Raw genomic sequence first — 55,706 nt, 5'->3', positions numbered from 1 at the left:
ACGAGCTCTCCTACAACCTCTACCTCTATCAGGTATCCATCGGGGGTAACTGCCGTGGCCACATATGTTCCGCTTCCTGCAAACATGCTGCCCATCATATTGTCCACACAATTGGCCATATATAAACACGCCCGGTAATGTAGCAGTTCTCCATCTATCATTCCATCCCTAAATGCTGCATAATCAAAATCTTTGACTTCGTCCAAGATTTCATTTATGAGGGCATTCATCTCCGCATCAGAAATTGGTTCTTTGGATGAAAAGACTATGATTAATATATTCTCTAGTTCAGCTTCCTTTACATAGACAGCTACTCGCACCCCTGCTACATAGCTATCGCAGTACTTCTTCGCCGCTTTGCCGATTTCCGCTGCATTATCCATTGCTTCTTCTAACGCAGATGAAAATCCACTGCTTTTTACTTCCGGCATTCCTTTTCCATAGCTATCATGCGATGCCGCATACGATGGTATAGGATTATAATCCTCTGAATCTCCCTGGTAAGAGGCCGCATAGCTGGACCCCCAATGGCCGCTAGGGTCAATATAATTCAGCGGACTGTTTTTTACATATGCATACCGGTTTAAGGTCAATGGGTCTGTTAGATTACCAAGGTACGTATCTTCCTGGAAAAACCTTCCTTTGCTTGCATTATAATATCTGGCCCTCAGATATTCAAGTCCGGTGTTCGGATTGTAACTCTCAGCATTATAACCATAGAAATCTACACGTTCCGTACTTCCCAAGGTTACCTGCCCATACGGGTCGTACTGGTACACATGGGTCACCATGCCGTTATACCAGGTCTGGCCTGTTACGCTTCCGCGCCCGTCATTCAGATAATAATGCATCTGGTCGCATACCACACTGCGGGCCTCTATCCAGTAACTGTTCCTGGACACCCTGCGGTTTCCCGCATAGGTATAGGATTCCCTTGCACCGCTGTTAACGGTATAGGCGGTCAGGGTTTCCGTATACGTCCGGTTGATGTCGTTCACATATTCCGTCAAATCATAGGCTCGTCCGGTCTTGGAGCAGATATAGCTGTACAGCTCCCCTTCTGCGGTCAGGCTTCCGTCCTCATTCTGATTGTGCTCCGGAATGAATACCTCGCCGCTTACATTCTTTCCGTATCCGCATACGGCTGCCGGATTGTAGTTGAGCTGGAACGCCCGGTTCCCGTCTCCGTCATAGGCCATGGCAACCAGCAGCTTTTGAGGGTCATAGACTGCCGTCAGCCGGTTCTCCGTATCGTACTGGTAACGGACTTCCGCCTGATTTCGGTAACACTCCGCCGTCATGTTTCCATTGGCGTCATAGGTGAAGGTATACTTCTTCGTCAGGTTGCCCTCGCATATGGTTGCCTCGGTCATCTGGTTATCCGCGTTATAGGCGTATGTGTTCTGCCAGGATTCCAGATAGCTGTTCAGCTTCTGTTTCTTAGCAAGGATACAGTTTCCGGCCTGGTCATACTTATAGGTATAGGTCACCTTGTCAAACTGGCTCTTGCTCTCCCTGCATTCTGTCAACTGGCCGTCCGCATCATAGGTAAAGGTCCGCTGGGTGGTTTCCCACTGCGGATTCTGGTTCTGCCATGGATTATCCTTCTCATGATAGCATTCATCCCTGGCTCCGCCCTTGTGTCCGTAATCCTTTTCGGATGTAAACAGGCACTCCTTTGCTGTCTCGCCGGATATCAGGCCCGCGTTATCATAGGTATACTTGTAGTCCGATATAAGGAATCCGCATACACACTGGTTCTCCAGCTCCGTCACCTGGTTATAGGCATTGTAGGCAATGGTGGTCACGGTCCCTTCCGGACGCTCTACCCGGACCAGTCGGTTCAGCGGGTCGTAGCTGAAAAGGATTTTCCTGCCGTCGCGGTCCCTGATTACGGTTATGTTGTCGTTCTTGTCATACTCATACTGGACGTCCTTCCCATCCGGGTACAGGATTGCCTTCAGGTTGTCGGACCCGTCATAGACGTATTCCACGGTCTTCCCGGAGCCATTGACCGCTGCCTTGAGGCGTCCCAGCGAATCGTAGACATAGCTGCTCTCTCCGGTGATATCCTCCATGGATATGCGCTGCCCCATGGCATTGTATCCCATCTGTACCGGGCGGTCCGTCCCCTTTCCCTGTGCATCCTCATATGCCTTGTCCGCCAGTCCGTTCAGCACGTCATAGTCATAACGGATGGTATCTCCCTTCGGGGTCATCCTGCTGATTTGCCGGCCCGCCGCATCATAGGCATAGCTTTCTTTTCTGCCCATGGACGAGGTCAGCGACGTCAGGTTGCCTTCCAGGTCATAGGTATACTTGGTGGTATGAAGCAGCGGGTTTGTCATGCTGGTCAGATTCCCCATCACATCATATCCATAGCTGGTGCTGTAATTCATTGGGTCTGTCACCTTGGTCATGTTATCCAGGATGTCATAGGTGTAGCTGGTAATGGCTCCATCCGTGGCAGTCTTTTTGATGATGTTTCCATGTCCGTCATACTGCAATGATGTGGTCAGGCCCATTTTGTCCCGGAGGGCTGTCAGGCGGCTGCCCGGGTCATAGGTAAGTTTCTCCGTCTGTTTCAGCGGGTCAATGGTTCCCGTCTGCCGGTTGTCCTTATCATATTCCCTGCTGTATACATATCCCTTGGGGTCTGACAGGGACGTCATGTTGTAATTCTCATCGTAATAGTAATTGGTGGTGCGGGCTCCCGGTTTCGTCATGGCCGTAAGGTTGCCCACTAAATCGTAGGTAAACCTGGTGGCCTTTCCTTCCGGGTCCACGCTTTCCTTCAGCTGGTCAGCCAGGTCATATCCATAGGTGTACTTATATCCCATGGCATTGGTCTTACCGCTTAAGTTGCCCCGGATGTCATACTCATAGGTTTCCGCGCCGCCCCTGGCATTCACGGCTTTGGTCATGCGGTGCATGATATCATATGTATATGTGCTGGTCCGGTTCATGCTGTCGGTCTCACGGATGATATTGTCCGCCTTATCATAGGTAAACTCCCTCACATACCCCAGCGGCGTCTGTATGGAAGTCAGACGGTGTACTGCATCGTACTCATAGGTGTATTCCCCGCCGTTCTTCTGGGTGAGTTTGGTGACCTGGCGGTTCAAATCCACTTCATAGCTGGTCACATTGCCCCTGGGGTCCTTAACCGCCGTAAGCTCATCGTGCTTATCGTACTCATAGGATGTCATTGCGCCCTTAGGCGATACTTCCATGGTCAGGTTGCCCATCACATCATACTGGTACTCTGTGATTAGGCCGATGGCATCCTTTTTCTTGGTCATCCTTCCCAATGGGTCGTAGCGGTATTCCTCCCTGCTCCCCTCCGGTGTGGTATAAGCCAGGAGTCTGGAGAGCTCATCGTACTCATAGGCCGTATTGTTTCCGCGTCCGTCTGTAAACTGTACCAGACGGTCAATGGCATCGTAGGCATACGCTGTCTGGTTTCCTTCAGCATCCGTGCTGGAGAGCAGGTTGCCCTTGGCATCGTATAAAAATGTGGTGGAAGCTTCCAGCGGGTCCGCCTTTTCCGTCAGGCGGTTGATGGCATCATACGCATAATGGTATGCTGCCTCCCCCGGTTCCATGGTTTCCACAAGATTGCCCACCTTATCATAAGCGTAAGCAGTGACGGTTCCATCGGGCTGGGTTACGCCAATCAGACGGTCCAGGGAATCATATCTGTACTTCGTGGTCCCTCCGTCCGGGGCAGTTACGCCGATGAGGCGGTTATACCTGTCGTATTCATAGACTGCCTCCCTGCCAATGGTATCTGTCTGTTTTATCAGGTTTCCGCTTGTATCATACTCATAGGTCATCTTATTTCCGGCATTGTCCGATGCGGAAATGACACGGTCCATGGCATCATACTGGTAAATGGTCAGGAGCCCGGCTTCATCGCGCAGCCTCCGGAGGCGCCCGCCGGCATCATAACCCATGATGAGGGCATCCCCGTCAGGCATGGTAATCTTAGTGACATTGCCTTCCTCATCCATCTCATAGAGGTATTCACCTCCCATGGCGTCTGTTATCTTGCTGGTTCTTCTGAGGGCATCCTTTTCATATGCAGTCTCTCCCTTAAGCGCATCCGTTATCTTAATGACATCCCCCAGGGCGTCATGCTCGACTGCTGTCACGTACCCGGCTGCATCTGCCTGGGCCAGGAGCTGCCCCAGCACATCGTAATGGTAATCCGTGCTGTGGCCATTGGCATCTGTTTCCTTCAAAAGATTTCCGTTCAGGTCATATTCATGGGATACCACTCCTCCCAGGGCATCGGTCATCTCCTTCAGCCGCCCCGCTGCATCATAAGCATAGGTGGTTGTATGCCCTTTTGCATTGGTTTCCGATATCCGGTTTCCAGTCCCATCATAAGCATAAACCGTGATTCCCCCTAATGGGTCTTCTGCACGTACCAGACGGTTGTTGTGGTCATAGTCATATTTGTAAATGCGGCTGTCATCATCCTTGATACGGACGATATTTCCATTGCCGTCATAACTCAGTTCCGTTACAAGTCCGTTCTGCGCGGTTACTGTGCGTACACGCCCTGCCCTGTCATACGCATAAGCCACCTTGCCTCCATCTGCATAGGTGATTCCGGTCGCGTTCCCATTCCGGTCATAGGCAATATGGGTCTTGGCGCCCTGGCGGTTGGTGATGAGGGTCGGGAGCCCCAGCACGGTATCATACTCGTAGGCCGCTGCATAACCCCTGCGGTCCTTATCGGAACGGATATGCCCGGCCGCATCCAGTTCCAGGCTGTTCTCATGCCCCATTGCATCCGTGACCTTTATCTGACGGTCCCTGGAATCATAGCCATAAGTAGTCACACTTCCCTTTGCATCCGTTTCCGTGATGCGGTTGTAGTTACCGTCATAGGCATAGGTAAGGGTATTGCCCAGGGCATCCGTTCCCGACAGAATGTTATGCATCCGGTCATAAGTAAAGTCTGTCCTGATGTCCATGGCATCCGTTATTGACAGCACTTCTCCTGCGGGGCTGAATTCATACCGGGTCACTCCGCCGTCAGCCGCCGTGGTGGCTGTCTCCCATCCATTGGCGTTATATTCATGAGTGGTGGTATTGCCTTCTGCATCCGTGGTGGCAAGAATCCGGTTCATTTCATCATAACTGAAGGTTGATGTATTCCCCTCACCATCTGTCATGGATGCAGGTGCGGAGCTGTCGCCTTCATAGGCAAACGCAGTGGTGCCTCCGTTAGCATCCGTAATGCTCTCCAGCCGGTTCAGGCTGTCATATCCATAGGACGTGGTATTTCCTTCCCCATCGGTCCGTGCAGTCAGATTTCCTGCCTCATCATAACTGAAATGGGTGGTATTGCCCATATAGTCGGCAGCCGTAAGCATCTGGTTTCTCTCATTGTAGGTAAAGGAACGGCTGCTTCCATCCCCTCTTGTCTCGGTCAGGACATTTCCTTCAGCATCATAGGTGTAGGTGGTCACATTACCCATTACATCCTTTTTTGATGCACAGTGTCCGTCATTGTCATAGGCGGTTTCCTCTGCGGAACCATCCGGGTACACCACCTTGATTGTTCTTCCAAGGTCATCAAAGTATACGGTTGTCACGTTGCCGTTATTGTCCGTCATGACCGTATGGCCGTCTGCGTATTCCAGGGTGGCCGTGTTCCCGTTTGCATCCTCCTGGACCACCACACGGTGACTGTCATCGTATGTATTCTTTGTGACACAGTTTCCGTTTTCATCGTACCAGGCCGTCATGCCGTGGCCATCATCATACTCGTACCGGCGTTCATTGCCGGCCGGGTTCGTGACAGATACCAGGTCCCCTGCTTCATCGTATTCATAGGTCCAGGTCCCGCCGTCCGGCTGCACCATCTGTGTAATCCGGAACTCATCATCCATGGTAATGTCCATGGTGTTTCCGGATGGGGATATGACCTGAAGAAGACTGTATTCCCTGTCATAGACATAGGTGGTCCGGTGTCCCTTAATGTCCTCCCTGTACTCAATGAAGCCCATGCCGTCAAATACACGCACCGTGCCGTCAAGGGCCGTCATCTTCCAGCCGGCCACGCCGGGAAGTGCCGGAACATCTTCCTCTTCTCCATCCCCCTCACCGGGTTCTTCCGGTTCCTCATAATCATCCCGCAATGGGGTTGTCCGTGAAGCATTGGATGGTGTGGCTGCGGATATGTATTCGGAATCCAAGGACGCGCGTCCGGTACCATAGTCCATGTCCTCATCGTCATCATTGTCATCGTCTTCCCTTGAACCGTAGTCAATATCCAGTGAATCCATGGGTTCCAGAACCAGGTCCCGGCCGTTTTCCGACCGGTACACATCCCCGTCCTTTTTAAAGGTGACATAGGCCCCGTCCTCACGCTTGAACAGAATCCTGCCGTCCCCTAAGAGGGTCAGCTTCTCGCCAAGATTTGACGACCAGCCCAGGCCAAATTCGGAACGGCCGTCAGGTATCAGGGAGTTATAACTGCGGTTCAGCCCGAAGGCTCCTCCCAAATCCTCCATCTGCATGTCTTCCTGCCCCATGTAGAAGTTCCCGGAATTGATGTTCACCGGTTCCAATCCCATGAAACACTCCGGGTTAAGACCAAGAAACAGTCCCCATAAAAGGTAAATCTCCATGGCAGTGAATGGTTCCGGGGTATACGGGTCCGCTGTCTGCGGTTTCCGGACAAACAGGTATGTACCCGCCTCTGTCAGCTGGTCCAAATACAGGCGGTTATCCCTCGCTAGCACGTTGGGATTCACGCCGTAATGCTTTGCAATACGCTGTGCAAGGTCATGAAGCTGCACCTTGTAAATCAGAAATGAGTTCTCCTCATCCTCCGGATAAACATAAGTCTCGTCCGGACTGTCTCCGCCATCTTCCCCGTCCCCGTTATCCTCACCGGAAGCAGTGAATGTCACAGCGAAATTGTAAATGGTATCGCGGAGCAGTCCCTCCACCGGATATCCGCTGCTCTCCCAGTTGGATGATTTCACAGGCGGGTAATGGCTGGGCAGGTCTGCCCCCTGTTCCGTGAAGTCCGGATATACAATACTTCCCTCTGCTGCTGTCTTGCGTTCCGTCTCACCGTCACCGCCAATCAGCGCATATGCCACTTCCGCCCCGCCCCTTGTGACACCATGGATGATGACACCGGTCGCGGACCGCCCCATTGCATCTGTATTGATAATGGAGGGGATTACCTTGGCGGTTGACTGGTCAAGGGCCATGCCCGCAAGGTCCACATCCGGCAGTTCGCCGTCCCAGTCCACGGTCAGCCTTGGTCCCTTGGCCTCGCTGTCGCGGTTATAAAACCGCTCCGCCAGCATGATTCCCTTCCCTGTGTCGTTTGGGCCCTCTACCTGGGCTTTTATGGCAAATCCCACCTGCAGGGTCTGGTAGGAAAGCCAGCTGTTAAGCGTTTCCGTCACATCAAAGCTCAGCTTCTCATCAACGCCGGGGGCGGTCTGGAATATATCCTTTTCTTCCACCGGCGGCTTCGTGTTCCAGGTTATGCGGTTTGCATCCCATCCATCCGCGGCTGAGGCTGCAATGGGAACAGCCAGCTGGAATACCGTCTCACCGTCACTGTTATTTGTCATGGCTGTCAAATCCAGGCTGGCGCTGGTAACCTGCGCACCTGCCTGTTGGAAGAATGACAGGAGTGTGGGGCAGTTTGTCTCATTGAAGGCAATGTAGAGACGTGCATTCTTCATTGAGCCGTCCACATAACCTGCATAGGCGGGACCGTCCCAGTGATAATGCTGTTTCGGCGTTCCCTCCGCAACCATGCAGAGCAGGAATTCATTGGCCGGTACATACTGCCCCGGGTCAATCCGTACCGGATAGGCCCGTTCCTCATCCTCCAGCCAGTCCTTATCAGCCGTCACCCTGATTGTACGTCCGTTTTCCCCGCCGGCCAGCTTCAGGCTGATGTCTGTAGACATCTCCCCGGCCGCATCCACCATGACAGGCGCATTGACTGCAAATATGGGCTCAGTCTTTTTATCCTTGTAAATAATGATGCCGTTCTCTGTCTCGGATGCTTTCAGGCCGGGTATCTTAATCTTATAGGTGAACTCATTCCGGTTGGTCTTTTCCAGCAGTATGATGTCCTCCTTGACCATGTTTCCAAGCATGGTATACTGGACATCCACATGTTCAAATACATCGCAGTACCGGATTGCATTATTGGATACCGTGCTGTACTTAAAGGACCCTGCCTCCGGAATGATTTCCATGGATTCCCCGTCCTTTTCCAGGGTGATGCCTTCCCCGCGCTTCATCTTTTCAGGGAAATAGACCTTCAGGTCCCCTGCGGTGTTTTCATAGACCGCGGAGGAATCAAACAGTGAAAACAGGCTTAAGCCTGATTCGGATTCGGTCAGGCTATTATCAACCTCACACAGATTCCCGTCCTCATCCTCATACAGTCCGGAGTATCCTCCCATGATGGTCGTAAATTCCCCGTCACCGGTCTGATACGTCCGGTAATATTCATTGAACTGGACCAGCTCGCCCGCAGGCTCATTGATTTCTGAATCAATGTCATAGAAGTCCTCCGGCTCCCGCAGCTCCCTCTCTGCATCGGATGGAGTGGCAAGGTCCGCATCTGGAAGTTCCAGCTCCTCCTCCGGAAGAAGTTCCTCCGGCAGTATCTCCTCTGGCAGTGTCTCTCCCGGAATTATCTCCTCCGCAAGGCTTCCATCCGGCAGTTCTCCGGGCTTTCCGCCGCTATGGCTGCCTCCGCCTCCGGCACCACCGCCGCTCCCGGATGGGTCTGTTTCTTCTTCCGCATCCGTTAATCCATCGTCCTTTCCGCCTTCTCCCGGTTTAGCGGCAGTGCCATCATCCTTATCCTTTCCGTCACCGGACGCGTCTTTGTCCTCCCCGCTGCCTCCGGTGTCTGCGCCGCCTCCGGTATCTGAGCCACCTCCTGTATCTGTACCGCCCCCGGAATCTGCGCCGCCTCCGGTATCTGTACTGCCTCCGGTATCTGAGCCGCCTCCGGTATCTGTACCGCCTCCGGTATCCGTGCTGCCTCCGGTATCCGTGCCGCCTCCGGTATCCGTGCCGCCTCCGGTATCCGTGCCGCCTCCGGTATCCGTACTGCCTCCGGTATTCGTGCCGCCTCCGGTATTCGTGCCGCCTCCGGTATCTGTACTGCCTCCGGTGCTGCTGCCAGTATCATCATTGCCGGAATTGCCTGCATCCCCGTTACCGGCGTCATTGGAATTTCCGCCGTTGTCTGCACCTCCATTGTTTCCGGCACCTCCTGCTCTGCCGGAACTCGCTGAACCTCCGCTGTCTCTGGAACCGCTGCTGTTGCCGCTGATTCCAACCTCTGACAGGCTTAATGCCTCCGGCCTTTCAAAAGATACCAGACGGGGGCGGTTGCTCATTGCCTCTGCTGCGTATGCAACCAAAGGCGCAGTACTTGGCGCCAATAAGGAGGCCGCCAATAGCAGACTGATGGCTTTGCCTAAAATACGTTTACTGCCGGGCCTTTTTCTCACAGTGTTCTTCTCCTTTTATCTTTTTGTAAATAAGCGCTTATCTCATTCCCAATTTACATATATTTTTATTCATAATCAACAAATGTGCACGAATTGTCCGTTTTTTGCACGAATTGATTCCCAAACAGACTCTTTATATATGGTATTGGGGACAAGCTTATACAGGAAATTGAGAAAATTGCCGGTCGGATTGGATTTGTAAAAAAATAAGATGGAGGCCGCCGGCACATTGCCTGCAGCATCCATCTCATATAGATTCATCCCATGTATATACTTTATGATTCCTTATACTTTCCCTGCCATCACATATAATTCCACTCCAGATAAATTTTTGTCACTGATTCATAATACGGTTTGCTGATTGTAAGGAGGGTATCATTCGTCAATACGATTTCCTTCTTGTATAAAAATTTCACATGCATAATATTGACAATGGCTGTCCTGTGGCAGCGGACAAATTGGTGCGGAAGCCGCCCTGATAATTCGGACAGGGCAACCTTATGTGAAATTCTGCCCGACTCAATGACAATGTCTGTGTAATGGGAATCTGACTGAAAATAAAGTATGTCCTTGTAGTAAACTGAAATCATCTGTTCCCTGTTCTTATGAATATACTTTGACCAGTACATCCTTTGATATGCCGTCTCCATGCATCTGCACACATTTTCGTAGCTCACCGGTTTCAGAATATAGGCAATGGCATTTACGCTGTATCCTTCATATACATAGATATCGTGAACCGTCAGAAAAGCAATGGGTATATGGGAACCGCGCTCCTTCACCTGGCGGGCTGTATCCAGGCCGTCCAGGCGGCCGTCCAGTTCTATGTCCATGAAAATAATATGATAATCCGTTTCATCTACCTTTAAGAATTCCTCTCCGCTGGAAAAATATCTTATGCCGATTTTGCATCTGCCATCTTTTTCAGCCCATAAATTCAGTTTTTCCTCCAATTGTTTTCTGTACATTTCTTCATTTTCAATAACCGCTGCCTGTATATATGACATGTTTACCTCTCATCCTTAATCGGTATGGCAATAATCAGGCGGAACAGGTTTTTTCCGGGAGTTACCGAATAAATTCCGTCCTGCCGCTCTGCAATCCTTATAATTTCCTTCAGGCCGATACCATGGCCCGGTTCTTTCTTGCGGCTGTCCAGGTTAGCTCCGTATCCCTTATAAATACCGTCACAGCTGTTTTCCGCCCTGATGTGAAGATAATTATTTTTTACATGTATTTCCAGCCCAATATAGCGCTCACTCCTGTCTTTTACATGGCTGCAAGCCTCGATGGCATTTTCAAGTATATTGCCGAACAGCACTGAAATGCTTATATCGTCCAAAGGCATGCATTCACAGCGCTGGATTATGTACCGTACCCTGATTCCCAGGCGGATTGCCTGCATATACTTACCGGCTAATAAAATATCGAGCACAATGTTCCCGCTAAGAGCTATTACGCTTGGAACATCCATCGTATCAACATGCTGTATAATGTATTCCTTAGCCTTTTGGAAATGGCCTGAATCAATGAGTCCCACTGCGACCTGTGCATGGGTTTTGATGTTATGGCGCCATACTTGCATTGCCTCTGCAGCGCTGCGTGCAGTTTCATACTCCATTTCCCGGGATTCTGTCTTCTGCTGCTCTGTCAGAAGAATGTTCTTTTCCTCGCATACCCTGGCGAACCAGATGATAATGCAAACCATGGATATTTCAATCAAGAGCAGAAGGATACATACTATGTCCGCCATAATTGATATGTCATCATAGGCTTCCAGCTCATTAATGGCAACCGCCATATTTGCAAACTGGTCCAGGAGAAACAATGCTCCCAGGGTAATGGTGAGGACCATAACCCTGGCCTTTAACGGCAGCACCATACGGTTCCGCCGGAGGCAAATCACCCCCCATATAACCAGAAGATTGAACAGCAGATAAATCAGTACAAACAGGCCCCGGTCCGGACCCGGACCCAATATCTGATTGAGACTGCCCTGACAAATGACATCAAAGCCCCTGAACACCGCCCGTTCGGAAATCAGGACAGACAGCATGTAGATACATCCCCACGCAATCCTGGCAGTCCTGTTTCCGCAAAAACAGCAGTAAGAATACAGGACATGCATACCAGTGACCCATGCCAGCCGTATAACCGGATGAAGCAGGGACGCCTCAATCAACGTGACCGATAAGGCCAGAATGATGCATCCGGCTGCCGGCCGGCTGAATTTTCCTTTCACAGTTCCCAATACATTGCTTAACAGGAACCAGCACAATAATGCCTTCATAAAATTTATCAGGAATTCTTCCATTTTCTCATGCCCCTCCCATAATTTCAATAGGTATCAGCCACCAATTCGCGCAAAAAACGGACCATTCGTGCCAAAACCAATATTCCCCCCTTCCATGTGCCGTAATACGCTGCGATAAGTAAAAGAGTCTCAAAAAATCCCCCTCCCCCCTTATCATTATACCAATGAACCAGTACCTCCTGTAAAGGAGTTTTTAGAAAAAAATGTATATTTTTAGTTTTACTGATGCCTGTCAACGGGAAAACATGAGAATTTAAAAAGGAATCAACCACCGGGCATCCATTCCCGGTATTGATTCCTTTTATCTGTCTTTATTTACATTTTACTTTCCCCTGCTGACCTCTGCCGTGCGCTCTGTCATGCTTTCCTGCCTGTGCCTTCCCCAAAAGCAGACAGTTGTATATCTCCCAGTTTCCGAATGTCCTCAAACATCTCCTTCCACAGCTCATGTCCCCGTCTGCTGCCGTAAGCAGACACCTGTGTTGCCTGGGGATGATAGAATTCAATGACCGGAACCTGCCGGTCCGGCAAAGGCAGGATAAAATACCGGTATGACCGCCCATTTACCCTGGTCCGGCGGATATTCCCCGGATTCATCCCATATATTTCCATCAGAATGTCCATGTTGCTTTTGTGTCCCCCGGAACCCATTCCGCATGCAATCATCATATCCGGTTCATACAGCCCTATCTGGTCCCTCAGAAGACCGCAGTGGCGGGAATCCTCCGTGATATGGTCCAGTTTGTTCCGGTCTGTATAATTCATGCCGTAATCCTTCATCAGGTTCATGACTGCCAGAGAGCGAAGCAATTCGCTCCGTTTCTGCCTGTCCAGATATTTGACGTCATGGTACTCCGTATCAGGACTCAGCAAAACCTGTCCCCACCTGGCAATATTGTTCCAGGTCTTCCACCCGCTGCCTGTCTCAGCCAGCTCCCGCCTGAAATCATTGTGGTACTTTGCACCGGTTCCCCCGTTTTTATCCCTGAGCACAAACAGGAACCGTTTTCCCTCCGGAAGCCTTTCCCATCCGGCAATATCCACGACACCGTCTGCAACAATTTTCTCCGGCTCCCGGGCCAGCTCTTTCCAATTCTCAAAAAGCCTGTTTTCCTCTTTGCGTATGTCACGTTTATTCATCTTCTCCTGCCATTGGTCCATTTTTTCCGCGCTCTATTCTGCCGGGACACGGCCGGCGGAATTGACAAAAACACGAATTTCGCATTTTTCGACATATTTATATCAATTTTGTCGTCTGTTCTCCCTTGTCAATCCCCTCCTCTGCGTTTAACGTATCATTGGTAACAAAAACCAAGGAGGGATAAATATGAAATACGAAAGAGAAATCAGTAACCTGCTCCGGCGCCTCGGTGTCAACAACTCCTATGTAGGGTTTCGTTACACAATCTACGGCGTCAGCAGAACCGCCCAGGACCCTACATTGCTGGCTTATATTTCCAAGGGTCTGTATGTGGATATCGCTGCCCGCTTTCAGACATCCATCGGATGTGTGGAACGGAATATCCGCACCCTTATCAATACCATCTGGTTCCACGGGGACAGGAGGCTTTTAAACGAAATCTTTAATTTCGAGTTGAGCCAGAAGCCCCGCAACGGGGCGTTTATTGATGCATTGGCTAATTATGTAGCGATGGGAGGTGCCAGTGATGAGATTGCGGATTCTTATTACCAGCAGGAGGCGGAATAATACCGCCCCGCTTTTCCCCCTTTTTACATCGCGGTACACGCCGCAGCCGGATGCAAGGATACGGCCGGCGCACAGAAGCAGCAAGACGGAACACCCGGACAAAGCCTTCCGAGGTCCGCCGCTGCCGCCGTGATACCCTCGGACACCGTCGGTCCTGTCTGCACTGATTACATTGATTACAATCCTCTTTCCGTCAGGATTTTGTCAAATTTCTTTTCAGATAGTATTTCGTGGGTTATAAACCCGCCATTATAAAACAGACTGAAGGTTGTAAATGGTACCGGACAATTTTGAGCCTGTTCCCTTGTGAGAATATGAACGGACCGGAATTCCGCATTTCTCTCTTTTGCCATGCTTTCAAGAATGGGAACATACTTTGCCGTGAAGGGACATTGACTGGTATAGTATATGGTAAAGCCATTCTGCATGCCTCTCTGTTCTGTTTCTTTCACAGAAGATTTAAAGCAGGGTTTTGCTGCATTTTTATCAAACGGCAGGTACATCAGTTCAAAATAAGGACTGGCTGTATCCGCTGTCTCAAACCCTTTGTACCTCATATATTTAGGGTCTGAAAGAAATCCCATTTTCTTTTTGGAGGATAAGATAACAAGTCCTTTTTTTCCTTTGGCTTTGCTGTCCCTGATGCACTCTTCCAACAGAAGATTGGAATACCCGTGTCCTTTAAACTGCCCCGATACCCACAGGCAGTCTATATACATATAACCCTCCGCCTCTATGGGCGCCCACCCATATTCAGCGGGTATATATTCAATAAAGCATTTTCCCCGTACATTGCATTTTAAAAAGACAAGCCCCTCATCCAGTCTCTCTTTTAACCATGCTTTTTTCGAAAGCACCTGGCAGTCCTTATTATTTGCAATGGCACAGCAAATGTGCTCTGTTTCAAGATTTTCATGCGTCAGTTTTATCAGTTCCATACCGGCCCTCCACTTTTTGTCCATCACATTGACATGGACTATATTTATACCATTATAAACCTAAAGTCTCACTTTGTATTGTACAAAATGGTACAACCCTGCATGGCAGACTACGGCTGCACCTTCCGCACAGGTCTGATATACTTAAAATACTGCTCCGGATTATAATAAAAATACATGATTCTGCCGGGTGTGGTATCAAGGCAGCAGCCTGTTTCAGTGTAATCAAATCCTGCCATTGCCTTTTCTATCTTTTCTTCCACAGTGCGGTTTTCCTGTTCATAATCAAAGGGCCCGTGTTCAAATACAATATACTCTGCTTCAGGGATATCAGCCAAAAGCATCTGCTGCGGCACTTCCCCTTTGTAATCATATGGAAGCCGTACCCCCCAGCACTCTGAGCGCAGAAAACCCCAGCCGCAGAGCCGCCCGTCCGGGTCGTTCATATAGGCCATGATTTGGCCGCTTTTACAGTTTGCCTCGCTCCCGCCTTCATCGTCCAGTTTTCCCTTGATGCTGTCCAGCAGGCCGCAGATTGTATCGTAGTCCTGCCCCGGAATAAGATTTTGTTTCTGCCAGAAATCCCAATATCCATTGCTCTCACGGTTTTTGATATACAAAAATTTGTGAGCGGGTATGGTTACAAAATAAATTTTAACGCCGTCTTCTGATTTAATCATGCCGATTTCTCCCAATCCTAAAAAGTAGCGGTCAAAGGCGCTTATTTTTGTACGCAGAACCACAGGCTTAGGGTTCTTCCTGTATTCACTGGGCGTCGCACCGTATGTCTCCTTGAAAGCCCTGGTAAACGCTTCATGGGATGAAAAACCATAGTCAAAGGCAATCTCCAAAAGATTCCTCTGACTGTCCCTGACCTCTTTCAGGGCAAAGGCTAACTTCCTGAGCTGCAGATAGTTCCTGAACTGCATACCCGATATCTCCTTAAATTTTCTGGATGTATAAAATTCAGAATATCCCAGGCTGCGCGAAAGGAAACGCAGTGACAGAGCTTCATCGTTATAGTCTTTTATACATTTGTCAATTTCATCTACAATCATCTGAATCTGCTTCTGCCACTCGTACATTTGTGTGTTCACCTCGTTTCAACCGCTCTGTGTCCATTATAAGGCATACGGAAGAATCATGCTTGATTTTACTTGCTGTCCGCCGCTGAGCGCAGACAATCAGCTGTCAGGGTTTTTGCGCTCTGAATCATCTCCAGGGGCGTTCCTGAAAATACTACTTCCCCGCCGTTTTTCCCTCCGTCGGGACCTATGTCGATAATCCAGTCCGCCTGTTTCATTATGTCAAGATTGTGTTCAATCACCACCAGGGTATTTCCGCGTGACACAATCGTATCAAACAGCTTAAGCAGATTCTGGATATCAGACATATGCAGCCCCGTGGTGGGCTCATCCATCACAATGATGCTTCCCTTTTTTCCCAGGTTCTTTGCCAGCTTGATTCTCTGGCGCTCGCCGCCGGACAGGGTGCTAAGAGGCTGGCCCAGTGTCAGATAGGATAATCCCACCTGCTGCATTACCTTTAAATGTCTCCTGATTTTGGCATCCCCAAATAGTTCCATTGCCTGCGATGCGGTGAGTCCCAGCAGCTCCACAATATTTTTTCCCTTGTAGGTGCAGGCAAGGGCCTCCTCATTATACCGCATACCGCCGCAGGCCTCGCATTCCGTCACAACCGGGTCCATAAATGCAAGCTCGGTCACCGTAACGCCCCTGCCGCCGCACACCGGGCATGCCCCTGTGGAGTTGAAGCTGAACAGGCTTTCCGGCCTGTTGTTTTCCCGTGCCAGCAGCTTCCTGATTTCATCGAAAAATCCCAGATAGGAGGCCGGGGTGGAGCGGCTGGTTGCCGTAATAGGCCCCTGGTCTATCATGACAATACTGTTTTCATACTTCCGGGCAAAGACCTGGGCAATCAGCGTGGTTTTTCCCGAACCAGCCACCCCCGTCACCACGGTCATGATTCCCAGCGGAATGTCCGCATCCACATGCTTCAGGTTGTGGAGACTGGCATCCCGGATTGGCAGACTGCCCACCGGCCTGCGGGGCTGCGCTTTTACCGGCAGGGACTGAACCATGGCCCTGCCCGTCAGGGTGCCGGCCCGGAGCAAATCCCGGTAACTTCCCTGAAACACAATTTCCCCGCCCTTCTGTCCTGCCATTGGACCCACGTCAATCACATGGTCTGCAATGGATATAACATCCTTATCATGCTCCACCACCAGTACCGTATTTCCCTTGTCCCGGAGCTGTCTCAGCAGGTTGTTCATGCGGTACACGTCACGCGGATGCATTCCGGCGCTGGGTTCGTCAAATATATAGGTCAGCCCGGTCAGGCTGCTGCCCATATAACGCACCAGTTTCAGCCTCTGTGCCTCACCGCCGGAAAGGGACGGTGTTTCACGGTTCAAATGAAGGTAGGGAAGGCCAATCTCAATCATCCGGTCCAGGCCCTCTATGATTGTCTGCACCAGCACCTCCACTGTCCGGTCCTCAATCTGCCCCAGAACCTCACGCAGCAGTGTCAGCTCCATCTCACACATATCCGCAATGGAATATCCGTTTATTTTACAGGCCAGCGCCGCCTGATTCAGCCGCTTTCCATGGCAGGCAGTACATTCCGTCACGGCTGTTAAGTGCTGTGACTTTTCCCGGGTGTGTATGCTTTTGCCGCTGATGTCCCGGTTCAGAAGGGTCTTGGTGTACTTGTGGAACAGCCCGGTTACTTTGGGATGTTCCGGCTGGCCGGCGCCATCCCGGGATCCGTATAAAAGAAGGTTGTATTCCTCCTTTGAATACTCTTTAACGGGCTTGTCCAGGTCGAACAGGCCTGATTTGGCATACTGCTTCCAGTACCAGGAACCGGGACGGTACAACGAATCCTTCACACAGCCCTCATTCCAGGATTTATGCGGGTCTAATATTGCTTCTATATCAACGGTTGTGATTTTTCCAAGACCGGAACAGGTTTTGCACATCCCGCTGGGATCATTGAAGGAAAAACAGGAAGCCGTGCCTGCATAGGGCTTTCCAATTCTGGAAAACAACAGCCGCAGGCTGGCGTACAGGCCGCTGATGGTGCCCACGGTGGAACGGGCATTTCCCCCTAAGGGCGACTGGTCCACCACCACGGAGGCCGTTAGATTGTCGATGCGCTCCACTGCCGGCTTCGGGTACTTTGGCAGCCTGGACCGCACAAATGCCGGATAGGTGGCACTCATCTGCCGCTGTGACTCGGCGGCAATGGTATCAAAAACAATGCTGGATTTACCGGAGCCCGATACCCCGGTAAACACCGTGATTTTCTCCTTTGGAATCCTGAATGTGACATGCTTCAAATTATTTTGTGTAAGTCCGTGTACAACAATATCTGCCATCTGTCCGCACCTCGTTTTGTTTTATGTACGACTGTAAGATTACAGTATATCAGAGGGCCGCTGTTCTTTCATGATATTTTTTGCTGTATTTTTTTCCTGCTGTCACCAATATCTGCCAAGTTATCAAAACCCGGAATTGCTTACTGATGCCATGTTAGGATTCTCTCCGTCAGCTCTCTTTCTTCGTTCCGTCTCATACAGGCTCAAAAAACCGGCCCTGTCTTTAGCAAAGAGCTTTTCCAGTTCATAAGACAGGATAAAAGGGTCATAGCCGCTGAAAACATTGGGTATGTATTGATACAGCTTATCCGCTATATTCTGGACATGCCTGATATCAACACCCACCATGTTATAAATCTTCTTTTCCGTATATATCTGCAGCTGCACAATAAAGGGACCTCCCTTACGGCCAACCTGGGCGCATATCCAATAAATTTTATCGCGCGGGATTGCAGTTATCTTGGTTCTGTCGCCGCAGAGCAGCAGGTAGGAAGGCGTCAGGACGATTTTCTCCCCATTTGGTTTCTTTCCTTCTCTGATTTCATAAATATACTCCTCCACCTGAATCCGTCCCTCTGACGCCTCCTGGTCAATTATCTTTCCCACGGCCTCCCTGGTTTTTCCCTCAAAGGGCAGAATTAAATTTTCACCGTTCGCAGCCACCCGCCTTGTTTTGAATAAGCCTGCCGCCATGGCAAGAACCACAATCCCGGTACAAATCTTCAGCAAGAAATATATTTCCCTGCCGGACGGGTCGCTGGCATCCAGAGAGTCCTTTAACAGGAGAATGAGAATCACAATTAAAATTAAAAATACAGTGAACGTCCTGAAAAGTATTTTTCTCGCAGCTGCATTTGCATTTTTTGATTCCTGTGCAAGGTATCCTTGTGTCATGTTGTATCTCTCCTATTCTTTATTCTGCCCGTCCGGCAGAGCAGAAATTATTTTTTCAAATGCTTTTGCCACCTCTTCATTCATGACTGGCAGGCCGATACTGTCAAACATAAGGGAGGCATATCGTAGTTTGGCTTTAAAATCTTCTTTTGTATCCATGAATACAATGGGTGAAATCCACATATTGAGTATGACGGAAAGCAGCTCCGCAATGATGTTCGGTTCTTTCACCCGGATGGTTCCGTCCTCCATCCCCTCTTCTATCAATTCGCAGAACATCTCCACAAGGTCATTTTTTGTAAAATCCATATAGGCTGCAACCAGCTTCGGATTATTAATAAATGATTTGGACAGAGGAAAATAAACATCTGTCTGTTCATCAGCTGTCACTGCATACACAATCATCTGCCTGATTTTTTCCAGGGCCGGCAGCTCTTTATTTTCTTTGATTTCCTGAAAGGGAACTGTTTTTTGAAACATATATCCCATAACCGCATTTACCATTTCCGCCTTATCTTTGAAATGATGGTATATTGCCCCGCGCGTCATTCCAATAGCATCCGCTATATCCTGCAGCGTGGTCTGCTCATACCCCTTTTCAATGAACAGCATCATGGACCGTTCCAGGATGCTGCTTTCCGTGATTTCCGGATACTTATTTCTTCCCATGCTGTCACCTCTCCTTATAAATACATGATGTATGTATTTAATATAGCATAAGTTAGCTCCTGCGTCCAATCATTTCCGTCTGCATACACACCAGTACATCCGGGATAGCTGCTTGGAGTATTGTTCCATTAAAGCAGACAGCTGCGGCTCTCCTTCCATGGTCCGCTTGTAATTCACAAAGCCGGACACAGTATGCCCTTCCTCCCCCATGTCCAGCATCCTTTGGATATCATTGAGAATGGACGAGGTAACTATAAGATAGTCTTCCATCTGTTTTTTGTCCAGGGCCTTTGTTCTTCCGGTATGTATCAGGAATATCATCTGCTCTGTTTCTGATATCATGCGCCAGGATATCTGGAGAAGGTTTCTGATAAAAGCTGCTTCCTCATTTCCAAGCTTCTTTATATATTGAAGTATCTGGTTGTGAAACAGATGGTAATGAATCTGGACATCACAGATAATACCATAATCAACCGTATTTGTTAAGCTGTCCTCCAAAAGCCTGAGATAAACATGGTGCATATGAAACAGCTGGCATAGATTGTAGCGGAACTGTCCCTTTTGGTGGGTGGGAAAAACAAAATAGTTTACCAGCAGCACCAACGCAATCGCCATCCCAACATAGACAATCCGCAATTCTGCAGCCAATGCCTGAGGAAGCGCCAGGGTGGTAAGGGTCAGGGCAAAGCAAGTGGAGAAAATAGCCTGCTGCCAGGTACCTGCTGTTTCCATATAGAGTCCCACAGCCATGATTGAAGCCAATACAAAATGCCATCCTGTCCCGTGAAATATGGGAAGAAGAAGCTGCAGTATCACGCAGCCGATGATGGTACCGATAAATCTGGCTTTCATCCGGGAGGCGCTTTCCTCGTACATTGGACGCAGCAGCAAAAATGCGTTCAGCGCCAGCCAGTAACCATGGTTTGCCTGGCTGGCCAGGCTGTAGGAGAACCCAATCGCCAGGACAATGCTGAGGCGCAGCGCGAAACGTGTCTCGAACATATCCAGTCTCATCCCATGAAACAGCTTCCTTAATGGATGGTGGCAGCCGGGCAGTTTCCAGCATTGGGATGCTTCCCTCTGCCTCATCTGCTCCATCTGTTCCAAAATCAAAAGGAACAGGCGCAGGAAATTCTGAACAAACAGGTACGGAATATCATCCCGGGTTTCTGCCTCTGCCATAAGTGCTTCTCCCTTTTCTTTCAGCCGGTTCTGGTCTGTCTGCGCCCACCGGGAACGCATCACACCAAAGCCCCCTCTTCCAATGGACTCTATGTATCCGGCAAAACGCAGCAACAGTTCATGGCAGCTTTCCTCCCTTAAAGACGGCGCCTGGTATGGATTGGTCAGAAAATAAACCGCTCTCTGGAACAGCAGTGCAAACAGGTATTGTATTTTTCCTCTCGGACTTACCACATAGGTCAGGCCGCGGGACTTATACGCCTCCTGGTACAGACTGTCCAGAATTGAAAATGCATCCTCTGCCGGCTGATTGGATACGCCTTCTGACCCGATTCCTGTATAAACAGCCTTCGCCAAAAGGAGCATTCCCTTTTGGGCCAGGGTAAAATCATTCTTCTTATTATTAAGCAGTGAGCAGATTAACAGGGCCGCAGACAGCATTGCCATATTATAAGTCAGGGCCGCCATTTCCATCCCCAGCATCTCCCACCCAATGGGCCGCAGCTGCAAAAAGACAAAACACATGGCGCTGGCAAAATAACCCTGCTGGTTAAACTGCGTGGTCTTAAGAAAAACCAGCAGGAAGGGCACAGTCAGATTCAGGACAATGCAGAACGGCAGGCCAAGGGATGCCGTAAAACTGAGCAGAGCCATTAAATACTGTGTGCCAATTAAAGATGCCAGCTGTCCGGGTGTCAGACATTTTCTATGGTTTATCTTAAATAAAGTGGCTGATACGGATACAAGAAGCGAATAAGAAATTCCAAACAATACTATGGTTGAATAAAATAGCAGCAAGAAAAAAAGGATGACTGGCAAAGCCCCCTTTAATTTTAATTGGGTCTTTGCCAATCCTGATTTTAAAGTATGTTTCATGTGGTTTCGGTCATCTCCTTCTACTAAAAGAGATTATACAACGATTCGGAAGAGATGTCACCCATGATAACTGTCTGCACCACATTTATAAACCGGCGCAGGGTTTTGTCGTGTAATTTTTGTCCAGGCAAATCTGGCAGGAGCCGCCGTAGCAGCCCTCCGTGTATCTGGTCGGCTCAATGGCATGGGGAAGTCCTTCCCGCCTATGGAGCCTTCGTGGTCCGGCAGGCTTTTCACCCACTGGATGTCTCCGGCTATTTAATGTTCATATTGTTTCGCCATCTCATTTTCCCCTCTTTCATAAAAATCCTTTTGTTATCCCTGGAGCATTAAATATTTCTTGCAATTTCATACGCATTCCAGATTGCATACATAATGTTATGTACCTGTGCGGAATCGCCGATATTGTAGACCGGTTTGTTCAAATCCCGAAGGGACTGGTACAGCTTATTTTCGGATTTATAACCGACCGCGGAAATGACGGTATCTGCCTCCAGAATCATGTTCCTGCCGTCCTTTTCCACCGTAACTTTTTTACCGTCTATGGATTCCACACACGCCCTTGTCATCACCTTGATATGGTGGAATTTCATCAAATCCGTCAGCATGCTCCAGTTCATAAAGGGCATACCGTGAGGCCCTCCCAGAATCTGGTCCAGCATTTCCACAACCGTTACTTCTCTCCCCTGTTTTGCAAGCCAAAGGGCTGTCTCGCATCCTACAAGTCCGCTGCCAATGATGATTACCCTGGGACCTGCTTCTTTTCTTACCATGCGAACATCATCCGCCGCAACAGCGTCCTTAAGGCTCTCCTGTCTATAATCACAGGAACTTTGTCCGGATTTGAACTACGACTCATAAAACATCTTAATGCCTGCAAACATATTGTGCAGCATCTCTCAGCTCATTTTCAGCCAAAGCCTTCCAACTATCCGCAAACTCCTCCCATTTCCCTTCCATTAAATATTGTGCGGCCTCCCCGGTCTTACAGATATAATCCTCTGTTAACCTGTCCCTGCCGTTGTAATAAATTGAAAACGGGTATCCCCAAATCAAAAAATATGCCAGGTTATCATAGCATTCCTTTACCGCAGCCAGAGGACAGAATTCGCAGATGAATTCAAATGCCAGCTGGAAACAGCGCCGGTATTTGTTCTGATTAAACATGCGCATGAACTCATTTACCAGGTAATCACAGTCTTCTTTTCTTACATTTTCTATTACATAAAGAAATACAGGACGCATGGTTATGGTCATAAACTGAAGGCTTTCCCGGTAGTAGCGGAATCCCTCCCTGATTTCCGGCCGGTTAAAATCAATCTCCCTTACCTCCGTGCATATTTCAGAAACCTTTCCCCGATGCAGACGAATCACACCAAGGCTGTCCAAAATGCTAAGTGTGCGGCGCAGCGTCCGAAATGACACGTTTAATTGGTTTGACATAACCGCCAGAGAAGGCAGGCATCCCCCAATCGGATAGATTCCCTTTATAATATCCAGGATAATTCTGGAAGCCAGCGTATAGCAAATCTGCGGCCTCTGCCAGTATACATTCCAGCGGAATGGGATTTCTGCCCTTCCCTTAAGGTCATATTCTTTTTCCGCCTGGGAACAGAAGGCCATAAGATAGTCAACTCCCTTATCAAAGTCCCCCTCAAATGCTTGCCTCATAAAACCTGTCTCATCCGTTTTTTCATCCATTAGAAACTTGCTGTCTCTTGACTTGTGTGTATCATGGACGGAGAGATAAGGAAAACGCAGATACCGGAGCATTTCCCAATAAAAATTCATAATCAGCCTGTTCTGCAGCGCTGCAAACGCATAGATATGGAGACGGGTTGATACGGACAGACTGATATTCCCTGCCATAGCTATCTTCTGCTTCAACCGAGACCATGTCTCCAAATCCAGCTTTGTCTGCACGTACTCCCATATCGGTTCAATCAGCAGCTTGCCGGACAGGCAGAAATCCAGTATTCCCGCCTGCCTTGGAACAAAATAAAATGCCGCGTTTTCCCTGATATGAGCGTCTGCAGTCTGATATATGACCCTGGCAGGTTTCCTGGGCTCAATCTGTATATATCTGTTCTCCTCCAGCCGTGCCAGCGCAGCCCGCACGGTCCGGGGTGCCATCTGGAAGCTTTCACCAATGCGCGGAATAGACGGAAGATATTCGCCATACCTGCTTGCCCCCATCAGGATTCTCGTCTCATAATAATCATACACCAGATTGTAAATCATTTTTTCACTGTCTGCCAAAATTGTCTCCCTCATCATGTGTCTGTCTGTGAACCGCAATTATTTTTTATTATACCATGCCTCCTTATTCAGATGTACTATTTTTTTGCAGAAAACGGCTGATTGTTCTGTACAGTGCCTCCACATCCAGAGGCTTTGCAATATGCGCGTCCATCCCCGCCCGCTCACTCTCCTCTTTATCCTCATCAAATGCATTGGCCGTCATGGCAAAAATCGGAATATGGAGTGCATCCGGACGTTCCAGGCATCGGATTTGTTTTGTAGCCTCGTAACCATCCATAACCGGCATATGTACGTCCATCAGGATTAAATCGTAGTATCCGGGTTCTGACCGTGAAAACAGCTCCAGCGCTTCTTTTCCGTTTTCAGCAGTGTCTGTCGCAGCGCCTGTCATCCCAATCAGTTCAACTGCAATCTCCATATTGATTTCATTATCTTCCGCCAGAAGGAAATGTCTGCCGGTGAAATCAAACTTCGCATGACTTTCCGTCTGATTGGAAGCTATACCGGAAAATTCCGTTCCCTGTTCCAGAATACCCCCCAGCCCTTCTTCCCTGTCTATTCCAAAGGGCAGTTCCACCGCAAACGTGCTTCCGCTTCCAACCTGGCTGTCAACCCAAATCCTGCCCCCCATCAGTTCCGTAAAACGTTTGACAATGGCAAGCCCCAGTCCTGTTCCGCCATATTTCTTTGTCACTTCGGAACTTTCCTGTTCAAAGGATTCAAACACCTTTTCCAGATTTTCCTCTGCAATGCCGCAGCCTGTATCTGTAACCTCAAATTTCAGGCGGATTTCACGGCCTGTCTCAAGGACTTCAGATATCCGCAGCCTGACAGTCCCCCCTGCCGGGGTGAACTTCATGGCATTTGACAAAAGATTATTAAGAATCTGATTCAGCCGCAGGGAATCACCAATCAGGCTGCCGCCAATCTCATCTTCCAGGATTGTCTCATAGTTAATACCCCGAATCTCCGCCTGGCCGTAATAGCTGGTACTGATTTGCTCCAGCAGGTCCTTTAGGTAAAATGACTCTCGTTTGATTTCAATCTTACCGCTCTCTATCTTCGACATATCAAGAACATCGTTTATCAGGGACAGGAGATGCTGGGTGGATAACGCCTGCTTTCGCAGACATTCTTCTGCTTTCTCAGGATGATTTATGTTCTGCCTTGCTATGTATTCATGCCAATAATCCCATTCATGGGCGTCCTGATTTCATGGCTCATACGGCTTAAAAATTCACTTTTGGCACGGCTCGCCTCCTCTGCCTTCCTGCGGGCCTCTTCTGCCGCAACATTTGCCTCCTGCATCCTTTTTTCGTTCCGGCTTATGCTGATATAGTAGAAAACAAAGGCGGCCGACAACAGCGTCAGTATAAATACCATCATCCCAATGGAGTTCCTGTTAAGGATGCCAATTAAATCGCTGATGGTGGAATCCACCACTTCATACGGAATAATGGTCAGCAGATACCAGTCCGTCCCCTGAATGGGGGCATAGTACATATACTGCTTTTCACCATCAACCTCATAGGATGACAGCCCTGAACCGCCGTTTTTCAAATCTTCCCGGACATCCTCCAGAGAATATCCCTGCTCAAACTCTGCATATTTGTGCAGTTTTGAAAAAATATTGGAGCTTTGGGTAAGCCTGCTGTTATAGCTGTTATTGATGATAAACTTCCCTGACCGGTCTATCATGCTGGAATAAGTTTTTGCATCCACTCTTTTCAGGGAGAGCTGGCTGTTGATGGCATTGATATCCAGACCAGCCAATACAGCTATCATTGTGTGTCCCCCGAAGGCAAATGGAGTGACCGAATCCCCAATCAGGATGATATCATCTCCCAGTATTGTCTCATTATAGGAAAGCAGATTCTTCTCTCCCTGAAGCAGCCGGCCGAGAAAGCTAATCTTGGAAGCGCCCGGAAACACGCCGTCTGCACAGTAGTACCTTCCCTCATCATCAACCAGTGCAAAAAAATTAAATTCATTGTGTTTCCGTGCCTGCTCTAAATATAACTTCAGGGATTCCGAATCTTCCAGGTCCTCCTTTTTCATGGATGCCACTGAAGTTCTGAGCTGTGAAAACTGGCTGTTGATACTGGTATGGAAATGCCCGATGGTCTGTGTTGTCAGTTCCCGTAAATAGAGTGTGTCCATCTCCACACCGGCCTTCTGCGAGGCTTTGGAGGATGCCTGTATCAGCCAGATAAAACAAAGGGTGCAGGCAGCTGTCATTATAATGAAAAATGAAACCACATACCAGTTATTTTTACAGTTTCTTTTTATCGCTTTACTCATTTTCTTCTCCTGCGATGATAATGCGCCCCTCCAAACCTGCCCTGATGGGTTCCATGTTATGATTCTCAAAGTATTTCCTTAAGGCATCGGCATATGTGGCATCTGTCTCTTTCACGATTTCTACATTCTTTGCCTTTGGTGCAGTATCACTGTATAGATTCAACATGGTATATCCGTCCCCATTATTATCCAGGTATCCATTGCGTCCTGCCATATAATCTGTGATTGCCAGCGTATACCAGGTATCCTCTTCCAGCGCAGAACCATCCGGCAGACTTACAGAAAGAAGCACGGCCGGTTTTTCATCCTCCATTGACCGGTAGGAATAACACAGGCCGGAAACCTGCAGAAAACGTCCGCCAGGCACCCCATCTCTGGCAGTCTGTGAGATGCCATTCTGAAGCATCTCTTCAATCACCCTGCCCTTTGCCCTGACAACAATTAATTGATTGGAATAAGGGCATACCGCATTCAAATCCTCCCCCCGGACATCCCCCTCATATAAACTGGCCCGTATCCCTCCACCGTTGATGACTGCAATATCGGAGCCGCAGTATTCCTTTACAGCATCTGCAACCAGATTGCCGATGGCTGTTTCTTCTCTTCTGGTGTTGTAATTTTCGTAGATAAGGTCTTCCTCCACACTTCCGGCCACGGACTGGTCATAGTCTACCTCTGAGGAACCATTCCTGCAGTAATCATCCACCAAGGCCAGTGCATCCCCTATCTCAGTTTTACAATCCAGAACAAGCGACATGTTTTTCCCAAAAAAACGAATGATATTGGACGGCATCTGCAAATCATAGATGTATCCCTGCTCAACGCAGTCTGCTATTCCTTCCGGCACCACGGCCTGGGAGGATTTATAGTCGGCCAGATATGAATAAAGGGCCGCGGTATCTTCCATCCATGCTTCCTGTCCTTCAGGCGTGGACAATAAATTCAGGATACGGATACATGCATCCAGCCTGCTTTTATCCGTTTCAAGAGCGCGGTTGATTCCGATATACCCGTCAGGTCTTGATATCACCCACGGCGCATTTCCCTCATCACTTAAATAGGGAAGCATGATAAACTCATATTGGCTGTCCGCACTGTTTAACTTTGTAAACATCTGCACATTGCCATAGGACAGCATCAGGGTTCCGCCCAGCATTCTGTCTTCACAGGGCATAGCATTCTTTGTCTTTAATGACAATGTACCTGCTGTCAGATATCCCTCGCCGGCCCACCCTTCTAATAAGCCCAGTCTGTCATCCCATGTACCGGAGAACCCGGCTGTTCCGGCATTAAAATCCGACATCCATTTAATCCCCTCTGCCGTCCCCAGAAAATCCGGCACCTGGGTACCGATGATATAGGTTCCAACTGAATCCGGCGACACCGTGGTAAGGCCAAACATTGCCTTATCCTCCCCAATGCCTTTACCCTGTTCCTTTCCAGCCTTTAAGATATCGCTCAGTTCCTCATTGGTAGCCGGAATCTGCTTACCAAGCTGCTCTGCCAGGGTCTTGTTTAAAATATATCCCTCGTATTGCCCGGGAAGGGGAATGTAGCGTGTCTGCCCTTCAATCATCACCGGACTGCTGACACTGCCCTGATAGACAGTGGCCAGAGTCTCCGCGCTTAAATCCATGACATAATCCCCAGCCTCCCCGGTTGGAAGGGTCGTAACCACAAGGTCCGTGCCATGCCCATTCCGGAGACGCCGTTCGCTGTCACCATTCATGGCAGCGGTTGTTGTCATCTCTATTTTCAAATCAATATCCGGATATTCTGTCTCCACCAGCTGCTCAAAATGCTTCAGATTCATAGGATACATCATTGATATTTCAATTTTCCGGCTCTCGTTTCCTTCTGACGCAGGCGGCTGGGAATGACACCCCATGGCAATAAGAGCCGTATTCAGACAGATTGCTGTTAATAAAAGTCTACTGTATCTCATATTGAATCCTCCCAATTGCAAACAATAATAGCCGAACCTGGTCTGCTTACCTTCTGGTATACATGTGGACATAGTTTACAGAAAATTATACCATAAAAACAGTGCAGGGACAACTGAATGAGACATTTCTTTTCATACTTCTCTGTCTGCAGGACGCAGCTGAGCCGGGGATTTATAAAAACGCCTCCGGAAAACAGAACATCCCCTGGCTCAAATACCCGAACCAGGGGATGTTATCTCTATTTTTCACTTCAAACAGCGTTTCCGCTTATTCATACAATTTAAACCTGCTGACCAGCTCTTCCAATACCAGGGCCTGGGAGGACAGTTCCTCACTGGCAGCAGCCAGTTCTTCTGAGGTTGCGGAGTTATTCTGCACTACATCCGATATCTGCCCCACTTCGGTTGTAATATGTGTAATGGACTGACTTTGGTATTTAGCTGCGTCTGCTATCTTATCCACGGTCATCACAACCTGCTTTGTGCTTTCCACAACCTGCGCCAGCGCACCTGCTGTTGCGTAAACCGCATTCTCCCCTGCTTCAACCGCAGCGGCTGATTCTTCAATCAATACCGCTGTATTTTTAGATGCCGCCGATGTTCTGTCCGCCAGACTGCGGATTTCTTTGGCGACTACTGCAAACCCCTTTCCGGCTTCACCCACCCTGGCAGCTTCCACAGAAGCATTTAAAGCCAGAATATTTGTTTGAAATGCTATGTCCTCAATTGTTTTTATAATCTTATAAATCTCACCGGACTTTTCGCTGATTACTTTCATTGCGTCCATCATTTCCTGCATCTTCTGGCTGCTCACAGTAACCTGTGCGCCGGCCTGGTCTGTCTGGACACGCGCATCACCTGCATTTTCCGCTGATTCGCTTACACGTTCCGATACATCATGCACGGCTGCTGCAAGTTCCTCAACCGAGCCTGCCTGTTCTGCTGCCCCCAGGGCAAGTGCCTGGGCTCCGGCAGATACCTGTTCACTGCCGTCTGCAACCTGCTTTGCAGAATGGCCAATCTGCATAAGAATACGGTTAAGGTTTACGCGGAGCCCTCTCATGGAAACCAAGATACGGTTATACTGGCCCCTGTAGTATTCTTCCGCCTGAGTCCGGACCCTGAAATCCCCTTCCGACATGGAACCAAGAATGCCGCTGATATCCGCAATGATAGTCTTCTGATAGCTGATTAATTCGCGTATGCTGTCCGACATCTTCCCTAACTCGTCTTTTGCTGTATAGGTTACAAGCACCCCGTCCAGCTCTCCCATTGCCAGCTTCCGGGCAGCATGCTCGATTTCATTAACGGGCCTGCGGATGCCGTTGGAAATGTAAAGTCCAAATAATAGTGCTGACACCACACTTAAAACCATGATTATAATTACGACGGCAATGGCAGCGTTCTGTGCGTGCGCCCCCTCCGCCACCATAAACTGCGCATTCTGTCCGGCTGCATCCGCTATCTTCTGAAGGGTATCCGACATCTGGTCCAGAAGCGGGATATAATTGGATTTCATAACCTGGTAGGCTTCCCCGCTTTTTTCCGATTCTATCAGCCCCAGCACCTGGTCGCGGTATACGACAGCCCGTTCTAAAAGTGAATCGACCTGGTCCACCATCCCAATATCTCCCTTGAATGCTTCCCGGATTACAGGGAATGCAGAACGCATATTTCCAAGATGCTTGTGCGCATTTGCCACGGACGCTTTGGTATCATCCATATCCGAATCCAATATGGCATTCAGGATATCCGCCCGGGCAGCCTGCATTTCCCGCTTTGCCATCCACACATTAACTGTAACCGTATAATTGTTATCATAGAAGGAAGTCAGGTTATTACCAATCTTATTCAGCATGAACAGAGCTGCGGTACTTGCCGTCAGGCATATAACGATAATAACAGCATACGATAATAACAGCCTTGCCCTTATTTTCATATTCCGTAAATGTTCCAGCATAATTTCCTCCCGGCGATAATACTATATTGCTATCTTAAGAATTCAGACATGGTTCTATAAAGTACGTCTACATCAATGGGCTTTGCAATATGGCCGTTCATTCCTGCTGCCAGCGCCTCTGCCTCATCTTCATGAAATGCATTGGCCGTCATGGCAAGAATCGGTATTCTGCCGGCATCCTCATGACTGCTCCGGCGTATGGCTCTGGCTGCTTCGTATCCATCCATCACAGGCATTTGAATGTCCATCAATATAAGGTCGTAATAACCCGCTGCACTGGCATTAAAACGGTCAACCGTCTCTTTGCCGTTTTCCGCACAGATAATTTCAGCACCGGTTGCCTTCAGAAGCTCCACTGCAATTTCCCGGTTCAGTTTATTATCCTCCGCCAGGAGAAGGCGCTTTCCTTTAAGTGATTCGGCCAATGCTTTGATTTCCTCCCCTGCGTCTCTGTCCTGGCCAAAAACAGCGGATAGAACATGGCAGAGAGAGGATTCAAACAATGGTTTGGCAATAAATGCATCTGCCCCCGCTGCTTTTGCCTCCTTCTCTATTTCGCTCCAATCATATGCTGAGATAATAATAACCAATGTATCCGGTCCCAGTTCCCGGCGGATACGGCGCGTCACTTCAATACCGTCCATTTCCGGCATCTTCCAGTCCACAAGACATACATCATAGTCACAGGCATCCTCATGAGCCTTTACCACCATCCGGACAGCTATACTGCCCTGCTGGACCCAGTCCGCATCAATCCCCATTCTTTTCAGCAGCATACTTGCATGGGTGCAGGCCACCTCATCATCGTCCACTACCAATACTTTGAGATTGTCCCAGCCGCCGATTTCCGGTTTGTCCGCTTCCTCCGGGACCTCCAGGGGCAGCTCTACCGTAAAAGCGGTTCCCTCCCCCTGTTTACTTTTTACCCGGATTTCACCGCCCAGCAAGCCAACCAGATTCTTCGTAATGGCCATGCCCAAACCAGTGCCCCCATATTTCCTGGATACGGTGCCGTCTTCCTGCTCAAAGGGAGTAAAAAGATGCTCCAGGAATTCTTCACTCATGCCAATACCGCTGTCCTCCACAAGAAAGGTCAGCTTTGTATGTCCATTTTTCACCGGTGCCTGACTGACCACCAAGCGAATGATGCCTCCTGCAGGTGTGAACTTTATGGCATTTGAAAGCAGGTTTAATAAAATCTGGTTCATCCGGAGCGAATCCCCGATTACGGTTTCTGATACCATATTTTTGAAGTTGCATTCAAACACACTGCCTTTGGCGGCTGCCTGCGAGTATATGGCCGGAACAATTGATTCAAACAGCTGCTGCAGTTCAAACTCCTCATGATTGACGGACAATTTTCCTTCTTCTATTTTCGACATATCAAGAACATCATTAATCAGCGCCAGCAGATGCTTCGAACTAAGTACAATTTTAGAGAGGCAGTCCTTTACCCTGTCCTTATCATCCAGATTTGTTCCTGCAATTGTTGTCATACCCACAATGACGTTCATGGGTGTCCGGATTTCATGGGACATACGGGAAAGAAAATCCTTTTTGGCATTGCTGGACTGCTGGGCAAGATACAGGGCATCCCGCAAATCATGTTCCCTGGCAGCCATGGCTTCTATATTGCGCCGCTCCTGTCTGCTTGACAGAATTGTCAGTCCAATGGTTGAAAAGGCAATTATCAGGGAAATGCAGGTTGATACAATCCCGGCTTTTTTAACCTGAACGTTTAAGCTGTATATCTTGGCGTCCGCAAAATCAATGATTGTCTTTAAACACCCGCTGACACTGTCATAATAGGGATATACATTTGCGTCCATATATTCCCTGACCTCATCCTCTGCATGATTATACGCATAACCGACTGCTTTGGTCTGAACTTCAATCAGTTTATCCATTGCCTCCTGCAGGTCATCTACATCCTTAACCGGTCCCAGATACAGCCTGCGGATATTTTCGATTTCCTCATTCTGCATATCATAGCGGGACTGAAAAAAGGAATCTTTATCATCCTTTGACTGAAAGGCATGTGTCATAAGTATGCCGGAAAAACGTTTCATATCCCACAGACGTGAGCGCATTGCCCTGGCGCTGTTTGATACTGCATAGGGATGTTCATACATTTTCTGGGCATTTTGATTCATTCCATATGTAATCAATATGCTGACCCCGGAAAAGAAAAAGGCTGCAATACAGATTAGCAATGATATTTTTGACAGCTTCAATGAGGATTTTCTTTCTTTATTCATTATGATATTTTCCTATCTTATCTTCGGCAATGGCGGCCTGCGTGGTATTCCACAAAGGGAATGTTTTATAAAAGGATACAGCTGAAAAAATATACCCCCAGGCTATAAGTTCCCTCTATTTCCCATAACCTTTCCTTCCGGCATCAACCCTGTTCATGATGGGTACTAATTGATTGTACCATGCTTTACATAAGCATGCAATGCTTATATCTGCATATTTTCAACAAACCTGCTGGGCAGAAAAAGAACACTCCAGGTAGTGAATTCAGGTTTTGAATTGACGTGGAATGGAGTTTATGCTATATTACATACATACAAAATGTATCTATATTGAATATTGCTGTATAAGGAGGAAAAAAATATGAAAGAAACAAAGCTTGATAAGCAGAAAAAGAACCTTGTAGAACTTGGCGTAATGGAAGAATCAGATACGCTGATTGATTTTTTTCAGGCCAGTTACATTGAACGCCTAATTGGAAAATGGGGTCAATGGAAGAAGGGCTGGGCTTATTTTACGGAAAAACGGCTGATTGTGACAACCGGTTTATTGGAAAAAAACATTGTTATTCCCTATGAAAATATCCGGTCACTGGAAAAATGCTCACAGAGCTTTATGCCGATTGGGATTGCCATTACTTATGAGGACAAGGAGAACGGTGAAATCATAACCGATAAAATTTCTATGATGAAGCGGGATAAATGGATGGCTTTTATGGAGGAACGCTGTAAAACAAAATGATACGCTGCAGATTGAGGATGGAGTGCCTTCATGGTTTTAATGTGCTTTTCTTTTAAAAGCCGCAAGCGTCATCTGCATCACAGCCCAGGCCTCCGGATGGGCTGTGATGCAGATGGATTTACAGTAATTCCGCACCCATAACATCATTTTATTTCACCCGTCTGCCCTTTCACCTGCACCGGCAGCCTGAATTTCTCATACCAGTCATACACCGGCTTCTCGAACCGCAACCTGATTTCCTCTTCCCCCTCTTCATAAAATGCATGTATGCCTGCCAGACGGCTGGTCACATAGGAACACTTGCCCCATCTGTCCCGGTATGGGTTCAGTGGGTCCTCCTCCTCCTGGGCCGCCCGGATATAACGAAGGCGCAAAAAACGGTTTCCCTTCAAAGCAACATCTGTCTTCAGCCAAACCGTAGGACGTCTGTCTTCCGCCTCATTCTCTCCAAGGATTCCCGCCGGCCAGGGTTCTTCTTCTTTTTCAACTGACGTAATGCGGATGATACAGTCCTCAAGCTCCGCCTCCAAATCCAGTTTTGTCTGTTCCTGCACAATTGGGATATGCAGCCATCCGGACTGCTCGCTGGTTGCCAGACTAATCTTACTGCACTCCAGGAATATTTCTCCCTGTTTAAACTGCTCCGGTATCTCAAAGCAGTAAGGGGTCCCGGCCCATAGCTCCATCCGGCTGTTAAACTCCGGGGATGCCATGTACAGATTCATATTGTCCTGTGTATATGTACGTATTCCATATCCGGTTTTCCCATCTGCTTCACAGGACAGTCCTGAAATTTCAGGGGAAACACCGCGGGTGGTATATGGAGTCACCTTCAATCCCTCCTCTGTCCACTCCCCCACAGCCATAAGTCCGGCGCCTTCTTTGATAACCATCCCCGGGATGTCCTCCACACAGGGATACACGTCAGCTTTTATATATTCAACCGTAAATCCGTCTGTAAATCCCGGAATTTTAATCTGGTAACTGCCTCTGGGCCCTGAAGTGTCAAACTTTACCTGATTTGAATAATATCCAAACAGGGTGGTCACAAATCCGTTATCCAGATACTCACCGTACTGTCTTTTGCACATGGTCTGATTCGCACGAAAGCTGCCCTGAGGAATGCCAGCCCCGGTTATGGTGTTCGTAAAATGGTCTTTCTGGTATTCTCCTGCCGCACCCTCGGCGCTGCTCCTGTATCCCGCCCTGATTTCAAAGCTGCTGCGCCCGTAAATTCCTTTTTCAGAATCAATGGGGAAAAAATCCAGATGCCGCAGCTCCCTGTCTTCCTTCTCCAAAGCTCCGGTATTTTCTTCCTGCTGCTTTAAAAGCTGCTTCGCCTCTTCCTGCGGAATTTCGGTAATGGAGTAGTCCTCCAGCCTGACCAGATAGCCGAATATTCCATCGTGATACACAGAAGACACCAGCCAGGCTTTAGCTCCTTCGGTTTCAATTGCAGCCGGTTCCTCCTTCATGATGTAAACCGGCAACTGGCCCGCTGAAAAGATTCCGTATCCCTCTGCCAGCTGGATTCCGTTAACGATTTGGTCTGCATCTGATATTTCCCCGCTCTCCTTTGCGCAGGAAACCACGCTGAAAGCCAGAACCACCAGAAGAATCCCAGCCAGAACCTTCCGTTTTAAACCATTCGTACTGCGCTTCTCTCTCATCGTCATCAACAGTACCCTCCTATATGTAAAACACGCACCGCATTATGAGTTTCTTTTGGCATTTTCATAGGCCGCATCTCCCTGCCGAATCATGTTTGTCTGTTCTGTTTTTTCCATTCTACCACAATTCCCAGTGCGTGGAAATCACTTCTTTTTCAGCCGGTTTTCCAACCCTCCGGGTATGTTATTTGTGGTTTGCAAACCTACATTTATACCGGCACAAGAGTTTACCTGTACCTAAGGTTTGGGGGCAAACTCTTTTTGAAACACGATATAAGGATACGAAGAATATCTTGACATAACCAGCGTTTGAATTTAGAGTAAAAGAAAGAAGTGTGTCCGCCTAAGAGATGTATGCAGATGGAGGGAAACGCTATGGAAATATTTGAAGCGCAGATTAAACAGGATGAGGGCGGCAGGCTGACGGTAGCCGATATTCCTTTTGATGCAAAAGACGTTTTCCATCAACAAAAGGGGACCCTATTTGTATATGGAACAATCAATCATATTGCGTACCGCTGCAAGTTGTTATCTCGTGGTAAAGGCAGATTTGTTGTGGTCGTGGATAAGGCGTTGCAAAAAGCCGCTGGTTATAATGGGGAAGCAATGACTGCACAGATTACAATGGATTGCAATGCAGCCGTAAGTGTTCAAACAAACGGACATCTGCTGCCTATCGTATTCGAAAATTTACTTCTGGAGCTGTCAGTAAAGATATCTTAAATACAATTTTAAGTGCCGGTTTATCTGCACCTACGGCTAAAAATAAGCGCCCATACCAATTCTGTGTGATTACGGAAAACACGCTTTTATCTGAATTAGCGTGTACTAAGAAGTTGATAATTGCTAAACTTTTACTGCCTCCTAAGGTAGAACCTATTACCGTAATTGCAATAGGCTGGCCAGACGAAGTAAAGGAATTATGCAAACGATGGGAGCCGGAAAAGATACATTTCAATAAATGGTAATGAAAGAAGGGTTACAGTCAGATGTATGAAAGAATGCTAAATAAGCAGGTCGTTCCAACCGTTGAGGAAATGACAGCATATTGCGGCGAAAATGCAGAATTATTTACTCAGCTAAACAAATGGCTGTCTAACGAATTTTTCACTGAGCAAAAAATCGTGTTTCCATATGGTAATCGTTATGGGTGGGGAATTGCCCATAGAAAAAAACAAAAGCTGCTGTGTAATATTTTTGCAGAGGATAACGCTTTCACAGTAATGGTAAGATTATCCCATGTGCAGTTTGAATCCATATATGGAAATATGCAAAAATACACGCAGGAATACATAGATGATAAATATTCCTGCGGTGACGGGGGATGGATTCATTACCGTGTTACGTGTAAAGAGCATTTGGACGATATTAAAAAAATATTAGCTGTAAAATGCTCCCATTAATCATCAACTTATTTTGCTGTTTCCAATATTGGCAGGCAGGGCGCAGCGGTACACACTGTGCCGCTGTGCCCTGCGAACGCTCCGCAGGCGGAGCGGCTGCCTGCCCCCGTATTTTCCAGCATAGTAAACTGTAAGCTGATTTAGTCAATAACAATTTTAACAGGAGAACACGTTCCACTATTGCACATACTTTCAGAAACACTACAAGCAGCAATGCCTAACCTGATATCCATCAGTGCCTCTAATACAATCTTGTCACCTGATTTAGAAACCGGTTTTTCCACTGAAATACTGCCGTCACTCTTAATTTTCGTGTGCATGAACAAGTTGACTGGTGTAATAATGGTATGATATGCTCCAAGGGCCTTATTTATATTATCCAGGCAGTTGGGATGCCCCTTCCCATTTATTTTTCCTCCATAGTTATCAATTGGGGAACACGAATATTAGCTACATTATGAAACCTGTATTTTTCTACCATATGCTTCTTCATACAAACCAAATTGTAACGGTAACAATCTGCAATACCATCTGCAAAGGAAACATCATTGCCTTCCCTTAACTGCTGAAACGCTAAAATTACTTGCTTATTGAGATGTGAAAGTGTATGTTTCTTGGAGGGATAATAAGCAAAATGGTGCCCCCATTCAAGAAGATGATTGGTTTCAGATAATATAACATATAAAGGTTCTAACGTGGTATGTTTCATTATGGATTCCAAAATATCTGTTAAATAAATAGAGCCGGGAAAAGTAAATCTGTCTGCCAGCTCGTCCAGTTCTGCTTTAGTAAACCGCGGAGCTGCAGCTAAAGCTGCCGGACGAATAATCAAAACCATCAGCTGTAAGGCATGAAGGTAGCGTAACGCCTTTTCTACATACCCGGAATTAAGTGCCAGCTGATGAAGTTTAGTATCATCCGGTTCTATAACTATGGTGCCTTTACCATTTAACGTTTTTACGAAGCCTCTCTGCTCCAGTTCTGCCAATGCCTTTCTGACTGTCGATAAAGAGACATCATACTGGCTAGCCAATTGCTTTTCATATGGAAGATACATTCCAACAGAATATTCCCCAAGGCCTATTTTCAGATTCATGTCATCAACAATTTTAGAGTAATAATAATCCTGACCACGCATAGGATTCCACGAAAACTTCAAACCAGTTTGTTCAGGACATTTTGGCGTTGTCTCTGATAAGTAATCTAAGGTTTTTTCAACGGTATCCGTAAGTTCTTGATACATATTTGATAACCGGCTGTACTTTGTGAGTGAATCACCGCCCTTTAATGTATCTATAATAACACTGGCTACAGATACATCCCTCTGCAAAAAGTGCTTAGTGAAATAAGGACAGTCCTCTGCAAAGAATGCAAGCTTACTATAAAGGCCAAATGTAGAATAGAGTTCGCTGAATAGGGAATTACCACCTATTCTTAGTATATCATATCCTAATTTAAAAGGAGAAGACCATCCACCTAAGGCATGTCCTAAACGTAATGCTTTCATGGCCTGTTTATAGTGAGGCATTATCTCCACATCACATCCCTGCAAAGCAAAAACCATAAGTGAAGGTAATATTAGAGAAAACGTCTGATATACCTGTAAAATGCCCTCCCTCTGTTTTAAAATCTCGAAAACAGTATTTGATGAATTACAACTATCTTTTTTTGAAACAACAACTGGTGCAAGACGAGGCTGAATATCAACCAGCCCTTCTGCCCTTAATGCGTCAAAGACACGGTTAATCGTATATCTGCTTACATGAAATTGCTCGCAATACATTCTTGAAGATGGCAAAGCATTTCCAGGCGGTATTTGGCCCTCCAAAATACACTGCTTAATTTCATTATATACAAATGTAAATTTTGTTTCCTGTGGTTTCATACCCCGCCTCCTCTCTGTCTGAATTATACCATGACAAACCAATTTTGTCAGTATCAATAGGCTTAAACCTATTTGCACACCTTACCAATATGGTTATTGCCAATATATAAGCAAAGTAGTTATAATAAAACCGTAAAATGACGGCACCAAGAAAGGTATGATGGCAATGTCTATGAGGAGGGAATATATATATGAATCTAAAAATATCATCTATGAGTATCAATAAAAACAATATTGCAACACGATTTCTTATATATAGCTTCATCGGACTTCTATTCTTTAGTATTGCTGTTTTCAGTCTGCTCGGAATCTATATGAGCCGAAAAAGTAAAAAGACCGTTTATGAAATTGGGAATATATATATGTCTGGAATGAATGAACAAATGTCCAGGCACTTTGAAACTGTGATTAAATTACGTTTTAATCAGGTCAGCGGCATTGTTTCTGTTGTTCCAACAGATAGCAACGATAAAGAGAATCTATATGAAGAACTTATTTACAGGGCCCAGGTCAGGGGGTTTGACTATTTAGCTCTTTGTTCTGCCGAGGGGGATTTTCAGACACTTTATGGACAATCCATACGGCCACTTAACCCAGAACCTTTTGTAGAAGCATTATTACTGGGGGAACAACGAGTGGCTGTAGGCGTTGATTCTGCTGGAAATGAAGTGGTATTGTTTGGCGTTGATGCTGCTTATCCAATGCACAATGATGATAGGAGCACTGGCTTGATTGCAGCCGTTCCTCTGGAATATATTACCGACTTCCTTTCCCTAGAGGATGAAAGGCAGCTGTTGTATTATCATATAATCAGGCCAGACGGTAGTTTTGTAATACAGAATACTAACTATGAGTTGCGGCTTTTCTTTGAACAACTACAAAGGCAGCTTGATTCTGCAGCAAATGAACTATCTGCGGAAAAACCTATTAAAGAATTTTGTGCTGCTCTAAAAAACCATGAAGAATATGCAACAACATTTGAAGTAAATGGTGAAGAACGGCAAATTTATGGCATATCATTGCCCTATTCTGAATGGTATTTAGTATCGGTAATGCCTTATAGCATATTGGACAATGCCATAAATAATCTGAGCAGCCAGCGTATGCTCATGACATTATTGTCATGTGTATCTGTTTTGATTATTTTAACATTGATTTTTCTTCGGTATTTCTCCATAACCCGTTCTCAGGTGCATGAATTGGAGGAGGCCCGTCAGGTGGCTCTTGAGGCAAGCAGAGCTAAAAGTGAATTTTTAGCTAATATGAGCCATGATATCCGTACACCCATGAATGCAATCGTAGGCATGACCGCGATTGCCGCAGCCCACATAGATGACCGGAAACAGGTGCAGAATTGCCTTAGAAAAATTACATTGTCGAGTAAACATCTATTAGGGCTGATTAATGATGTTTTGGATATGTCTAAAATTGAAAGTGGTAAATTAACTTTAACAATAGAGCAAATTTCATTAAAGGACGTAGTTGAAGGAATCGTTAACATTATGCAGCCGCAGGTTAAGGCTAAAAAGCAAACCTTTGACATACATGTTGAACATATTCTAACAGAGAATGTGTGGTGCGATGGTGTCCGCTTGAATCAGGTCTTGTTAAACCTCTTATCAAATGCAACAAAGTATACACCGGAGGGCGGCTCGATACAATTATCCCTTTCTGAGGAAAAATCTCCAAAAGGAGAAAACTATATCCGAATCCATATCAAAGTCAAGGATAACGGAATAGGTATGTCGCCAGATTTTCTCAAAAAAATATATGAATCCTATAGCCGTGCAGATGGAACCAGAATACATAAAACTGAGGGTGCCGGTTTGGGAATGGCGATAACTAAGTACATTGTGGACGCAATGAAAGGAACCATTGATATAATAAGCGAGCCTGATAAAGGTACCGAATTTCATCTCACGTTTGATTTTGAAAAGGCGGTTTCAGTTGAAATGAAAAACGGCCAGGCATTAAAACAAAATATTAAGCTATCCGGACGCCGTATCCTGCTGGCTGAAGATAATGAGCTTAACAGGGAGGTTGCAAGTGAATTATTGTCTGACTCAGGCATAGAACTGGATTGGGCAGAAGATGGCCAGATATGTCTGGACAAGTTCCAACGTTCACCAGAGGGATATTACGATGCCATTCTTATGGATATACGGATGCCTCATATGACAGGCTATGAGGCTACAAGGGCAATCCGGGGAATAAACCACCCGGATGCCTTATCTATCCCAATCATTGCTATGAGTGCAGATGCGTTTTCTGATGACATACAGCATTGCCTGGAATGCGGAATGAATGCCCATATAGCAAAGCCTATCGATGTTATGGAATTGACCCGCTTATTAAAAAGATTTTTAATATAAATCCGGCCCGACTTTTCCGGCTTCTGCTCTGCCTTCAGCCTCATTCCACGGAATACTCATGGACCAGCAGCTCCTGCCGGAAAAGAATCGGTCGCCAGCTATCGCTTCACTGCATGCTAACGATATACTTATCTTACCTACCTGCTTGTACACTTTTGTAGCCGTTGTGATTTACACATTAAAGCCCCGCTAAGTTCTTCCATTTATTCAGGTCTCACTATATCCCATATCAATTTAACCCTTCCATCCTTTACCGGGCTGATGGAGCCGGATGCCCGTATTGCTTCAGCCATCATTTCATTGTTGGCTCCTGCATCCGGATATTCCTGTACTACCCTGGTAATATAACATTCATCTATACAACCGGCTCTGGCAGCAACTGTGTAGACGGATGTATCGTTAAGCTCCCCACCGTCAGCCAGGGTGATGCTGCGCACATTTTCAGCCTCACCCGCCCATGGCGCATACTCCACCCTCAGCCCGGCAGGGGCGTATAGAATATTCACCTCTGCGCCGTTGATAATGGGATGCTCCATCAGTTCCCGGAGTGCAGCCCCGGTAATCTCATAGGTGGTCAGGTAATCGTTGGCGCCTGTACCCTGTTGTATGAACCGCTGTGGATATACGATGCCTCCCTCGTATATAGCTGCAATGTTGGACCGGTAAAAATAATTATTAGGTACCAGTGCGATATCTGCCCCGGTCAGCTGCTGCATGACATCAGCGATATAGATACTGGTCTCCAGTATGGTAAACGGTTCTCTGGCAGTCCCAATAGGCTCTGTCTCCAACAGCATCAGCTCGTTGATGGGCTCAAAACGGTCAGCAGCTGAAATCATCTCCTCCATGGTCATTTTTCCTGTGGTCCAGTCATAAAACACAGAAACGTAATCATTGGAGCCGAAATAATCTGCAAAGAAAACGCGGCCGGACTGAATGCAAGCCTCGATGTCATCAAAATCAAATACAGCCTCCTGCTGATAGGATGTCAGACTGCTGACGCCGGAAAAGGATTGGAACAGGGCGCTCTGCCCCTCATTTGTACTCAGATAATCCATAATAGCCAGGATGATTTCCTTCTTATCCCGGTTCTCCATTGCCTGCCTGGAGGCCGATAGCTTGGTACCCGATACCATGTGCAGCCATCGTTCTCCCGGCACTTCTGTGGGAAACCCGATAAAGTCAATCTGGCAGTCCGGCTGCTCTGTTTTGTACAGGGATACGATATCCAGGTTTGAGATTATCATGGCGGATGTACCTTCGTACATTCCGTGGCGGATTTCTGTGGCGCTGGATGAGAAATCGTCTTCCGTTATGATTCCTTTTTCGTATAACAGCTTCAGGGTGCCGAACATGGGCTCCAGCAGCCCCCGGCAGGAACCCTCTTGCTGAATAAAGGAATTGTACCGGGTCTGCTTATCCAAATCAGAGAGAACCTTGTCGTAGCTGAGCCCCAGTGCTGTGGATTCAATCGTCGAATAGTATTTCAAGCAGACATTGAAGGGGCGGATTCCCTTTTCGGAGATTGTATCGCACAACGTATAAAACTCTTCTAAAGATTCCGGGGCTGTCCAGCCATATTGTTCAAATACGGTCTTGTTATATGCAATCCCCACCACTGTATTTGCAATGGGTATCTGAAAGAGCTTCCCTCCGATACTCATAGTGTTGAGGGCTGAGAGATTATATCGGCTGACAACTCCTTCTGCAGACAAATCATATAAAAAGTCGTTGTCAGGTGCCACACGGGTGACAAACATTAAATCCGGAAGGGAATCGGCCCTGCTCTGCAGCGCCATATATGCGATAGGGTCTGTACCAGCCAGCGATTCTACAAAAATAACGTCCAGCTCCGGAAATCTTTCCTCAATTGCCGCCTCCAATGGCGCCTCATCGAAAGCCTGGTATTTTCCTATGGTAATGACTGTCTTACCGTCCTCGACCGGTTTATAGGTCAATATCTCATTCTCCGCTTTTAAACCTGCAATACTATCCGCTGGGGATACCGGAGCGGATTGGGAGCACCCTGAAAGCAGGATAAGTCCGGTCAGGGCTGCGGCTTTTAAATCTTTCTTTTTCAATTCGGGCACCTCACATTACATATTTTTTTAATATTCGCTTCAACTCGGCTAAGTCTACCGGCTTTGCCAGATGGGCCTGCATTCCTGCGTCTAAGGAGCGTTGGGTGTCATCGTCAAAGGCGTTTGCAGAGAGCGCCACAATGGGTATGGCTCCGCTGTCCGGGTGTTCGGATGCGCGGATTTGCTTTGTTGCTTCCAGCCCATCCATGACCGGCATCTGAATGTCCATCAGTATCAGGGAGTAGTACCCCGGCTCTGACTGCGCGAATTGTTCCGCCGCGTCCCGCCCATGCACAGCCGTATCTACCACAAATCCCATCTCTTTCAGCAGCATGGATATGATTTCACGGTTAATGTCATTATCCTCTGCAACCAGAACCCGCCGATTCCTAATCCGCACGGACAGCTCCTTGTCAGATTCAGCCTCGCCCGTGACGGCTGACATAGGGATAGTGGACAGGGGAATGGTAATTGTAAATATGCTGCCAATTCCCATTTCGCTTTCTACCGTAATATCTCCACCCATCAGGGATACCAAACTGTTCACAATGGAAAGACCAAGCCCGCTCCCTACATAAGCACTGGTAAGAGACGAAAACTCCTGTTCAAATGGCGTAAAGATTCGGCTCAGGAAGTCCTCGCTCATACCAATGCCGGTATCCTGTATGCTAAACCGGATTCTGCTGTGTTTGCTGTCAATAGGCTGCGCGGCATAATCCACAACAATCCTTCCTCCCTCCGGCGTGAACTTTATTGCATTAGAAATTATATTTATCAGACACTGACGTATCCGCACCGAATCGCCGATAAAATCGGTATTGATAGGACTCTCTATGTTTAGTGACAGGGACAGATTCTTTTCCCGGGCAGGAATCTCCTCCATCTGCATCACATGGTCCAATAGCTCCTCCATGCTGAACTGCCGCCTGCTGATGGTCATCTTTCCGCTTTCAATTTTGCTCATATCCAGCACATCATTGATAATGGAGACCAGGTAAGAGCTGGACATCTTAGCCTTTTTCAGACAATCAAGAACCACCTCTTTGTCATCCGGAGAGTTGAGAGCTAATTCATGCATTCCAATGATTGCGTTCAACGGAGTCCGGATGTCGTGGCTCATTTTATCCAGAAAATCATTTTTTGCTCTGGCCTTTGCCTGTTCCAGTTTGACCGCCTGGTTGCGTTTCATCATAAACAGCAGGGTAGACAGCACCAGGGCTGCCAATATAAGAACTACAAGGGCGCTCAGAAGAATAACGCTGCGCATTTGGCCGTAAGTGTCTTTTGCGGTAACAGAGATTGGAACCGCAATCACAATCCCGCGGTCCGCGTCCACACTCACACTTTGAATCAGCCATGTCATACCTCCCAAATCTGTGATGCACTGGTAAGGCGCTTCATTGATAACAGCATTTTGAAGCTGCTCCAATTCCCTCCGGGCAATGCCCGCCTGATTCAGAATGTTGTAAAGATTGTATCCTTTAAATACCTCATTGGCCTCCGCCATCTGGGGGCGCATTACGATGAAACCATGAATATCAATTACATAAGAGGCGCCCATTCCGCTGTACAAGGGTATTGTAGCCACGTCAGCGTAGAGCCGGGCATCTACCGGCTTTACAAGGCCCACGTACTCCACGCCGTCCAGAATCACTCCATCCAGGCCTGAAGAAAACAACCAGTAATCCCCCCTGGTCTGAATGGTGGCAAAGGTGGAGACTACATCTGCTCCCTGTACGATATTCATACGCAGGTCGTTATCCTTAATCAGCCAGGTACTCCCATCGGGAGCATGGAATTTTCCGTCCGCAGTCACTAAGAGAAAATCACCGCTGTCGGCAAACATTCTCCTCACTTCTTCCATACTGGCTGCACATGAATTTTCAAGGAGTGTGACCAATTGTCTGGTCTCTCCTAAATAGGAATCCTTCAGCATGGTTACTTTATCAGAAAGCAGATACCCAATCTGTTGGACCGCTTCCACACGCTCATTCAGGATAGACTGGTTCAGCCTCTGATAAGAACGGACAAACAACAGGATACTGGCAACAGCCGCCACCGCCATGACAGAGATAAGAACCCATTTATGATTATCTGAAGTATGTTTTACTTTATCTGCTTTGCTTTTCTTCATGGCAGGTTCCTTTCTATAGAGAATGCACCTTCTGTACGGCCATCTCTATTGGGTGAGCAGCTGTTTGATTAATGGTTTATGAAGGGTAATGTCATAGTCTAAACCTCCTCCTGTCCCATAATAAAATCATACAAGGTCTGATAAAGCCGCTCCGGGTCAATAGGCTTAGCCAGGTGGGCATTCATTCCCGCGGCCTTGCTTTTCTCAATATCATCATCAAACGCATTGGCCGTCATTGCGATAATTGGAATCGTCCTGGCATCGGCATTGGTCATGTGCCGGATGTTGTTTGCCGCCGTGAGGCCGTCCATCTGCGGCATCCGTATGTCCATGAGGATAGCATCGTAATAGCCGGTCCCGGATTTGCTGAATATCTCAATGGCCCGCAATCCGTTTTCCGCTGTTTCCACAAAAAAGTTTTTATTCTCAAGCAGTGCGGCAGCTACTTCGGTGTTGATTGCATTGTCTTCTACTAAGAGAATCCGCCGTCCTGTAAAGTCATATTCAGCCGTCTGTTTCCGGACTGCCTGCTCATCCTGCTCTCCCAGCACTTTGGTAAACACGGAAACCAGAGAAGACTTAAACATAGGCTTACTCATCAGCAGGTTGACACCAGCCAGCTTCGCTTCATGTTCAATGGCCGCCCAGTCGTAGGCAGTCATGATGATGATGGTGACATCCGGCCCTACAATGGTCCTGATTCTGCGGGCAGTCTCAATCCCATCCATCTCCGGCATTTTCCAGTCAATCAGGACCATATCAAAATGGTCGCCGGTACCCCAAAGCTCCTGTACCCGGTTCACTGCTTTATAACCGCTGTCCACCCACTGGGCGGTGACTCCCATCTCCCGGAGCGTTCCGACCGCACTTTCACAAACAGCCACATCATCGTCCACCACCAGGGTTTTAAGACGGGAAAAATTATAGTTGATTTTCTTCTTGGCATAGCGGAGTTTTGCTTCCTCCGTAACTCCCAGTTTTATATCCACTGTAAACTCTGAACCGATTCCCTTGATTGTCCGCACATTGATTCGGCCGCCCATCATGTCCACGATATTTTTGGAAATCGATAGGCCCAGCCCGGTACCGCCATACAGCGCTGTCGTGCCAATGGACTCCTGGGAAAATGGCTCAAATATGCGGGGCAGAAACTCTTCATCCATTCCAATTCCCGTATCATTTATGATAAAGCGCAGTTTCGCGCCGTCCTTTGTCTTTCTATGCGGAGCAGCAGAAAATGTAACCTTACCGCCTTCACCGGTAAACTTGATGGCATTGGATAGGATGTTGATAAGAACCTGCTGCAGTTTCATGGCATCGCCGATATAAAAATCATCCAGAGTGGGGTCCACGATGCACTCATACTCAACCCCTTTGGCGGCTGCCTGACCGTAGCAGATATCGTTTAGGCCCTTCAGGAACTCCTCAGTGGGGATTTTTTCGTTTTTAAGGAGCATCTTGCCGCTCTCAATCCTGCTCATGTCCAGGATGTCATTGATGAGGGAGAGCAGAAAACGGGAGGAGATACCTATTTTAGAAATACAGTCTGCCACATGTTCATCATCTCCGATGGACTGGGCAGCAATAGCGCTCATGCCAATGATGGCGTTCATAGGTGTGCGGATTTCATGGCTCATGCGGGAAAGGAAATCCGTCTTGGCTGCATTGGCTTGTTTTGCAGCAGCAAGTGCGGCGGCCAGAGACGCTCTTTGCTGCTGCTCCTGACGGATGATGTCGGTGACATCCGTGCGCGCAATACAGACCCGGCCCAGTTCCTCACTGATATAAAAAATCTGGTACCGTTTAACCCGGGGATTCCCGTATTCATCGCGGGTTTCCGCCATAAAATTGTAGCTGCTCTGCCCGGATAACGCCTTCTGCATATATGTAAAATCCAGCTTAGAAAGATACTCCTTCTGAGCCTCCGCCTCCATAGTGTTATTTGCAATATTTCTGGCTTCCTCCTGAAACCGGCCTTTCCCAGGCATCATGCTCTCGGTTCCGGGGTGGAAGGATACCACATGGTAGGTATCATTATAGATGTCGATGTCGGAAATAATCTCATAATCCAATTCGGTCACTTTATTGATAAGCTGCTCCTGCATTTTCTGCTCTGTAACGTCAACAGTATAGAAGAAAGCAATCACATCGCCGCTCTCCGGATTTTGATGGAACCTGTAGTTTGTTTTACTCCAGAAAGCTCCTCCGTCATTGCGCCTGCGGAGGAATTCAAAGTGGATATCCGTCTCTCCGGCAGCAACGCAGTCCAATACCCGGGCCCGCCCCAGGGTCCTGCGGATATGGCTGCCATATTCGGTGTCCACCGCGGAAGACGCAAAATTGTGGATAGCCTGCTCATAGGTGTCCCCCAGCCGGGTGATAGCCGAGGCAGCCGTGGCCTGATAACTTTCCACCATATCCTTTGTCACATTGACCTTGCCCTGGATGCTCCCCTCCGCAGAAGCCGTCTGGGCAAAATAGGCCAGTTCCTTTTCATAAAGCTCCCGGACCCGTTCCTGGGACAGCTTTTCTTCTGTTATATCTACAAAAACACCGTAGAAATACTGATTGCCATCATCACCGGACAAGAGCTGAGCCTTCAGTGACACCCATTTAATACTGCCGTCTTTACAGACCAGCCGGTGTTCATCCCGGATGGTTTCCCCGCGTCCCCCACCTGCAATCAGCCTTGCCCGTACAGCTTCTAAGTCTCCCGGATAAATAACCGCAGCCATCTGGTTTCCCAGCGCTCCAAACTCCTCGCGGGTGTACCCCAGGAATTCGTATAGACCGTCATTGGCATCGGCAACGGAAAACCCCTCATCGAACCGGACCCTGAACACCGCACCGGGAACGTTATTGTATAGGTGCATAACCTCGGCCTGGGCCTGCCTCTGCCGGGCTATGTTTTCCATAACCAATGCACGCGGATAGTGTTCTTCACCGCACTGGCTGTTTCCAGGCTCGGCAAACCACAGTGTACGGAATCTCCAATGCTCATGTATCCGGACCAATGTAAAAAACGCCCGCAGCCTCCAGCTGTACTTTGTATTTTTGAGAGTAATCCCTATGGATATATTTCTGGTCCGTTCATCGATTACCTGCTCCTGAAAAAGCATAAGTTCAAACGAAAAGGGCTCCGGAATCTCCTGCAAGTCCCGTATTAAATACTCCTTCATTTCCTCGGAGCTATAGGCAAATTCATCCTCACCCGTGCCCACGAAGCAGACCTCATCAGGAGCCAGAAAAAAGTGGGCCTTATCTGCGTTGCGCTCTTCAAACCAAGCACTGCAAAACGCCTGCACAGTTTCCAGCGCTGTCATTTTTGTCGCTATATTACTCATCCTCGTGTTCCTTTCCAGAGCCCTTTATTTCTATCATTCCGTTTCCGCTGCTTTTGTTCATACATTTTTTTGTCCGCCTCCGCAATGAGCTGTGCGGCCCCGGAGAACAGACGACTGTCAGCCACCCCATAGCTGACGGAAATGGGAAGGAGAAATCCTTCACCCTCCTGCCTGGCCAGCCTCTCATTTACATCTGCAAGTCTCCGCTCTACCTCATCCATTGGCAAACCGCGTATGAGACACAGGAACTCATCGCCACCATAACGAAACAGCATATCCTGATTTCTTCGGAACATGTGGCGGAGCTGGTCCGAAACAGTCCTGAGGTAGCGGTCCCCTTCGGTATGGCCATATACATCATTCATCTGTTTCAGACAATCCAAATCCACAAAGCAGAGAAGAAAGGGAATGCCCTGGTTAAACAGGGATGCCAGCACCTCCAGTGCATGCTGACGGTTAAAAAGCCCTGTCAGTCCATCATGTACAGCATCCTGATACAGCTGAGGTACAATCTGCTGCCAGGCCGCCAGTTCATGCTCCATTGCCTTATTTTTATGTTGGTAATCCGTCAAAAGGCATATGCGCCAAGTGTACCAAATAGCAATATGATATCCGATGATAGCAAACAGACAGGATTTAATACTCCAGCCCTTGAGCAGCAGGTCGTTGTAGGGGGCGGAGTAGAGAATCAGGTTTAGAAAGAGGTAAAAGAATAGGCCTGCCATCATTTCCAAGAGGAATTTCTGATGCTTGGGGTAGCGCAGGATTAGCCTCAGCCGGTGAATATAAGCTGGTCTGGTGAAGACACGGAGAATAATCCCTGTGAATAGAAAGCCTAAAGGCACGGGAATGCCCTTCAGGTTACCCAGATATCTGGTGTGGTTATCAAAATTTTGAAGCGGCAGGCCGGTGAGAATGGAGATTACTGCACGGCAAAGGATATTAATTGCTAAGCCGCAGATGATGCCGGTAAGCGTACTGAACAGAGAACATCGTCTATCCCGGCCGGTATACAGCAGGGTTTCCAGTAAGAGCGCCGCTGCAAAGATGGACCAATTGGCGACCAGATGTAATTCCAGTATACTGCAGACTACAAAAATGATATAGTTGAGGACAAAGCATAATAAGACATAGCGGACACCCAAGCTTTTCATTTGTTTTTGCGCCTTTACAAAGCAAAAATACCTCCAGTTAAAATAAAAATAGGTCACAGCAGCCAAGGCAATTATGACAGTTTCCAATACTTGACGCAAATCCAATGTTCCACCTCCTATCTACCGCCGCTGCTCCTTGTCGCGATACATATCCAAATCTGCGCAACGAATCAGTTCAGCTGCATTATTTTGTGTCCCAGTTATACCTGCCACGCCAAAGCTGAATGAAATAGTGTTTCCGCAGCATTCCTTTCGGGCCAGCCGGAATCGTATTTCCTCCAGCCGGATTCTGGCATCGTTCTCACAGCAGTCAGGAAGCAGGACGGCAAATTCATCTCCGCCTAACCGGGCAAATACATCTTCTGCCCCCAAATATGCACCAAAGGTATGGGCAAACACAATGAGGTACTGGTCGCCCATGGTGTGTCCCAGAGTATCGTTAATCTGCTTGAGGCGGTCCAGGTCTATATAGACCAGGGCACCGCCTTGGCCCCCTCCCTGTGACAGAAAACCTTCCATTTGTTCCATAAAATACCGGCGTGAGTATATCCCGGTCAGGGCATCCACGTCACGTTTGCTCTGTAAGGCCGCGGCCTGTTGATTTTGCTGTTCCAGCTCCGCCTCCAGCGCTTTATGCTGGTCTTCAAAATGGTGGGCCCGCATCACGGAATATAGGTGCACCAGGCAGCGCAGGATAAAAAACTGCTTAAACACCATACATATAATGAGCAGCACAGGCAGCATGGTCCACTTAATGCTTGTCTGACAAAGCAGGCTGTCTAAACACATAAAAATACTGCAAAACCACAGAAAGGCCATAAAGGGCTCTTTCTCCGCGGCACCCGTCTGGGTGCGTATTACCTCCAGTGGCAGCCCGCGGTGAGGAAGCAGCAAATCAGTCAGAACGCGGGCAGAGACCGCCACAGAAATCGTAATAATCCGCCAGGAAGGCCGTCCAATCACATCGCCCATTGGGACCTTCAGTGCCAAAGCACACAGTCCGATTAGTGTCATATGGATTGACATGGTGATGATATGTAACAGGTTGATTGCAAACAGCTTCTCCTCCCAGGTGTTCCTTGTATAATGCCAGTGAAGCATGTGGCAAAAGAATGCAATCATATAGACCGGCATCAGTGGAATATTGAAGGAGCACCAGAAGGTAAACAGCAGCCCGCCTGGTATGGCGCCAGTCAGCCAAGTAAAAAAGACATTTTTTTGTGGGTAGCCCAGGGTCTCCATTGTCCTTATGGAAGTAAAACCATAGACCAAAAACAGGCAGATGGGCAACGCCAGCCCCCAGCCTATATAGCTATCAGACAGCATTACACTCACCCCTTCATCCGCAACTCTGCCCATATACATATTTAGTGTTTTATATTATAACAAAAAACAGCCGCTATGTAAAACATTCCATGCATTTATTTGGAATTTTTTGTTGTTGGAGATTAATGACTTACGGAAATGGGTTGATATTCCCAATATATGACAGAGCTTGTTAGAACGTATTTTTTGTAGTAAACTTATATGGAGTATAAGAATCATTATCTGTTCCATCTGTGAACAGCTGCGAAAATATAAATATTGAGAGGGATAAAAGTGGAAGTTGATAAAGGCCGGTATACTGTTGCCTATGAATGCTATAAGGCCAGGATACTCTACGGGTTTTACGCTTATGGCGACAGCCTGCCAACGATTCTGACAATCTCGAAGTTATTCCGGATTGCACCATCAACGGCACGCGCTGCTCTGGCGCTTTTAGAAGATGAGGGTTATATTAAAATTGAAGGTAAAAAATCGGCCAGTATTGTTTATCAGGCTGATTCTAACCAGTATCGTGAAAATGCTGCCCGGTATTTTGTTCCCCGTGAGGCAGGCATCAGAGATTTGATTGAAGCAGGGCGGTTGATATTTGAACCATTTTGGGATTGGCGGCTGCAAAGTCTGAGCAGCGATGAGTGGGCTGAATTTATAAAAGAACTGAAACATCCCCGGCCCGGCGCAGCTTCTGTGCAGGCCCAGTTATACTTGTATGCCATGAATACGCTGGACAACAGCCTGATTCAAAATCTATATTGGGAAATGATTCGTTACCTCCGTTTTCCCTATTTAATGCGGGAGGGGGATGACGCCGAATCGCGCAGCGCACTGCTGCACGAGCCGCAGGGGGAGGCTATCAGGCGCTTGAAACAAAAGTATGAAGCAGCAGAACCGCTCCGTCAGGTGTACGGTTTTATCCAAAAGGCCCGCCTGGACGATTGTCTGGATTATACAGAACCCTCTTTCTTTCAATGGCGCCTTGACCGGCCGCACCCACAGCGCCGCTACACTTTGGTTGCACAGCTTATCCACGCAATCGTAAGAGGCCAGTATCCGGCGGGAAGCTACCTTCCCTCCAATCCAACGTTGGCCAGGGAATACCATATGGGTCTGAACACAGTCCGGCGGGCGATTTATATACTGAATGGGTTAGGCATCACCTCCTCCTTTCAGGGGAAGGGAACCCTCGTCAATACAGTCGCAACTCCTGTGGATTTATCCATGCCGGATGTCAGGGCAGGCGTCCGCTATTTTTTGGAGGGTCTGCAGTTAATGACCCTGATGATTCGCCAGGTACTCCTATGTACCCTGGAAACACTTACCCCAGACAGGTTAAACGCACTGGCCCGGTCATTTGAGGAACTGCGGGAGCAGGGGCGGAGTTACATAGCATTCGGAGCTGTTCTCGTTTTTATAGAAAGGAGCTGTCCATTGCTCACTGTGCGGGAATGCTTCCGTATTTTACATGAACTGCTGGCCTGGGGCCATCCGCTGGCCCTGCAGCACACGGATGCATACGGGCTCCATCTCAAATATGTCCCACTGGTACAGAAGGGCGAGCGATTATTGAGAGATGGTGATATAGCCGGTTTTGCTGAATACTGGGAGGAAATCTATTATCAGGATGAGGAAGATGCCAGACGAATGATTGAAGCGGAAAAGGAGAAATTGGGATTGACGCTGAAAAAGAAATAATGACTTATATTCCGGCCCCACATTATACAGGCATTGCAGCTGTTCCTTAATCTTCTTAAACAGGAAACGCTACAATGCCTGATTTATAGTTAACTCCATTGCTTGGCTAAGTCGCCGCCTGTTCTTCACCACACAATCAAACAGTGTCCATAGCTCATTGCGATTTTACTGAGTTTTGTTTATAATCATTCCATTCGTTTTCAAACTGACACTTATTATACATAATAGTTCTCAGCTTTTTATTACATTTCCATACCTTATAAAAATATAATATCAAAACCCCAAAAAATAAAGAAGTATATTTATCGACTTCTACATTATCAAGAAATCTGCCTGCTAACAAGACAATAAATGCCATTGGCGAAAATGCTTTCAATATACCAAGCGTTTCTTTTTGAGCATCTATACCATAATTGCACTTGTTAATCTCTTCCTGAAAAATTATATTGGGATTTCTTAGATATTCCCCACTTTTTATCTTCTCAATCCTTTTTATTCTATTATATAAACTATTGCTGTGTTTTACTTGCAGTGCATGGTATATTAGCCATACAACAATAATCGTTCTCAAATATATTTCAATACTAAACAGTTCATTAAAATTTATATGAAATACTTCTGCTAGAAATAGCTTCAAAAAAAGAACTGAGACAAACTCAATAAACATTTTTTGGGTTTCATATATTATAGAGTGTTAAATATTGCAGACATTTCATCACTAGGACCCTCCTCCCACTGCCACCATCTCACGGCCCCGGATAACTCCTCTTTGGCCTATTGTCCTTCAATCATTTTAAAGGCTACATAATGGGCCTGCGTCAGCGCCCTGAAGGTTGACGGTGTCCTCTGCTTCGAATGTCAAATTACAGAAGAAACCGGAATCAACTTCAGGATGGCGCTGGAATATTGTTTTGAAAGTATCAAGCATGTTATTTTGGAGATGGGGCGTTCTCCAGCAGTTCCTGTGAGGGATAATAACAAAATTAATAAACAAAAAATCCGTATCCCATTTTTACATTATAAATCCCATAGCATGACAGTGTGTCCGGCTGATTCCCGTCTTCATCCACAAAATTCCAACCAGGGTACCAATTGAGGAAATCTTCCGGCACTTCCGCAATCTTTGTATCCGGCGTATACAAAAGATACTCCGTACCGTCCTCCATGCCATATGGTTCAGAATATTTGTTCAGGATACCATCTTCAATCCATTCAACACCGTTTTCTTTTTCTGCTGTGATTTTAGATAATGTCATGGTATATGTATGGCTGTCCATCTGCCTGATATTACCAAACTGTCCGCTGAAATCACAGATATACTGCGTTCCTCTAGGATAGTCGTCTCCGCGGTCTCCCATATCGGAATCAAGGTATGCTCCGTTAAACGATCCATCCTGATTTAATACAATATCAGTTCTCCACGCGCCGGCCCCGCTGCTGAATACGAATTCCAAGGGAAACACATCCGGAAGTTTTGCTTCTCCGGAAGTGCTTGTTCCTGCCGGAACTTCTTCCGGTATCTTACCGTGAGTAGTACCCTCCTCGTCTTTCGCTGTTCCACTGGGAGCAGTCCTATACCGGGTGTCCGTCCCCTCCTGGGTAACAGCCTCAGCAACGGTTGTCCCTATACTGGCACACCGGCTTCCTGTGGGCGTCTGTTCTGGCTGACAGGCAGTAAGAAGCAGAACACCAGCCACAATCCATAATTTGCTTAATTTCATAATCTCCACCTTTCCGGCCACAACCGCTTTCAGCTCCAGCCAATTAGAAAACAAGGATTACCAGTATGTTTTCTGTTCTGTCTTAGAATAACATAAAGTTGTTTCAAAGTTGTATCAAAAGGCGTTGATTTTCTTTCGAACATATTAATTTTTCCTAAATTAAACATCAGGCCGCCCGCCTATCATTTAACATGAAAGGATTCATCGGATTTCTCTGCAAACCATATCTCCTCTGCTGCCATCTGGAAATTGCGAAGCAGTATATTAGAACACATGCTCCAGCCTGAGGGCAGCTTCGAAACGTGCCTTTTCTTCTTCGGTCCACGCATCTATAATCCGCTCCAGTGCATTGATTCGTTCCATATGGCCATCCTTAAATGGCATGCAGTCCTCCAGACATCCTGCCAGTGCCTTGATATCTGACCGCACTCCTGCTGCAATTGGAATCATACCGTCTCCCTCCTGATATATATCTGCATCTTTCACCTCCAATTAAAAAAGGACCGCCACTAAAAGCAGTCCGATGACTGGTAGACACGTTACAATATTTATTTAAATAGACACCAGATGATGAAATCCCCTGAGATGAGAGTTGCCGTTTCGATTATTCACTACCCCTTTTGAAGAAAAAGAAATCGTCAATACACAAAACAAATTCCAAATCTCCGTTCTTTCTTAACCGGAGGACAGCGCAACTGCCGTCCCAAGCCAGCATGATATCCATAGAATCCAAGAGAGCGGCAGAAAACATTTACACTTGTAAAAGTTTTTTCGCTATGCTATAATTTGTTGGGAGGTGACAAAAAATGATTAACAAAAATACAACAAACCCTGCGGCGCTCCGTTCCAGAACGGCTCTGGCCAGATCTTTGGTTCATTTGCTCCTCAAACGTCCGCTAAAAGATATCACGATTGAAGATATCACAAAAAACGCGGGTCTGTCCAGGCAGACCTTTTACACCAATTTTAACCAGAAAGAAGATATCCTGGAGCACTCCTTAAATGTCCTCTTTTCTCTCTTTACCGGCGGGCTGGAGAATCTTCCGCCGACCATAGAGGAGATGCTGGCCGTCTATTTTCACTTTTGGAGCGAACACAAAAAATTTTTGTCCGTACTCTTCGACAACCAGCTTTCCCATATCTTTGCCATCGACAACATCTATCTCTTCAAAAATGAGTTTTCATTCTATGCAGAACAGGTATCACAATCACAGGAGGAAATCCCATATTTGGAAAGTTATCTGGCCGGCCTGACTTACCAGATGCTCCGCACCTGGCAGCAAAATGCCTGGATGGAAGACACGGAACAGATTGTACAAATTGCCAGCCGGCTTTTGAAAGGGGATTTTTTTATTGAAAACAAATGAAAACTGTCAAATAGACCATGGAAATCGTAAACTTATCATTGGAATTATCATTATCGGAGCTTTCATCAGTTCCCTGAACCAGACTGTAATGACTGCATCACTGCCCAGAATTATGACGGAATTCGGTATTACCGCAGGAATCGGCCAATGGCTTACCACCGGTTATCTGCTGTTTATGGGCGTCATGATTCCGTGTACCGGATATCTGATGGAACATTTTTCTTCTAAAAAATTATACCTGGCCTCCGTATTCCTGTTCTTCGTCGGCTGTGCCGCAGCCGCATTTTCTCCCAATGTCTATCTTCTGCTGCTTTCCCGTGTCATCCAGGCTCTGGGAGCCGGAATTCTTCTTCCCCTTCCCCAGGTAGTGGCATTCCGCCTGTACAGGCCGGAAGAACGCGGCTCCATTATGGGAATTGTAGGACTCACCACCGGATTTGCACCGGCCTTCGGTCCTACCTTTGCCGGCTGGATTGCAGATTCCTTTGGATGGCGTTCCATTTTTTATATTATGTGCTTTCTGGCTGCCTTGGGAATTATCCTGGCTTTCTTCAAGCTTCCGGACGAAAAAAGGCATGCGGAAGGAA

General features: G+C 47.4%; 36 protein-coding genes and 1 pseudogene (1 of these 37 only partly in view). 9 read left to right on the top strand and 28 right to left on the bottom strand.

Annotated elements, in window-relative coordinates; all coding sequences use genetic code 11:
• The 4 genes from FGS84_RS00655 to FGS84_RS00640 form a co-directional block, all read right to left on the bottom strand.
• Window positions 1–9,527: DNRLRE domain-containing protein (locus FGS84_RS00655; protein WP_138305822.1), on the bottom strand; the 9,527-nt coding region annotated here is incomplete at its 3' end.
• A gap of 302 nt (window positions 9,528–9,829) precedes the next feature.
• On the bottom strand, window positions 9,830–10,534 hold the full coding sequence (locus FGS84_RS00650; RefSeq protein ID WP_138305821.1) for a LytTR family DNA-binding domain-containing protein: 705 nt from the start codon (window positions 10,532–10,534) through the stop codon (window positions 9,830–9,832).
• A gap of 2 nt (window positions 10,535–10,536) precedes the next feature.
• The gene (locus FGS84_RS00645; protein ID WP_171042510.1) at window positions 10,537–11,817 is read right to left on the bottom strand and encodes a sensor histidine kinase; all 1,281 of its coding nucleotides are present in this window, start codon (window positions 11,815–11,817) and stop codon (window positions 10,537–10,539) included.
• 381 nt (window positions 11,818–12,198) lie between these two features.
• Window positions 12,199–12,981: a hypothetical protein gene (locus tag FGS84_RS00640; protein WP_138305819.1), complete on the bottom strand. Its 783-nt coding sequence runs from the start codon at window positions 12,979–12,981 to the stop codon at window positions 12,199–12,201.
• 187 nt (window positions 12,982–13,168) lie between these two features.
• Here FGS84_RS00640 and FGS84_RS00635 point away from each other — a divergent pair, with 187 nt between their 5' ends.
• Window positions 13,169–13,549 (top strand): sporulation initiation factor Spo0A C-terminal domain-containing protein, encoded by a 381-nt coding sequence (locus tag FGS84_RS00635; RefSeq protein WP_138305818.1) that lies wholly within the window; start codon window positions 13,169–13,171, stop codon window positions 13,547–13,549.
• A gap of 176 nt (window positions 13,550–13,725) precedes the next feature.
• Here FGS84_RS00635 and FGS84_RS00630 read toward each other — a convergent pair whose 3' ends face one another.
• The 13 genes and pseudogenes from FGS84_RS00630 to FGS84_RS00570 form a co-directional block, all read right to left on the bottom strand.
• Window positions 13,726–14,487 carry a YoaP domain-containing protein gene (locus tag FGS84_RS00630; protein ID WP_138305817.1) on the bottom strand — a complete coding sequence of 254 codons (762 nt, stop codon included), beginning with the start codon at window positions 14,485–14,487 and terminating at the stop codon, window positions 13,726–13,728.
• 110 nt (window positions 14,488–14,597) lie between these two features.
• Window positions 14,598–15,572 carry a helix-turn-helix transcriptional regulator gene (locus tag FGS84_RS00625; RefSeq protein WP_138305816.1) on the bottom strand — a complete coding sequence of 325 codons (975 nt, stop codon included), beginning with the start codon at window positions 15,570–15,572 and terminating at the stop codon, window positions 14,598–14,600.
• 68 nt (window positions 15,573–15,640) lie between these two features.
• Window positions 15,641–17,887, bottom strand: coding sequence for an excinuclease ABC subunit UvrA (locus FGS84_RS00620; protein ID WP_138305815.1), 2,247 nt, complete (start codon window positions 17,885–17,887; stop codon window positions 15,641–15,643).
• Window positions 17,888–18,010: 123 nt separating this feature from the next.
• The gene (locus FGS84_RS00615; protein WP_138305814.1) at window positions 18,011–18,781 is read right to left on the bottom strand and encodes a hypothetical protein; all 771 of its coding nucleotides are present in this window, start codon (window positions 18,779–18,781) and stop codon (window positions 18,011–18,013) included.
• A gap of 12 nt (window positions 18,782–18,793) precedes the next feature.
• Complete coding sequence (locus FGS84_RS00610; RefSeq protein ID WP_138305813.1) at window positions 18,794–19,450, bottom strand: TetR/AcrR family transcriptional regulator; 657 nt, start codon at window positions 19,448–19,450, stop codon at window positions 18,794–18,796.
• A gap of 69 nt (window positions 19,451–19,519) precedes the next feature.
• Entirely contained in the window at window positions 19,520–21,286 is a 1,767-nt protein-coding gene (locus tag FGS84_RS00605) for an FUSC family protein (protein WP_243129791.1), read from the bottom strand.
• Window positions 21,287–21,837: 551 nt separating this feature from the next.
• Window positions 21,838–22,284 (bottom strand): annotated as a pseudogene (locus tag FGS84_RS00600) (FAD-dependent oxidoreductase); the annotation flags it as partial.
• Window positions 22,285–22,375: 91 nt separating this feature from the next.
• Window positions 22,376–23,767, bottom strand: a complete 1,392-nt coding sequence (locus FGS84_RS00595; protein ID WP_138305810.1) for a GntR family transcriptional regulator — start codon at window positions 23,765–23,767, stop codon at window positions 22,376–22,378.
• A 64-nt stretch (window positions 23,768–23,831) separates the two neighbouring features.
• Entirely contained in the window at window positions 23,832–24,839 is a 1,008-nt protein-coding gene (locus FGS84_RS31325; RefSeq protein ID WP_138305809.1) for an ATP-binding protein, read from the bottom strand.
• A 101-nt stretch (window positions 24,840–24,940) separates the two neighbouring features.
• Window positions 24,941–26,071: a histidine kinase dimerization/phospho-acceptor domain-containing protein gene (locus tag FGS84_RS00585; RefSeq protein ID WP_138305808.1), complete on the bottom strand. Its 1,131-nt coding sequence runs from the start codon at window positions 26,069–26,071 to the stop codon at window positions 24,941–24,943.
• Complete coding sequence (locus FGS84_RS00580; RefSeq protein WP_171042509.1) at window positions 26,064–28,016, bottom strand: 5'-nucleotidase C-terminal domain-containing protein; 1,953 nt, start codon at window positions 28,014–28,016, stop codon at window positions 26,064–26,066. Before FGS84_RS00580 ends, FGS84_RS00585 begins: the two co-directional genes overlap by 8 nt.
• A gap of 268 nt (window positions 28,017–28,284) precedes the next feature.
• Complete coding sequence (locus FGS84_RS00575) at window positions 28,285–29,976, bottom strand: methyl-accepting chemotaxis protein (protein WP_138305806.1); 1,692 nt, start codon at window positions 29,974–29,976, stop codon at window positions 28,285–28,287.
• A gap of 29 nt (window positions 29,977–30,005) precedes the next feature.
• Entirely contained in the window at window positions 30,006–32,234 is a 2,229-nt protein-coding gene (locus FGS84_RS00570) for a response regulator (RefSeq protein WP_138305805.1), read from the bottom strand.
• A 361-nt stretch (window positions 32,235–32,595) separates the two neighbouring features.
• Between FGS84_RS00570 and FGS84_RS00565 the strand changes: the two genes are divergently transcribed.
• On the top strand, window positions 32,596–32,973 hold the full coding sequence (locus FGS84_RS00565) for a PH domain-containing protein (protein WP_138305804.1): 378 nt from the start codon (window positions 32,596–32,598) through the stop codon (window positions 32,971–32,973).
• A gap of 143 nt (window positions 32,974–33,116) precedes the next feature.
• Here FGS84_RS00565 and FGS84_RS00560 read toward each other — a convergent pair whose 3' ends face one another.
• On the bottom strand, window positions 33,117–34,649 hold the full coding sequence (locus FGS84_RS00560; RefSeq protein WP_138305803.1) for a hypothetical protein: 1,533 nt from the start codon (window positions 34,647–34,649) through the stop codon (window positions 33,117–33,119).
• Between the two features lie 369 nt (window positions 34,650–35,018).
• On the opposite strand from FGS84_RS00560, the gene FGS84_RS31320 reads away from it, so the two are divergent.
• The 3 genes from FGS84_RS31320 to FGS84_RS00550 are packed head-to-tail and all read left to right on the top strand — an operon-like array spanning window position 35,019 to window position 36,046.
• Window positions 35,019–35,366, top strand: coding sequence for a DUF1905 domain-containing protein (locus FGS84_RS31320; RefSeq protein ID WP_227146139.1), 348 nt, complete (start codon window positions 35,019–35,021; stop codon window positions 35,364–35,366).
• On the top strand, window positions 35,273–35,611 hold the full coding sequence (locus FGS84_RS31315; RefSeq protein WP_227146136.1) for a nitroreductase family protein: 339 nt from the start codon (window positions 35,273–35,275) through the stop codon (window positions 35,609–35,611). The genes FGS84_RS31320 and FGS84_RS31315 overlap by 94 nt, the downstream gene beginning before the upstream one ends.
• Window positions 35,612–35,632: 21 nt before the next feature.
• Window positions 35,633–36,046 (top strand): DUF3788 domain-containing protein, encoded by a 414-nt coding sequence (locus FGS84_RS00550; protein ID WP_138305802.1) that lies wholly within the window; start codon window positions 35,633–35,635, stop codon window positions 36,044–36,046.
• A gap of 140 nt (window positions 36,047–36,186) precedes the next feature.
• Here FGS84_RS00550 and FGS84_RS00545 read toward each other — a convergent pair whose 3' ends face one another.
• Both FGS84_RS00545 and FGS84_RS00540 read right to left on the bottom strand, forming a co-directional pair.
• Window positions 36,187–36,420 (bottom strand): DUF1989 domain-containing protein, encoded by a 234-nt coding sequence (locus FGS84_RS00545; RefSeq protein ID WP_347563771.1) that lies wholly within the window; start codon window positions 36,418–36,420, stop codon window positions 36,187–36,189.
• A gap of 32 nt (window positions 36,421–36,452) precedes the next feature.
• Window positions 36,453–37,931: a GntR family transcriptional regulator gene (locus FGS84_RS00540; RefSeq protein ID WP_138305801.1), complete on the bottom strand. Its 1,479-nt coding sequence runs from the start codon at window positions 37,929–37,931 to the stop codon at window positions 36,453–36,455.
• A 191-nt stretch (window positions 37,932–38,122) separates the two neighbouring features.
• Here FGS84_RS00540 and FGS84_RS00535 point away from each other — a divergent pair, with 191 nt between their 5' ends.
• A complete protein-coding gene (locus tag FGS84_RS00535) occupies window positions 38,123–40,303 on the top strand; it encodes an ATP-binding protein (RefSeq protein ID WP_347563745.1) in 2,181 nt (726 codons plus the stop codon).
• A gap of 203 nt (window positions 40,304–40,506) precedes the next feature.
• Here FGS84_RS00535 and FGS84_RS00530 read toward each other — a convergent pair whose 3' ends face one another.
• The 5 genes from FGS84_RS00530 to FGS84_RS00510 form a co-directional block, all read right to left on the bottom strand.
• Window positions 40,507–42,384 (bottom strand): extracellular solute-binding protein, encoded by a 1,878-nt coding sequence (locus FGS84_RS00530; RefSeq protein WP_171042508.1) that lies wholly within the window; start codon window positions 42,382–42,384, stop codon window positions 40,507–40,509.
• Between the two features lie 10 nt (window positions 42,385–42,394).
• Window positions 42,395–44,518, bottom strand: a complete 2,124-nt coding sequence (locus FGS84_RS00525) for an ATP-binding protein (protein ID WP_138305799.1) — start codon at window positions 44,516–44,518, stop codon at window positions 42,395–42,397.
• Window positions 44,519–44,616: 98 nt separating this feature from the next.
• Window positions 44,617–47,862: a response regulator gene (locus FGS84_RS00520; RefSeq protein ID WP_207739812.1), complete on the bottom strand. Its 3,246-nt coding sequence runs from the start codon at window positions 47,860–47,862 to the stop codon at window positions 44,617–44,619.
• Window positions 47,859–48,590, bottom strand: coding sequence for a GGDEF domain-containing protein (locus FGS84_RS31310; protein ID WP_243129790.1), 732 nt, complete (start codon window positions 48,588–48,590; stop codon window positions 47,859–47,861). The genes FGS84_RS00520 and FGS84_RS31310 overlap by 4 nt, the downstream gene beginning before the upstream one ends.
• A 546-nt stretch (window positions 48,591–49,136) precedes the next feature.
• Complete coding sequence (locus FGS84_RS00510) at window positions 49,137–50,342, bottom strand: GGDEF domain-containing protein (RefSeq protein ID WP_138305797.1); 1,206 nt, start codon at window positions 50,340–50,342, stop codon at window positions 49,137–49,139.
• Between the two features lie 273 nt (window positions 50,343–50,615).
• Between FGS84_RS00510 and FGS84_RS00505 the strand changes: the two genes are divergently transcribed.
• The gene (locus FGS84_RS00505; RefSeq protein ID WP_138305796.1) at window positions 50,616–52,031 is read left to right on the top strand and encodes a GntR family transcriptional regulator; all 1,416 of its coding nucleotides are present in this window, start codon (window positions 50,616–50,618) and stop codon (window positions 52,029–52,031) included.
• Between the two features lie 154 nt (window positions 52,032–52,185).
• On the opposite strand, the gene FGS84_RS00500 is transcribed toward FGS84_RS00505, so the two are convergent.
• The 3 genes from FGS84_RS00500 to FGS84_RS00490 all read right to left on the bottom strand — a co-directional run bounded on the left by FGS84_RS00500 (window position 52,186) and on the right by FGS84_RS00490 (window position 54,202).
• The gene (locus FGS84_RS00500) at window positions 52,186–52,668 is read right to left on the bottom strand and encodes a hypothetical protein (RefSeq protein ID WP_178332076.1); all 483 of its coding nucleotides are present in this window, start codon (window positions 52,666–52,668) and stop codon (window positions 52,186–52,188) included.
• Between the two features lie 346 nt (window positions 52,669–53,014).
• The gene (locus FGS84_RS00495) at window positions 53,015–53,752 is read right to left on the bottom strand and encodes a hypothetical protein (RefSeq protein ID WP_138305794.1); all 738 of its coding nucleotides are present in this window, start codon (window positions 53,750–53,752) and stop codon (window positions 53,015–53,017) included.
• A 264-nt stretch (window positions 53,753–54,016) separates the two neighbouring features.
• Window positions 54,017–54,202: a hypothetical protein gene (locus FGS84_RS00490; protein WP_138305793.1), complete on the bottom strand. Its 186-nt coding sequence runs from the start codon at window positions 54,200–54,202 to the stop codon at window positions 54,017–54,019.
• A gap of 356 nt (window positions 54,203–54,558) precedes the next feature.
• Here FGS84_RS00490 and FGS84_RS00485 point away from each other — a divergent pair, with 356 nt between their 5' ends.
• Window positions 54,559–55,119, top strand: coding sequence for a TetR/AcrR family transcriptional regulator (locus tag FGS84_RS00485; RefSeq protein ID WP_138305792.1), 561 nt, complete (start codon window positions 54,559–54,561; stop codon window positions 55,117–55,119).
• Window positions 55,106–55,706 carry the beginning of a DHA2 family efflux MFS transporter permease subunit gene (locus tag FGS84_RS00480; protein ID WP_138305791.1) on the top strand. Its footprint extends 1,478 nt past the window's final position, so only the first 601 of its 2,079 coding nucleotides appear in the window; its start codon is at window positions 55,106–55,108; its stop codon lies beyond the right edge, outside the window. Before FGS84_RS00485 ends, FGS84_RS00480 begins: the two co-directional genes overlap by 14 nt.

This window comes from Clostridium sp. 1001271st1 H5 (genome assembly GCF_005845215.1).
Taxonomy (GTDB): Bacteria; Bacillota; Clostridia; order Lachnospirales; family Lachnospiraceae; genus Enterocloster.
This window is presented reverse-complemented; position numbering and strand designations above follow the sequence as displayed.

Bases quoted from the DNA above. Each gene is read 5' to 3' on its own strand.
- FGS84_RS00605 (WP_243129791.1), bottom strand. From the start codon at position 21,286: ATGGCTCTGCTCAGTTTTACGGCATCCCTTGGCCTGCCGTTCTGCATT.
- FGS84_RS00490 (WP_138305793.1), bottom strand. From the start codon at position 54,202: ATGATTCCAATTGCAGCAGGAGTGCGGTCAGATATCAAGGCACTGGCA.
- FGS84_RS00585 (WP_138305808.1), bottom strand. From the start codon at position 26,071: ATGAGTAAAGCGATAAAAAGAAACTGTAAAAATAACTGGTATGTGGTT.
- FGS84_RS00495 (WP_138305794.1), bottom strand. From the start codon at position 53,752: ATGAAATTAAGCAAATTATGGATTGTGGCTGGTGTTCTGCTTCTTACT.
- FGS84_RS00540 (WP_138305801.1), bottom strand. From the start codon at position 37,931: ATGAAACCACAGGAAACAAAATTTACATTTGTATATAATGAAATTAAG.
- FGS84_RS31310 (WP_243129790.1), bottom strand. From the start codon at position 48,590: ATGATGGCAGGCCTATTCTTTTACCTCTTTCTAAACCTGATTCTCTAC.
- FGS84_RS00485 (WP_138305792.1), top strand. From the start codon at position 54,559: ATGATTAACAAAAATACAACAAACCCTGCGGCGCTCCGTTCCAGAACG.
- FGS84_RS00535 (WP_347563745.1), top strand. From the start codon at position 38,123: ATGAATCTAAAAATATCATCTATGAGTATCAATAAAAACAATATTGCA.
- FGS84_RS00625 (WP_138305816.1), bottom strand. From the start codon at position 15,572: ATGTACGAGTGGCAGAAGCAGATTCAGATGATTGTAGATGAAATTGAC.
- FGS84_RS00645 (WP_171042510.1), bottom strand. From the start codon at position 11,817: ATGAAGGCATTATTGTGCTGGTTCCTGTTAAGCAATGTATTGGGAACT.
- FGS84_RS00550 (WP_138305802.1), top strand. From the start codon at position 35,633: ATGTATGAAAGAATGCTAAATAAGCAGGTCGTTCCAACCGTTGAGGAA.
- FGS84_RS00575 (WP_138305806.1), bottom strand. From the start codon at position 29,976: ATGCTGGAACATTTACGGAATATGAAAATAAGGGCAAGGCTGTTATTA.
- FGS84_RS00580 (WP_171042509.1), bottom strand. From the start codon at position 28,016: ATGAGATACAGTAGACTTTTATTAACAGCAATCTGTCTGAATACGGCT.
- FGS84_RS00565 (WP_138305804.1), top strand. From the start codon at position 32,596: ATGAAAGAAACAAAGCTTGATAAGCAGAAAAAGAACCTTGTAGAACTT.
- FGS84_RS00610 (WP_138305813.1), bottom strand. From the start codon at position 19,450: ATGGGAAGAAATAAGTATCCGGAAATCACGGAAAGCAGCATCCTGGAA.
- FGS84_RS00640 (WP_138305819.1), bottom strand. From the start codon at position 12,981: ATGAATAAACGTGACATACGCAAAGAGGAAAACAGGCTTTTTGAGAAT.
- FGS84_RS00570 (WP_138305805.1), bottom strand. From the start codon at position 32,234: ATGAATAAAGAAAGAAAATCCTCATTGAAGCTGTCAAAAATATCATTG.
- FGS84_RS31325 (WP_138305809.1), bottom strand. From the start codon at position 24,839: ATGTCGAAGATAGAGAGCGGTAAGATTGAAATCAAACGAGAGTCATTT.
- FGS84_RS31320 (WP_227146139.1), top strand. From the start codon at position 35,019: ATGGAAATATTTGAAGCGCAGATTAAACAGGATGAGGGCGGCAGGCTG.
- FGS84_RS00510 (WP_138305797.1), bottom strand. From the start codon at position 50,342: ATGCTGTCTGATAGCTATATAGGCTGGGGGCTGGCGTTGCCCATCTGC.
- FGS84_RS00620 (WP_138305815.1), bottom strand. From the start codon at position 17,887: ATGGCAGATATTGTTGTACACGGACTTACACAAAATAATTTGAAGCAT.
- FGS84_RS00525 (WP_138305799.1), bottom strand. From the start codon at position 44,518: ATGAAGAAAAGCAAAGCAGATAAAGTAAAACATACTTCAGATAATCAT.
- FGS84_RS00560 (WP_138305803.1), bottom strand. From the start codon at position 34,649: ATGACGATGAGAGAGAAGCGCAGTACGAATGGTTTAAAACGGAAGGTT.
- FGS84_RS00630 (WP_138305817.1), bottom strand. From the start codon at position 14,487: ATGGAACTGATAAAACTGACGCATGAAAATCTTGAAACAGAGCACATT.
- FGS84_RS00615 (WP_138305814.1), bottom strand. From the start codon at position 18,781: ATGACACAAGGATACCTTGCACAGGAATCAAAAAATGCAAATGCAGCT.
- FGS84_RS00520 (WP_207739812.1), bottom strand. From the start codon at position 47,862: ATGAGTAATATAGCGACAAAAATGACAGCGCTGGAAACTGTGCAGGCG.
- FGS84_RS00635 (WP_138305818.1), top strand. From the start codon at position 13,169: ATGAAATACGAAAGAGAAATCAGTAACCTGCTCCGGCGCCTCGGTGTC.
- FGS84_RS00650 (WP_138305821.1), bottom strand. From the start codon at position 10,534: ATGTCATATATACAGGCAGCGGTTATTGAAAATGAAGAAATGTACAGA.